This window comes from Sorangium sp. So ce406 (assembly GCF_051474675.1).
Lineage (GTDB): Bacteria > Myxococcota_A > Polyangia > Polyangiales > Polyangiaceae > Sorangium > Sorangium cellulosum_G.
In genome coordinates this window covers 3,763,530-3,821,200 of sequence record NZ_CP150340.1, presented here as the reverse complement: position 1 = coordinate 3,821,200, position 57,671 = coordinate 3,763,530, and the positions used below count along the sequence as shown (strand labels likewise).

Below are 57,671 nucleotides of genomic sequence, written 5' to 3'. Positions count from 1 at the left end.
CAGCGACACCGGGTGGACCTGCGCGACCGCCACCGGAATGGGCGCCGACGCGTCGGGCCCGGTGTACTGGCCCCCGCCCGACGCCGACCAGGGGCCGCACGTCGGCAGGTCCGTGCCCTTCTTGCGGCACATGCCCTCGCCCGCGGGCGCGATCGCGATCCCGGCGAGCTTGCCCTGCTGCGCCCGCCTGCACACCTCGACAGGCAGCCGGAGGACGTTGCCCGCCTCGACCTGGAACCCCGCGTCGCTGTCGGCGTCGAGCGGCACGAAGCACGCGCTCTCGCCGCAGATGCCGCCGCCTTGCGTGAGGAGCGCGACGTTGACGTCTCCGCCCGGCGCTGCGGCCAGGCAGACGGTGTCGTCGGCGGCGAACGCCTCGAGATCGACCGGCGCCGACGCGGCGGCGGCGAAGCAGCGGAGGGTGTCGAAGCAGAGCCCGTCGTTGTCGCCGTCCCCGCCGCCGAACACGGCCTCGGCCACGTACTCGGGCAGGGCGCGCGAGTCGACCTCGCGCGGCACGCACGAGCCCGCGACGCAGCTCTGGCCCTCGGGACAGCTGTTCTTCACGCGCACGTTGCCCTGCTCGTCGCGCAGCGCGTTCCCCTCGGCGTCGCGCTCGACCTCGGCCGAGCCGTCGCACAGGAACTGGATGGGCATGTGGAGCGTCGCGGTCCGGCCCTCCGGCACGGTGGTCACCACCTCGCGCAGCAGGCGCACCCCGTCCTTCCCGCCGCGGCTCGCGATGACGCGCACCCGGAGCGCCCGCGTCGGGTCGTCGGGGGTAAGGAAGCCGAGCGTGGCCGGCAGGCGGATCGAGTCCTCGCCCCCGAGCCGCTCGAACGTCTCGTCGTAGACGACCGAGCCGTCGAGCGTCGCCTCCACCCGGATCGTGTCGATGTCCTTCGGCAGCGACATGTCCGTCTGGAAGACGACCATGAGCTGCCCCTTCTCGCCGCCGCAGGCCGGGACCCCCGCCGCCGCCGCGAGGCCGAGGAAGCTCACCGCCGCGATCGAACCCGCCCTCGTCCGCTTCATGCGCATCACCGTCTCCCTCCAAACCCGAGCGGGACCGTGCCGAGGCTGCCCTGCTCCGCCGGCGTCCCCGGCTCGAAGAGCAGGGCGCCCGCGACGAGCGCGCCGGCGAAGATCGCCGCGCCTCCACCGATCCATAGCCACCTGCTCGCGCCGCCCCGCTCCGGAGCGCGCTCCAGCGAGACGTCGATGCGGCGGAGCTCCTCGTCGCGCACCAGGATCGAGACCTCGTGCGGCGTCATCCCGGGCGCGGTCACGCGCAGCGCGTGGGTCCCGCTCGGCACCGATCCCTCCCAGCGGCCCTTGCCTACCACCTTGCCGTCGAGCGCGATGAGGTCGTCGCTCCCCGCGGCGATCGCGAGCCGCCCCCGGTGCACCGCCCTGTCGAGCCGCGCCACGAGGGCGATGCTGCCGCCGCCCACCACCTTCTCCTGGCGGACGAAATCGACGAAGCCCGGCTTCGAGACGCGGATGCGGCGCTCGCCGATGTCGATCGGCACCGGCGCGGCGAGCGGCGTGGTGCCGACCGGCTCGTCGTCCACGGACACCGTCGCCCCCGGCTCGCTCGCCGTGATCTCGAGGTGGGACACGTACGCTCCGGCGGCCTGGATCAGGTCGGCGATGTCCTGCTTGTCGCGCGCCGACAGCGCGGCGCCCGCGTCGTTCTCCATCCGGCGCAGCGTCGCGAGCATCTTCGCGTAGCGCCGCAGGTTCTTCTGGCAGAGCGCGACGTTCCAGAGCAGGCGGTGATCGCGCGACAGCTCGTAGGCGCGCTCGAAGCGCGCGAGCGCGCCCGCGTAGTCGCCGTCCTTGAACAGCGCGGTGCCCGCCCCGTGCTCGGCCCTGGCCATCCCGGTCAGCGACTCGGAGAGCGGCTTCTCGTCCGCCGCGGGCGCCGGCTGGGCCGGCGCAGCGGGCGCGGTCGGCGCTGGCCGCGCCGGCCCGGCGGGCGCCGGTTGGGCCGCGGCGACGCCCGTCGCGAGCCCCACGCTGAGCGCGGCCGCGACGGCGCGCCACCCCTGGCCCAGGTGCTTCCCTCGCATCGAACCTCCTTGCTCTCGCGGAGACTCGCCTCGCAGGCCGAGCCCCGGTCACCGCGATGCTACCCGATGCGCGCGCCACGCGAGCAACAACGGGAATGTCGTGGGCAGATCGTCTTTGCTCCGCCTGCGCTGGCGAGGATACCATCCGGCGCCCATGAGAGGCCTCATCACGGTGGGCGCGGCGCTCGCGGGCGCGCTCCTCGGCATCGCCCTGGGCTCGTCGCCCGCGCGCGCAGAGGGGCCTGGCGCCGTCGCGCTGAGCCGGATCGAGCCGACCCCCGCGGGCGACCCGCTGTTCGCCGTGCCGTCGCCGTTCATCGGCGGGCACCTGGTCCCACGCGGGCTGGTCGTGCTCGATCACGCGGAGGACCCGCTCACGCTCTCCGATGGCGCCGCGACCGAGCGCGTGATCGTCGGCAGCCAGTCGCTCCTGCACGTCGGCGGCTCGCTCTCGCTCTGGGACCGGCTGCTCGTCTCGGCCTCGCTGCCGCTGGCGCTCGCGCAGAGCGGCGACGGCCCCGCCGCCGCGGCCGGCGTGGGCGCGCCCGAGGCGCCGTCGTCCCCCGCGCTCGGCGACCTGCGCCTCGGCGTGCGCGTCCGGCTGCTCGGCGGCGAGGGCGACGCGCTGCAGATCGGCACGAGCGCGGCCCTGCACCTGCCCACGGGCGCCTCGGACGCGTACGTCGGCGAGGGCGCGGTCCGCGTCACGCCGCAGCTCCTGCTCGGCGGCCGCGCCTCGCGCCTGGCGTGGAGCGTCGCGGGCGGCGCGGTGATGCGGAGCTCCGGGAACCCGTCGACGCTCGCCTACGGCGGCGGCGCGGCCGTGCTCCTCTGGGACGAGCGGCTGCAGGTCGGCACGGAGCTGTACGCCGAGACGATGCTGCAGGGCGGCTCGCTGTCGCTCACCGGGCGCGAGCGCGTCGCCGTGGAGCGGACCACGAGCGCCGAGCTCCTGCTGAGCGCCCGGCTCCGCCCCTTCGCGGGCCTCGTGCTCGGGGCGGCCGCCGGTCCGGGGCTCGGGGAGGCGATCGGCACGCCGTCGTTCCGCGCGATGGCGATGGTGGCGTGGGCTCCTCCCCCGCAGCCGCAGGAGGCGGCGGCGGACCCGGATCCGGACGCGGACGGCATCGCCGGCCCCGCAGACATGTGCCCGTACGCGCACGGGCCGGCCAGCGCGGAGGCGCGGAGAAACGGCTGTCCGGTGGAGGACCGGGACGAGGACGGCGTCGCCGATCCGGACGACCGTTGCCCCGACGAGGCCGCCGGCGGCGGGGGCGGCGATCCGGCGCGGCGCGGCTGCCCCGCGGATCAGGACGGCGACGGCCTGCCCGACGCGCTCGACGCGTGCCCCGCGGAGAAGGGCGACGGAGCGGGCGGCGCGGCGCGCCCCGGCTGCCCCGCCGCGGCGCCGAGCAAGCCCGCGGATCAGGACGGTGACGGCCTGCTCGACGACGCCGACGCGTGCCCCGCGGAGAGGGGCCCAGCGAGCGACGACCCGGCCGCGCGCGGCTGCCCGACGCGCGTGCGGGTGCAAGGCGCGCAGGTCGCGCTGCTGGAGCCGGTCCTGTTCCGCGTGCTGAAGAACGATCCGGCGCCGATCGACCCGAAGAGCGAGGCGGTGCTCGCCGAGGTGCGCGACGTGATCGCGCAGCACCCGGAGTGGGTGAAGATCGAGGTGTCGGCGCACACGGACAGCGCGGGCAACGCCAGGTTCAACGAGACGCTCTCGACGGCGCGCGCGGAGGCGGTGCGCAGGTGGCTCGTCGACAAGGGGATCGCGGCCGAGCGGCTCGTCGCGAAGGGGTACGGGTCGAGCCGGCCGATCGCGGACGAAAAGAGCGCGGCCCGGCGGGAGAAGAACCGGCGGATCGAGATCGTGGTCCTGGAGAAGAAGTAGCCATGGATCCGCGACGCGCGGCGCCTTGACGGCGACGGGCGCGGTCGGGCCGCGCGGCGCGGTACGGGAAGCAAGAGAGAGATGATGAAGCGAACCGTCATGGCCACAGCCTTCGGCGTCACGCTGGCGATCGCGGCGGCGCCGCGGAGCGCGGCGGCGCAGTGCTCCTCCGCGGGCCCCCTCCAGGAGCTCATCGATGGCCTCGGCTTCCGGTGGGATGTCGGGACCGATGGGGTGATCAACGACGGGAGCGCCGACGCCTTCGACACCGGCATGCGGCTGCGGGTCGACGGTGTCAGCTTCCCTGCCTCGGTCCGGGCAGCGGAGATGGACGAGCGGCAGCTCGTCCACGGGCCGACGCTCCTCGGCAGCCTCGAGATCACCCGGAAGGTGTATGTGCCCCGCGACGCAGGGTGGGCGCGCTTCCTGGAGATCCTCCACAACCCCACCGACGGCGCGATCAACGCGGTCGTGCGGATCGAGACGAACGTCGGGGCCGACGACGGCACCACCGTCACGCAAACGCACAGCGGAGACCTGGAGTTCACGCCGGCCGACCGATGGCTCGCCACGGACGACGTCGACATGGCGGGAGATCCAAGCCTGCATTTCAACTTCCATGGGCCCTCCGCGGTGATCGCGCCGGAGAGCGTCGGGATGTTCGCCTTCGACTGCGCGGGCATCCAGGGTCCCTTCGCCGAGTTCGTCCTGCCGCTCGCGCCCGGGGGGACGCGGGTGCTCATGCACTTCGTCGGGCAGCGCGCGAGCCGGGCCGACGCGCACGCGAGCGCGGCCTCCCTTGATGCCCTCCCCGAGGGGACGCTGCTCGGGATGACGGCGGCAGAGCGCGCCGGCGTCGTCAACTGGGACCTGGACCAGGACAGCGACGGCGATGGGGCGGACGACGTCGAGGACAACTGCCCGTCCGCGCCGAACCCCGATCAGACCGATACGGACGAGGACGGCGCGGGCGACGCCTGCGATCCCGACGACGACGGCGACGGCGCGACCGACGACCGGGACAACTGCCCGCTCGTGCCCAACGCCGATCAAGCGGACCTGGAGGGCGACGGCGCGGGCGACGCGTGCGATCCCGACGACGACGGCGACGGCGTGCCCGACGCCGGCGACAACTGCCCGTCGGCGCCCAACGCGGGGCAGGAGAACAACCCCGCGGAGTCGCCGCCGGACGGCAGCGGGGACGCGTGCGACAGCGACGACGACAACGACGCGCTCGCGGATGAGGTCGACAACTGTCCCCTCGTCCCCAATCCCGATCAGGCCGACGAGGACGGGGACGGCCGGGGCGACGCGTGCGATCTGAACGCCAGGGACATGGATGACGACGGCGTGGAGGACGGCGTCGACAACTGCCGCGCCGCCCCGAACCCCGACCAGGCCGACCTCGACGGCGACGGCGACGGCGACGTCTGCGACGACGACGACGACGGCGACGGGGCCCCGGACGGCACGGACAGCTGCCCGGTGACGCCGAACCCGAGCCAGAACGACGCCGACGGTGACGGAGCGGGTGACCGCTGCGATGACGATGACGACGGCGACGGCGTGCCCGACGGCGACGACAACTGCCCGCTCCTGGCGAACAGCGCGCAGGAGGACGCGAACGGCGACGGCGTGGGCGACGCGTGCGCCTGCGACGCGCCACGGAAGCCCGACGGCGCGCCGTGCGACGACGGCGATCCCTGCACGCTGACCGACGCCTGCGAGGGCGGCGTCTGCAAGGGCGGCGATCCGCTGCAGTGCGCGCCCTCCGGCGATGTCTGCACCGCCGCGCGGTGCCACCCGAGGTACGGCGAGTGCGCCCTGTTCCCGAACGAGGGCGCCCGCTGCCCCGGCGGCACCTGCGTGGCCGGCGGCTGCGTGCCCGACGGCGCAGGCCCTGGAGGCGGCGGCACGGGCGGCGGCGGCGCGGGCGGCGACGGCGGCGCGGGCGGCGACGGGGGCACCGGCGCAGGCGGCGGCGGGGGCGCGGGCGGCGATGACAGCGGCGCGGGCGGCAGCGGGGGTGCCGGCGGCGGGGGTGGTGGCGCTTCGCCGCCCGGGGACGGCACGCCGCGGGCCCACGGCAACGGGTGCGGGCTCGCGGCGCGCGCGGAGGGGGCAGCGGCGCCCTCCACCCTGTGGCTGCTCGCTGCGGCCGCGGCGATCTTCGCCGGCCGCCGCCGGTGGCGAGGGGGAGACGCGCCCGCAGCCGGCAGGTAGCCCCCGGTCAGGGCTCCTTCGACCCCGACGCCGACCACGGCCCGCACGTCGGCAGGCCCGCGGTCTTCTGGGCGCACGCTGCCGTCGTCGGCGCCGTCAGCACGGCCGCGATCCTGTCCGCCATCCGCCCGCACACCGCCGACGGCAGCGTTATCCGCCCGTCTTCCTCGACCTGGAAGCCGGCGTCGCTCCCGGCGTCGAGCGCGACCAGGCACCGCCTGTCGTCGACGTCGCCGTCGTCGCAGATGCCGTCGCCCGCCGCCGTCTGCAGCGCCACGTTCAGCGTGGCCCCGCGCTCGCCCGCGATGGAGCACGTCTCCGCGTCGACCTCCGCCGGCGCGCCGCCCTCGAAGCACCTGGTCACATCGAAGCAGTCCCCGCTCCCGTCGCCGGCGCCGCCGCCATAGACATCCCTGGGCGAGTACGCGGGCAGCGTGCTCGAGTCGATCTGGCTCGACACGCACGCCCCCGCGACGCACGTCTGCCCCTCCTCGCAGAAGGTGCTCACGACGTCGCCGGTCTCCTCGCTGCGCCCCGAATCGTCGCAGAGGAAGTCGAGCGGCAGGGTCAGCAGCGCGACGCGATCCTTCGGGATCCTCGTCACCGCCTCGCGCAGGATGCGCACCGGGCCGAGCGCGTCGCCGACGCGGGCGCTGACCTTGATCCGGATCGATTCACCCCCGCCGTTCGCGGAGTAGAAGCCGATCGTCGCCGGCAACCGCGCGGCAGGATCGGCCTCACCGAGCCGCTCGTAGGCCTGCTCGAACTTGCGGTCGCCGCCCTCGAACACCTGCACCTGGAGGACGTCGAAGTCCTTCGGCAGCGCGAGATCCGTCGAGATGGCGACGACGATCTCGTCCTGCGCGGAGCAGGCCCCGCACGCGAGCACCACGATCGCTGCGGGCCACACGAGCCAGCACCGGCGCCCGCGCGTCATCGGCCACCCCCGAAGGGGATCGTGAACGAGGCGCCGCCGCGCGCGGACAGGGCGACCGAGCCGGGCGACGTGTTGCCGTTGACCGGCGGGTCCCCGCCCAGGACCCCGAAGCCGAGGAGGAGCGCACCCGCGACCACGGCCACGCCGCCGCCGATCCAGATCCAGGTCTCGATGTTGCTCCCCTTGGGCTGCGGAAGGAGCGAGACCTCCACGCGACGCGTCTGGTTGTCGAGGATCATGACCTCGGACTGGTGCGACACCATGCCGGACGCCGTGACGCGGAGCGCATGCCCGCCGCTCGGCACCGGGCCCTCCCAGGTTCCGCGGCCGACCACGCGGCCATCGAGGGAGATGACGGCATCGGGCGGCGCCGCGACGATGAGCCGGCCCTGGTGGACCTCTTTCTCCAGCGTGGCCTTGACCGTGATCACGCCGCCGCCCGCCACCTGCTCGGTGACCTCGACGTCCTTGAAGCCCTTCTTGGTCACCCGGATCCTGCGGGTGCCGATGTCGAGCAGCACGGGCTCGCCCAGCGGGGTCTGGCCGACCTCCTCGCCGTCGACGAGGACGGTCGCGCCGGCCTCGCTCGCCTGGAGATCGAGGCGGCTCACATAGGCCTTCGTCGCCTCGATGAGCTCCGCGGCGTCCTTGCGGTCCTGCTCGGTGAGCTGAGGGCCAGCGTCGCGGAGGAGCTGCTCGATCGTCGCGAGCAGGCGCGTGTAGCGCTTCAGGTTCTTCTGGCAGAGCGCGATGTTCCAGAGCAGCCGCGGGTCGCGGGAGAGCTCATAGGCGCGCTCGAACTTGATGATCGCGTTGCGGTGGTCGCCGTCGTTGAAGAGGATCCGCGCGGCCTCGTACTCGGCCTTGGCCTCGCCCGAGAGCGTCTCGGACAGCGGCCGCTGGGACGCAGGCGCGCTCGCGCCTGGCGCGGGCTGGGCCGCGGCTGGCGCGGGCTGGGCCGCGGCTGGCGCGGCGCCGGCGCGCGGAGGCTGGGCCGCGGCTGGCGCGGGCTGGGCCACGGGAGGTGCGGGCTGGGCCGCGGCTGGCGCGGGGCCGATCAGCGCGGCGCCGCCGAGCGCGAGCGCGGCGGAGATGTGGAAACGCCCGCGGCTCCACCGCGGCCGTCGTTGATTTTCAGGCAAGCTCACTTGGGTGCTCTCTCGTTGAGCCGATCGAAGACGCTGGGATTCGCGTTCCCTTGCGATGCGGCGGTCGTGGTCGACGGCGCCGCCGAGGACGGAGCTGTCGCGACCGGTCGGGCCGAACCCGACCCCGCAGGGCCCGTCCGCCGGGGCGCCGTGGGGGCCGGCGTCGCGGTCGCCGGAGGCGCCGCCGATGCGGTCGCCGACGAAGACGGCGTCGGCGCGGTCGCCGTCTCCGCCGGCGCCGCCACGGTCGCGGCGGTCACGACCGGAGCGACCGGCGGAGGCGCCGAGGCGGGCGCAGACGGCTCGACAGCGGTGATCGCCGCCGTGGCCGACGGGTCAGCCGCAGGGGCGGCCGGGTCGCCGCGGAACGTGACGAAGCGCAGGACCCCGCCGAGCACCACCGCCGCGACGCCGGCCCCGACGAGCGCGAGCACCAGGCCGCTCCGCTTGCGACCGGCAGCCCCCGAGCCCCCGGCCGCCCAGCCAGGCGCCGTGGCCGCCGGACCCGCCGTGTGGCCGGCCGTCGCGGCCGCCGCCATGCCGGCCGTGGAGCCTGCGGGCGGCGCAACGCTGCCGCTCCCCCGCGCCGTCGCCGCGGGGACGCTGCTCGCCCGCTCCTGCGCCGTCGGCCAGGGAGGGACGCTCATCCGCTCGCGCGCGGCGCTCGCCCGGTCGCGCCAGGCGACCGCGGGCACGAGCCCCAGCGTCCGCTCGATGCGCTCCAGCGAGGCCAGCGCGAGCGGAGGACCGAAATCGACGATGGCGCCCGCGAGCTCGGCGACGGACCTGAAGCGCTTCGCGACGTCCTTCTCGAGGCAGCGCAAGATCGCCGCCTCCAGGCCCGGCGGCAGGTCGCGCCGGAAGAGGCTCGGAGACGGCGGCGCCTCGGTGTTGATCATCAGGATGAGCTCGGACAGCGAGGTCGCGTCGAACGGCACGCGCGCCGTGAGCAGCTGGTAAAGGATGGCGCCGAGCGACCAGATGTCCGCGCGCGTGTCGACCGTGCGCGCCGAGCGCATCTGCTCCGGCGCCATGTAGAGCGGCGACCCGAGCACCATCGCCGTCTTCGTCAGCCCGAGCTCCGGCTCGGCCCCGGCCGCCGACGGATCCGCCAGCGCCTTCGAGATGCCGAAGTCGAGCACCTTCACCATGCCGCTGCCGTCGGCCCCGCGCGTGAGGAACAGGTTCGCCGGCTTGAGATCGCGGTGGATGATGCCGGCCGCGTGCGCCTCGGCGATGGCCTCGCAGGCCTCGAGCACGTAGCCCACGGCCTCCTCCAGCTCGAGCGGGCCGCGCTGCCGCAGGGTCTCCTGCAGATCGCTCCCCTCGAGGTACTCCATCACCATGAACGGCGCGCCGGTCTCGAGCGTGCCGACGTCGAGCACGCGCGCGACGTGCTCGCTCTTCAGGCGCACCGCCGCGCGCGCCTCGCGCACGAAGCGCTCCACCATCTCCGCGTTGGCGCCGGGATGGAGCATCTTGATGGCGACCCGCTGGTGGAGCTGCTCGTGCAAGGCGGCGACGACGACGCCCATGCCCCCCTGCCCGAGGATGCGCTCGACCCGGTATTTCCCCGACAGAATTTGGCCTTCGGCTACCGGTGCGCTCACGGACGCTCCTGCGTTGGGGCTGCCTTCAGGCGCCACCATCGCCACGTTATCCAGGGGGCCACCTTATTCCATCCGGCGCTTGCGTCCAAGACCCGCCAGCCGGGCTCCGGAAACCCGACGTGGCCAGACGTCGCGGCGGAAGCGGTGGTGGACGGGAGCCGAAGCAGCGGACGGGCGGCTCATCCGTGGCGCTCCCCATCGCCGTCGGGGGCGACTACCCTACGCGCCATGCCCCGCATCGCCAACGTCGAGCGCAAGACGCGCGAGACCGACATCCGCATCGAGATCGATCTCGACGGCCAGGGCCGCTCGTCGATCAAGACACCGCTCCCCTTCCTCACGCACATGCTCGATCAGATCGCCCGCCACGGCCTGTTCGACCTCACCATCCACGCCGAGGGCGACGTGGAGATCGACGGCCACCACACGACCGAGGACTGCGGCATCACCCTGGGCACGGCCGTGCAGCAGGCGCTCGGCGACAAGGCGGGCATCGCGCGCTACGGCGAGGCGACGCTCCCCATGGACGAGGCGATGGCGCAGTGCGCGCTGGACCTCTCCGGGAGGCCTTACTTCGTCTGGCGCGTGCCGCTGCCCAAGGCGAAGCTCGGCACGTGGGACGTCGAGCTCGCCCCCGTGTTCTTCGAGGGCTTCGCGCGCGGCGTGGGCGCCAACCTCCACGTCCGCCTCATCGAGGGGGACAACCTGCACCACATCGTCGAGATCTGCTTCAAATCCTTCGCCAAGGCGCTGATGAAGGCGACCCGGATCGAGCCGCGCGTCGCCGGGATCCCGTCCACCAAGGGGAGCCTCTGACCATGCAAGCGATCGCCCTCGTCGACTTCGGGATGGGCAACCTGCGCTCCGTCGAGCGTGCGCTCCTCCAGGCCGCCGGAGAGGCCGGCGCGCCGTGCGCCGTGACGCGCACGGGCGATCCGGAGCTCATCGCGCGAGCGGACAAGGTGGTGGTGCCGGGCCAGGGCGCCTTCCGCGACTGCGCGGCCGCGCTGGCGACGGGCCTCGGCGACGCGCTGCGCGAGCAGATCCGCAAGGGCACGCCGTACCTCGGCATCTGCCTCGGCATGCAGGCGCTCCTCGACGCGAGCGAGGAAGCCGAAGGCGCGCGAGGGCTCGGCGTCTTCCCGGGCGTCGTCAAGCGCCTCACCCCGGCGCTCGACGGCGCCGAGGCAGGAGCGCCAGCGGGCGTGCCCTGGGCCGGGATCAAGATCCCCCACATGGGGTGGAACCGCATCGCGATCACGCGCGAGGTCGAGGGCCCGCTCCGCGCGTTCGCGGGCGAGAACCCGTTCGTCTACTTCGTCCACAGCTACCACGCCGTCCCTGACGATCCGACGCTGATCGCGGCGACGACGCAGCACGGCCCGCACCGGATCACCGCGGCGCTCGAGCGGGACAACGTGACCGCGACGCAGTTCCACCCCGAGAAGAGCCAGGAGACCGGCCTGCGCCTGCTCGTCCGGTTCCTCGGCGGGTGAGCCGCGCCGCGGCCGCGGAGCGGACGCCGGGTTCGGGGCAGAGCCCCGAGTAACCCAGCGTGAGCGCCTAGTGCGAGCGCTGCAAGCGGTGGTGCGCGAGCTTGAGGTGCGCGACGCGCGGCAGCTCGGGCGCGCGCGTGGCGAGGCCGCGCCGTGACGTGAGGCGCCCCCTGCGCGCCGGGAGCCCGCGCTCCGTCGGCCGCGGCGCGAGGGGGAGGTCGACGATGAACGCCGCGCCGCGGCCGAGCTCGCTCTCCACGCGGATCGCGCCGCCGTGCGCGCGCACCGCGGCGTGCGCGATGTAGAGGCCGAGGCCCAGGCCGCCGAAGCGCTCCACCGGGACCGCGCGCTCGAAAGGCGCGAAGATGCGCTCCTGGTCCTCGCGTGCGATCCCCATGCCGTGGTCGCGCACGATGAGCCGCGCCCACAGCCGCGTCGCGCGCACCTCGACCGAGATCGGCTTGTCCTCGCCGAACAGGATGGCGTTCTTGATCAGGTGGAAGGCCATGCGCTCGATCTGGGATCGATCCCACCGGCCGATCACCGCGCCCTCGACGGCGACCGCGATGGCGCCGCGCGCGGCCGGCCGGTGCGCGACAGCGGCCGCGACCGCCTCGCGGACGAGCGCCGCGAGGTCGACCCGCTCGCGGGCCGGGGCGCGCTGGGGCGGCTCGGCGCGCCGCGCCTCGAACATGTCGTCGCACAGCCTGGCGAGCCGGCCGAGCTGACGGTCGAAGACGGCCAGCATCGCCGCCGCCCACGCCGGGGTCTTCTCGGGCTCGCGCTCGGTCATCCGCTTCGTGAGCTGGAGCTGGAGGAGCAGCGAGGTGAGCGGCGTCCTGATCTCGTGCGCGGCGAGCACGAGGAAATCCTCCCGGAGCCGGGCGGCGTCGTCCCGGAACGAGAGGGCGGGGACGCGATCGTCGAGGTTGTCGCAGAGCGCGGTCATGGCAGAGCCTGAGGGCGGGGTTGAGGTGTGCCCCGCAATGAGCAGGATGTGTGCCGTCCAGGTGTCTTTGCCGACTGGCACTTCCGGCATGGAGAGCGCCGTTTCGGCCGAGCGGGCGCGCGTCGCGGCGTCGCATCCTGCCATCGCCCCGCCCGCCAACTGCGCAAATCCCCGCTGTCGGCGGGCTCCTGTGCAGCGGCGCCTCAGGGGGCGCCGGAGCGCCGTTGGGCCGCGGCGCACGCGGGTCCGGGCGCGCCCTTGCTTGCGGGTCAGGGCCCGCGGACAAGCTTTGTGGTCATGCAACACCAGAGTGGAGAGCAACACCAGAGTGGAGAGCCAGGAGCCAGGGCTCAGGCCCGCGGGTCGATGGGTGAGCTGCGCGCGCTGCTCAGGGAGTTCGACACGGCCATGCTCGTCACGACGACCCCGGAGGGGCTGCTGCGAGGGCGGCCGATGGAGATGCAGGAGCCGGCCGAGCTGATGGATTGCGATCTCTGGTTCGTGACGCAGGAGGAGACGCCGAAGACCGGCGAGATCGCCCGCGAGCACCAGGTCGCGGTCTGCTGCTACAGACCGCGGGATCGGGCCTACATCTCGATCTCGGCGCGCGCGACGATCGACAGGAATGAGGAGAAGATCCGGAGCCTGTGGAAGCCGTCATGGAAGGCGTGGTTGCCGGACGGGCCCGACCACCCTCACGCCGCCCTCCTGAAGCTGAGCGTCGAGCGCGCCGAGTACTGGGAGCCCGAGGGCGGGCGGCTCCGGATCCTGTACGAGAAGGCCAAGGCGCTCGTTCAGGGAAAGTCGGCGGACGAGAAGCTCAATCCGCCGAAGCACATCTGAGCGCCGCGCCCACCTGGCGCGCCGGCGCGCGGGGCGGTGGCCCTCCAGCGGCGGCGCAGCCCGAGGGTCAGTAGACGTTGTCCGCCTGATCCGGGATGACCGCGCCCGCCTCGTCGAGGCATGGGCCGGCGGCGCCGTCCGCTTCCACACAGGCGGTGGTCGAGCAGGCGTAACCGGAGGCGAGCTGGCCCTTCGGCTGGATGAACATCGGATCGATCAACCTGTACGTCAGCTCGCCGTTTTCGGTCGCCACCTGCCGGATGCCGATGCCCTGGTCCGCCTCGGCGTGAGAGGCCGCCCGATCTAGCGCGACCGAGTCGCGCCGAAGATGCGCTCGATCGCGTCGGTGAGCGAGTTGTCGTCGTTGCTGCCGACGACCAGCTCGGCCACCTGCTTGAGCGATTGCGGGCTGTGCCCCATCGCGACGGGATAACCGCACGCCTTCAGCATGGGAATGTCGTTCTCGCCGTCGCCGGCCGCAACGATCTCCCGCGCGGACAGCCCTCGGGAGGCGGCGATGAACGCGAGCGCGCGCCCCTTGTCGATCTTGCTGCGCGTGATCTCGATATAGTTCGGCTTCGAGCGCGCGACGGCGACGTCGTCGTCGAGCGCCTCGAGCTCCTCCGCGAGCCATGCCCCGCCGGTTGCTTCGTCCGTTATCATCAGGATCTTGTCGGTGACGGGGCGGCTCGCAAAGCCGACATCGACCGTGGGCGCGAAGCCGATGATGTGCTCTTCGGCGCGGACGCGAACGTCGACGGCTTGAACGATCCAGTCGAAGCCCGCGTAGAGGTTCAAGCTGACGCGTTCGTCGCGCCCGTAGCGCGCCAGGAGGCGCTCGACGGTGGCCTCCGGCAGCGGCGAGCGGTCGAGGATCTCTCGGTTGGAGCCGAAGACGATGGCCCCGTTCAGCGCCGACCATGGGCCTTCCAGCCCCAGGCCACGGGCGATCTCCTCCACCGAGCGAGCGGGGCGCGAGCTGTTCAGCGTCAGCAGGATCCCCTGCCGGATCAACGCCGCGCACAGCGAGCGCATCTCCGCGGAGACCGAATGGTCGGATCGCAGCAGGGTCCCGTCCAGATCGAAGGCGACGCCGCGAAGTGTTCCCGAGATCATGCGCGCTCCCCTGTCCTACCGCCCGCGTCTAGCACGACCGAGCCCGGGCGCGCGAAAGTCCGAGCGACCACCGGGGCGCGCGCCGCACCGCGACCGCGAGCTCGGCGGCGACGCGCTCCCCCCGTCGCCGCGAGACGCGCGCAGGTCGGCCAGATGGGCTGAAGAGGCAGCTCGGCAGAGCCGGCGGGGTGAGCGTCAGATCTTCTTCTTCGGCTCGAACTCGGTGACCGTGTGGAGCGTCTGGGCGACCCTCTCCCCCCTCGCCGGCGGCGTGAGCCCTTCGCCGTGCACCTCGGCGACGATGGCCGTGATGTTGTCCTCGCCGCCGCGACCGTTCGCGAGCGCGACGAGCCGCTCGCACGTGGCCTCGATCGAGGGACCTTGCTCGACCGCTGCGAGCATGTCCGCAGCCGATAGCTTGTTGGAGAGCCCGTCCGAGCAGAGCAGGAGGCGATCGTCACGCCGCAGATCGAGCCGGGCGACGCTGGCCTTGACCTCGGGGTCCAGGCCCATCGCCTGTAGCAGCATGCTCCTCATCGGGTGGCGCTCGGCCTCCTCGGGCTGGATCATGCCCGCGTCGATGAGCGCTTGCACGAAGCTCTGATCGTGCGTGATCTGGAGGATCTGCCCGTTGCGGATCAGGTAGGCGCGCGAGTCGCCCACCTCGGCGACGTGCGCCTCCGTCCCGTGCACGCAGATCGCGGTGAGCGTCGCTCCCATCCCTTTATAGCCCGGCTGCTGCGAGGCCTGCCACACCTCGCGGTTTGCTCGCTCCACGGCGAGGATGGTCGCCTCATCCCAGTTGCCGCGCGCGGAGGCCATCGCGCGCCGCAGCGCCTCGACGACAAGGGCGCTCGCGACCTCGCCGGCGGCCGCGCCGCCCATGCCGTCGGAGACGGCGAGCAAGACAGGATAGGACGCCTCGAAGGCGACCGCCTGGGCAGGCGGCGCGGTCTTGGCGACCGACGCGAGGTGCGCGATGAGGAGCGTGTCCTCGTTGTTCTTACGAACACGGCCAACGTCGGTGATACCACAGGCCCTCACCGTGATGTCCTCAGCTCGCTGTGTCGTCGATGTCATGTATTCTCTCCTGTTTCCTTGCTTTCACCCATGAACCGGCGGTCCCCCGGCCAGCAAACACGTAAGCGTCCATACCTGAACACTGCTGAGAGCCTGCCCGTGGGTCCTTGAAAGGAACTCGCGCGCCGCTCCGAGGGAGCGCCTGAGGGCGGCGAGCTCGTGGGTCGAGGCCTCCTGGGCTTCCTGATGTGCATAGGGAGGATGCGTAGAAATTGTCGCTTGATTCACACACACGGGCTGAAACGTTCGATCCGCCGTGGGTACGCTGCACATCGCCGCCATCGGTACGTCGTCTGGTGCGGCGGCGGGCCACGTCAAGGAGGGGCTCGCGACGTGACTGGCGGCAGCGACCTGCCCCGCATCAATGGGCCTTCGCGACATGACCGGCGGCGGCGACTGGCGGTGGCGGCTGGGGTCGGAGCGATGGATCCGGCGACCCGTGAGGCGGGTTCGATGGCGGGCGCCCGGCAGGGGCCTGACCCGGGTCAGGGCGCAGGGGCGTCTGGTCGTCTTACGTCGTCGAGGGTCGGCGACCCCCGTCAGGTCGAGCTCGTGCTGGGGTGACGACGATCACGTGTTGTCTTGGTCGACTCAAGGGATCGCTGCGGACGAGAACGGCATCGGGAAGATCTGCCCCTCTCTCCATGCCTCGGCGTGATCCGCAAAGTGGCACGTGCGCGGATCCCCGCTCATGCCGGTGCTCATCACCCCCAGCGAGCCGTCGATGGGCGAGAGGTTCCAGACGAGGCGCGTCGCGCTGAGCGCGTCCTGATCGAGGGCGCCGCGTACCCCGCCTGCGTCCTCGAAATCACCAGGCGGAAGATCCAGGTTGCCGACCTTCGCGAACCACCCGCCGATGTTCACCGTCTCCACATCGCCCGTCGCGGGGAAGGTGCCGATGTTGAAGCGCTCGTCCTCGCCCGCGAGCGGGTGGTTGTAGGTCAGCGTGTGAATCCCGCCCCAGGTCCACGCGCTCACGTCCGGTCCCAGCGCGTCGCGGAGCATCGCGTCCGCCTGGCCGAGCGCTGTGCGGACGGCCTCGTCGCGCAGGGCCCCCGGGTCGACGCCCGCGGTGATGCCGAAGTACGGCGCGCGCGGGTTCTCGAGCACGTCGATCAAGCCGCTGAGCTGGTTGGTGAGGAACACGCTGGGCGCGAAGAGCGCATACTCCTCGGGCCCGATCACGTCCCTCACCGTGTTGCGCAGCAGGATCAACGTGAGCATCTCGTAGACGGCCGCGCCCTGGCTGCTCGCCGCAGCGTTCCCGTCCCACTGCTCGAGAGCGGCCACCGCTGCGGCCGCGCTCGGATCGTCCGCTGGCAGGCCGACGCGCCCGAGCGCCGCCAGGTAGGTGTCGCGCAGCGGCAACCCGATCGTGGTCTGCGTGTCGAGCTGGATCGACGCCATGTCCCGCGGCGTGAGCGGCGCCGTCGCCGTCGTGAGCCGCGTCATGATCCGCTGCGCGCGCCACGGCATGTCCCAGTAGTTGGCGAGGTGGACCGGGCGCCCCTTCGGCGCATAGTTCCGCGGGACAATCCGGTGATTCGCCGTCACCAGGACATGCGAAGGCGGGTCGTAGACCGAGGGCAGCTCGGCGTTGGTCGCGTACCCGGTCCACTCGTGCCCGCCCGTCCCCGGCACCGGGTAGAGCGCGTTCAGCGGGCTCTGGCGCTGCGGCGCGAGCCCCGAGTTCTGGTAGCCGATGTGACCGTGGGGACCCGTGTAGTCCGCGAAGATGAAGTTCCACCCGATGCTCTGCTTCAGCGCCGCCGTCCTGAACTGCGTCCAGTTCGTCGCCTCCGGCATCTCGAAGTAGCCATCCACCTTCCACTCCGGCTGACCCGAAGTGGACTTCAGCGCGAGGGTGCCGAACGTCTCCAGCCCATCGAGGCCGTCGTTGAGGACGGGCCCGTGGGGCGTCGCGCGGAACGTCCGCTGCACGTCAGGCTGCCCCTTCACGCGGATCGTCTCCACGCGCGTGGTGACCGGCCTCCACTGACCGTTGATGAGCACCTCCTCGCCCCCTCCGTTCGCTCCGCGGAGCGTCTCCACGTACAGATCGACGCTGTCGAAGAGCGAGTAGGTCGGCACCCAGGCGATGCGGTCGGTGTGGCCGCTGATGAACCCGGGGAACCCGGGCACCATCCAGCCCGCCACGTTGTACATCCCGTTCACCTTGAGCTGCGCCACGTAGACGGCCGAGGGGGTCGAGTGAGGGAAGTGCGGATCGGTCGCCAGGAGCGGCTTGCCGGTCGAGGTGAGGTGCCCGTCGACCGCCCACGCGTTGCTGGCACGCCCGCTCGCAGGCGCCATGCGCCGGAGCTGCTCCGCGAGCTCGCGCGGGCCCTCCAGGCAAGACGGCGGTGGCGGGTTGACGATGGTGGCCGACGGCGCGCTCGGACCGGAGGGCACGAGGAACTGCGACACCGGGTTCAGCTTGCCCTGCGCGTCGAACATCGACACGTTGTCCGGGGCCTCCTTGATCAGCGTCGTCGAGACCTCCGTCCCTGCGATGGTCGCCACCGACGCGCGCTCGAGCTTGGTGAACCACGTCAGCGTGTCGAACGTGACGCCCACGTAGATGTAGGCGAGGACGCTGTCCTCAGGCGTCCACGGGTCCGGCTGATAACCCAGGGCCTGGAACTCGAGAGGCAAGCCGCTGCTCGAGGCCTTCGCTTTGGAGATGTACTGGTTCACGCCCGCGGCGCAGCCCTGCAGGGCGCGCTTGGTGCGCGTGGCCGCCGCTGCGTAGCGCGCCGCGGCGAACGCGGGCAGGTTCTGTGCTCGCGCGAGGAGGTCCTGATTGAGGACGGTGTCTGCCTCTCCGGGACCGTAGATCTCCGCGAGGCGCCCCTGAGCGCTGCGGCGCAGCACGTCCATCTGAAAGAGCCGGTCCTGCGCCATCGCGTAGCATAGGCCGGCGTAACCGGTCTTCTCGTCCGACGCGGTCACGTGGGACATCCCCTGGTTGTCCACACGGATGTACGCCACGCCCAGCTCATCGATCGCAACGGCGGTTTGCTCTTCCAGCATCTCGCCATCCTGGGCCACGCTGCACGCAGCAGCAGACAACAGGAATGCCACGCCGGTCATTCGCTTGATCATACCGCTCTCCTTCTGCTGGCCTTCTCGCGAGGGCCGCAATTTACAGTTCACCTGCGCCACGCTCGCCCTGCGCCGCCGAGCGCTCTCCAACGCGCATGCGCGGAGGGCGTCCAACAGTGCAATATCCTGCCCCGCACGCACACGACCCCGGTCGAAGCGGCTCATGAGAGGCAATGGACAAGACGAACGGGCGAGCCTCCTACGTCGCCTTCACACACCCGAGATAAGCGGATAGGAACTAACCAATACGATGATAAAGTCAAGCTCCTCTTGATATCCAGTCCTGTTCTGCCCTGATCCTGCTTCTCAGCGTTCTCGGCGTTCTCGGCGTTCTCGACGCGCCATTGATACAGCCGGGCTGTATGCCGCCGATCATGGACACCACGTTAAGGGAACTAAGGTCCAGGTTGCGTATGTACTACTCGCAAAACCTGCAATCTAGCACTCGTCTGGCAGGCGCGCCATGCCGGAACTGAGCTCTTCCGGACAGACGCCCGCGTCGATCGAGGCGCTTGCACACGGCACGTCCCGTGCCCGAACACACGGCACGTCCCGTGCCTGACACGCGCAGCAAGGTGGTTCCCGCCGCGGCCGGGTCGTCCGCGGCATCACCCGAAGCAAGGAAGCGTCGCCGAGCCGCGAGGTCAAGCCATCAGACGGCGTTTGCTCGTGGCGCCCTCTGGCACGCCCCGCTGGCACGCCTGGCACGACGCTGAGAAGCTGCGCTCGCCCATCAGGGCTCCCGAGGTAATGGCGAGGACATCATGAGGCTCCAGAAGGAGTCTCATCGAGGACATCGCCGCGACACGCAGCTCCGGCGGGAGCGCAGCGGAGCGACCGAGAGGGCCTGACCCGTCATCTGCTCAGTGCCAGCGCTGCAGAGCAAGGAAGTCCCGCGCCAGGAGCGCGGGCTGGATGAAGACGTACCTTGACGAGGGCTCTATCGATGCTCGCGCGCGGCACGCTCATCCACGGGCCGCGCCGCGTCGTCGAGCGCCGCGCAGATCTCGGTGAAGCTGTCGAACGGCGTGCGCGGCACCCCGTCGCGGGCGCAGAGCGCGTCGAGAGCGCTGTCCCGCACCGCGAAGACGCGGTCGCAGCACCGCGCGGCGGGATAGTCGAGGCGACCATCGCCGATGTAGACGGTGGCGCTCTCGCCGGTCGCCGCCTTCAGCCGCTCGATCACGCGGACCTTGAAGTCGTCCCCGGGACCGAGCGGCACCGCCTCGGGCAGCGTGACCCGCCAGCGCCCGTCGAAGACGGCATCGAAGCAGGAGAACGCCGTGCCGGGCGGCAGAAACTCGCGGATGTAGAACGGCAGCCCGTGGCTGACGACGTGGAAGACCCACCCCCGGCGGGCGCAGAGCGCCAGCAAGTCCTCGAAGCCGGGGCGCAGCGCGGCGTGGGGGCGCAGCTCCTCCAGCAGCTCCGCTGCCGAGCGTTCGACATCGGCGTAGCCGCGCTGGAGGAGCCCCAGCGGCGTGAGCTGGCCGTCAGCGACAGGCGTGAGCAGCGCCTGCCGCCAGTCATAGCGGAGGTGAGCGTCCCAGATCCGGTTGGTCAGGTCCGCGCAGGTGATCGTTCCGTCGAAGTCACTGAGGATGAGCACGACGCTGATTCAGACCGCGACAGGGAACGGATTGCGCTCGGCGAACCCGGTCTGATGAAAGTAGGGATACGCCAGCCTCGTCTTGCTCGCGGCGTCGAGCTTCGCGACCTGCTCGGCCGTCAGGCTCCACCCGACCGCGCCAAGGTTCTGTCGAAGCTGCTCCTCGTTCCGGGCGCCGATGATGACGTTCGCGACGCTCGGCCGCTGCAAGAGCCAGTTGATCGCGACCTGCGGGACCGTCTTGCCCGTCTCCTTCCCCACCTCGTCGAGCGCGTCGACCACGCGATAGAGATACTCGTCATCCACCTGCGGCCCGCCCTCGACAGCCAGCTTGTTCCGGAGCCGGCTGACCTCCGGCAGAGACTGACCGCGCCGGATCTTCCCGGTCAGCCGCCCCCAGCCCAGCGGGCTCCAGACCACCGCGCCGACCTTCTGATCGAGCGCCAGCGGCATCAGCTCCCACTCGTAGTCGCGCCCGATCAACGAATAGTACGCCTGATGGGCCACGTAGCGAGAAAGACCGTACTTCTCCGAGACCGCCAGCGACTTCATCAGGTGCCAGCCGGAGAAATTCGAGCAGCCGAGATAGCGAATCTTCCCCGCTCGCACGAGATCATTCAGCGTGCCGAGCGTCTCCTCGACCGGCGTGAGCGCGTCGAAGCCGTGGAGCTGGAAGAGATCGATGTAATCCGTCTGGAGCCGGCGCAAGCACCCCTCGACCGACCTCACCAGATGATGTCGCGAGGAGCCGACGTCGTTCGGGCCCGCGCCCAGCCGGAAGGTCGCCTTCGTGGAGATGATGACCTGATCCCGCCGGCCCTTGATCGCCTGGCCGAGGATCTCCTCCGCCAGCCCATCGGAGTAGATGTCGGCCGAGTCGAACATGTTCATCCCGGCCTCGAGCGAGATGTCCACGAGCCGGGTCGCCTCGGCCACGTCGCTCGCGCCCCACCCCTTGAAGAACTCGTTGCCTCCGCCGAACGTCCCCGTCCCGAGGCTCAGCACGGGAACCTTGAAACCTGAACCGCCAAGCAACCTGAACTCCATGGATCTCCTCCGCTCAGACTGGGGGTAACCTCGGGACGCAGGGGAGAGGAATGCCGGACTTCAGACTCTTGCTCCCTTGCCGCGGTCGAGCACGGTAGGAACTCCAATGCGATTCGGAAGTCAAGCACCTCATGGTGGCACACTCGGTTTTCGGCGGTGCCGGAACGCAGGAGGCGCTTCAGGTGTCGTTCGTGTCGGTGAATGTGGGAGTTCGGCGATGGTGTGATCGCTGCGATCGCGCGCCGCGTCGGGCCGCGCAGCAGGTCCTCATGGCGTCCTTCCGGGCGGCGCTCCTCGGAAGGACGCGTGTTCGCCTCATCGGACCCCCAGCTCGCGCGTCCATGCGTCGTGCGAGGCGCGCGCGTCGCCCTGGATGGGCACCGGCGGCCCCAGAAACCGGGGCGCTCGGCCGATCCAGGTATCCAGCAACGTGAGCGCCGTGGCGAGGAGCTCGCGCCGGGCGTCGAGGTCGGCGTTCGCGTAAACGCGCCGGTCAGCGGCGTAGCCCACCGCGGGGAAGCCCGCAGCGCGCGCCAGGTACAGGGCGCGCGGCAGGTGAAACTCCTGGGTGCACACCACGGCGTCGCGCACGCCGAAGACGCGCGCGGCGCGCTGCATGGTGTCCAGCGTGCGCAGGCCCGCATGATCCATGAACACATCCCCGGAAGGCACGCCCCGCCTCACGAGCCAGGCGCGCATGGCGTTGGGCTCGTCGTAGCCGACGCGGCCGTGGTCTCCCGAGACAAGGATGCGCCGCACCTTGCCGGCGCGGTACAGATCGAGCGCCGCGGCGAGGCGATCCTCGAGGGCGGGCGATGGCGTCCCGTTTGGCCACACGAGCGCGCCCGGGACGATGGCCACCTCGCCGCGCGGAACCGCGTCGAGCGCGCGGTAAATGCTCGCCGACCGACCGACCCAGAGGCGCGCGCCACAGAGGGCCGCACCGACGACGAGCAGCGACATCAGGGTCACGATCGCAAGGTAGGCGAGACGCCGAGGGCGCGGCGGGCGGAGGCGACGTCGGGTGAGGCGAGGCTGCGGGGGCACGTTCCCGTCAACGCGCCGTCCAGCACACGTATTCTTGCGCCGGGAGGGCGCGCGCATCACAGGCCGATATCGCTTCGGAAGACGCGCAGGGCCTCCGCGCTCGCCGAGCAGCGGAGACGCTCCTCACGGGGCATCTGCCCCAGCGTCTCCGTGTGCCCGGCGGGGACGAACATCGGCTCCCAGTCCGTGCCGCATTCACCCCGCCGCTCGCAGGCGATCTCCCCAGGGACGGTGCCCGTGTAGACGCGGAGCGTCCGGCCGTCACAATAACACACCTTCTGTACGACGCGCGCGGCGCGCGAGAGCCCCGGGGGGATGAGAGAACAGATCCTGTCTTGAAGCCGCTCCCAGAACGGCTTCACGAGCGGGCCGGGAAAGCCGTTCAGGTGCTCGATGAAGAGCCCGCCGTGCTCCACGAACAGCGGCACGAGCGCCACGCGGTAAGCAGCGATGGCCTTCTCCCGTACAACCGTGTCGAGGTCCGAGGAGAGGACCTCGGGCACATCGAGGAGCAGCAGACGCAACGGCGTCGGGCCGCCCTGCCAGGCGTGGACCATGTCCTCGAGCTTCCTCTCGTTCGAGGAGACGAAATAGACCATCGCCGTCGCCCTCATCCGTCCAGCGCGTCGAGCAGATCCACGACGCTCTTCGTCTTGTCGTTCGGGTCGAGCTCGATCACGTCGATGTGCCAGTCCTCGAGCAGCGCCGGCTGGACGAGCCCGGCGCCGAAGGTCGCCCAGTAGCCACGGCGGTTCGGCGCTCGCTTCGCGCCAGGAGAGCTGCCCTCGATGCGCATCTGCTCCATGCGGTACCAGATGTACCGGATGTCCACGTCGCTGAAGCTGTAGCCGAGGAAGAGGAAGCTGTTGCTGAGCAGATCCGCCCGCAGGCGCTGGTCGGGCGCCGCCTCGAGCCGGAGGCGGCTGAAGTACTGGGACTCGGTCAGCACCACCGTCTCGGGCCAGTCGAGATCGCCATGAAACTTGATGACCTGGCACACGCCCTGGGCGGGGCACCGCGCGAAATCGTCGAATTTGGAGAGGGGGACGACCGGCTTGCCCGCGTCGCGCAGCGCCTCCTCGATGTGGTGCTCGAAGTTCGTCGTGTAGATGGTCGTGAAATCGCGGCGCGCCAGCGCCTTGTGCTGGGGCGAGCTCCTGCGGCGCTCGTCGACCTCGCGCGCGTGAAAGCGCGCGCGCATCTCGGCGATGAAGCTGTCGAGGCCGCCCTCACACTCCCGCGCGAAGAAGCCGGCGAGCTGCGGGGCGAGGCCATGCAGCTCGAAGAGCGCGGGCTCGAAGCCGAGCGCCTCGCCCATCCACCCCATCAGCTCCTTCCACATCGGCAGCCGGAGCGGGGCAGAGAAGCCTGCGCCAAGAAAAGGAATGAGGCGGCCGTCCCGGTACGCCTGCCGGAGCGGGCGCGCCGCTTGCTCGAGCGTCAGCACAGCCATCGTCGGCGAGCGATGGTATCCGCCCGTCGACGTCGCGCAACCGACGCCTGCCCGGCCGCGTGCCGCCCGACACGGCCGGGCGCGCGGCCGCGACGGCGATCGGCCGCCGCGATGCGCCCCGACAGCAGCGGAAGAGCCCGGCCGCGCGAGCGAAGAGCCCGCTCGATACGCCAGCGCCGGCGCGCGGGACGGACCCACGGCGGCAGCGCGGACGGCCCGCGATGCGGCCGGACTGCCGAGCGCCGCGCGCCGCCGCGCTCGATCCCGCTACGCGCGGGAGAGATCGGCCCTGCCGAGGGTGGCCAGGCTGGCGATCACCTCGATGAGCGTGGCGGGATCGACAGGCTTGGCGATGTGTACCTGGTAGCCCTCCGACAGCGTCTGCTCGCGCGCGCCCTGGCCGGCATGGGCGGTCAGCGCGACCGCGGGCGTCTTGCCGCCACGCTCGGCGGGCAGCGCGCGGACACGGCGGATCAACGCGTGACCGTCCTCGCCGGGCAGGCCGATGTCGCTCACGATGACGTCGGGCCGCCACGGCTCGACCAGCTCGAAGCCCTCCCGCGCGACCCCGGCCACGCGGACCTCGGCGCCCGCCCCTGCGAGGAGGCGCGTCATCAGCTCCCGCATGTCGGGCTCGTCGTCGATCACCACGACGCGCATGCCGGCCAGGGCCCGCGTGGAGGCCCCCTCGCCGCCCCCCCTCGCGCCGGCGGTGCCCGGCGCAGCGGGCTGCTCGATCGCCGGCATGAGCGGGAGCTCGACCGTGAACGTCGCGCCCTGCCCCGGCCCATCGCTCTCGCCGCGAACCGTGCCGCCGTGCAGCTCCACGAGGTGCCGCACGATGGAGAGCCCGAGCCCGAGCCCGCCGCGCTCGCGCTGGATCGAGCTGTCCGCCTGGCGAAACCGCTCGAACACGTGAGGCAGAAACGCCGCGCTGATCCCCTCCCCGGTGTCGCTGACGCGGATCTGCGCCACGCCGCCGACCTCCTCGAGCGACGCGGTGACGCGCCCGCCGGAGGGCGTGAATTTGATGGCGTTGCTCAGCAGATTCCAGACGACCTGCTGCAAGCGACCGCCGTCGCCCCAGACCCTCCCGACCGTCGGACTCGATGACATCGAGACGCTGACGCCCTTGGCCTCGGCGGCCAGCTTCAGCGTGTCGAGCGCCGCGCGGAGGACGGAGGCGAGGCAGACCGGACGCGCCTTCAAGGTCATCTTGCCGGTGACGATCGCGGAGACGTCGAGCAGATCCTCGATGATCTGCAGCTCGGCCCAGCCATTGCGCTCGATGGACTCGCAGCCGCGCCGCAGCGTGGCCGCGTCCACGACGCCGTTGCGCAGGAGCTGCGCCCAGCCGACGATCGAGGTGAGCGGCGTGCGCAGCTCATGGCTGAGCGTCGCGAGGAACTCGTCCTTCAGGCGATCGGCGGCCTCGGCCTTCTCGCGCGCGGCCTGCTCGCGGGCGAGGAGCGCCTCCCGCTCCTCCTCCGCGCGCTTGCGCTCGGTGATGTCGGTCGATATCCCGCAAACGGCGTACGGGCGGCCGGCGGCGTCGTACAGCGGGCACTTGACCGAGATGTACGTGTGCAGGCCGTCATCCTGCATCACGTGCTCCTCGGCCTGTTGCGGCGTCCGGGCCTCCAGCACCCGCCGATCGAGGGAGCGGAACGCGTCGGCTTGCGCGCGGGGGAACACATCGTGATCGGTCCGGCCCAGGACCGACGCCTCGGTCACGTGAAAGAGCTTCTCGTAATGGCGGTTGATCAGCAGATACCGCCCCTCCGCGTCCTTCACGTAGACGATGGCCGTCGAGTTGTCGATGACCGCCCGGAGGAGCTCCTGGCTCTCGCGCAAGGCCACGAGGGCCCGCTTGCGCTCGGCGACCTGCTCCTGGAGCGTGGCATTCGCGGCGGCGAGCTCGTTCGTGCGCTCCTCGACCCGCTGCTCCAGGGCGTCATGGGCGAGCCGCAGCGCGGCCTCGAACTGCTCGCGCATGGCGATCTCGCGCTGGAGTTGCGCGTTCTGCGCCTCGATCTTCCTGCGCATCGCGTGCATGGTGAGGTGCGTCTTGACGCGCGCGACGACCTCGTCGAGCTGGAACGGCTTGGTGACATAGTCGACGCCGCCGGCCTCGAAGCCGGCGATCTTGTCGGCGGTCTCCGCCAGGGCGGTCATGAAGATCACGGGGGTCTCTCGGGTGCTCGCGCGCGCCTTCAGGCGCCGGCACGTCTCCAGGCCGTCCATCCCGGGCATCAGCATGACGTCGAGCAGGATCAGATCCGGCCGCAGGAGCTCGGCCCGCTCCAGGGCCTCCTCACCGTCCTGCGCGATCGCGATCTCGAACCCCTGATCTTCCAGGTGAGCGACGGCGACCGCGAGGTTGGCGGGCACGTCGTCGACGATCAGGATGGTGTCCGATCGCCCTGCATCGGGCTCAACTGCTCCGTCGTGACCCGCTTGCCTCACGCCCGCTCGCTGCTCCTGGCCACGTCGAAATCGAGCCCGGCCACGACTCTACCAGTACCCCTCGGCGCTGCGCCACGCCGTTCGCGACCTGCGCCCGTCCCCACGCGGCGCGCTCAGAAGAACCGCTGGAGGCTCCCGGAGCAAGGCCGGAGCCGCGGAGTCCGCCCGGTGGCGGCCGGTTCTCGCGATCGCCCGCGACTGGCCACGTTCGATCGCGCGCGGCGCCGCTCCGGTGAGGCCGTGTCGAGCGACGCTCGCGGCCGGAGCCTGCCACGAGGAGCGTGGGAGTCGCGACGCTCGTCTCGAGACCGCATCTGCCGGTCGACACGCGCCGAGGGGACGTGTGGGTGAGGGTGCTGGACTCGTACGCAGAGGACGACCCGCTCGAGTGCGATGACCGCACCGTCATCCCCCCGGACGCGAACCCCATGATCTGGGGCGTGCTGGCGCAGCGAGGGGGGCGACCTTGCTCACCTCCGCCTCCCAGGAGCGCTCCCCGACAGGCGAATACGCCGGCGCCGGGCTGCGGTGCGCGAGAGCGCGGTGCTCGGACGGTCGAGGCGCGCGCCGGCAGGGACAGGCGCGGCACGCTGACCTCCGCCGGTCCTGGATCCTTGACGCGACCGCCGGCGCGCGCGACCCTCCCGCCGTGTCGGCCACGCTCGCGGACGGAACGGTCTTTGCGCACCGCTATCGCGTCGTGCGCCTCCTCGCCCTCGGCGCGATGGGGTCCGTCTACGAGGCGGTGCACCTCGAGACGAACCGCCGCCGGGCGCTCAAGGTGATGCACGCGTACCTCTTCCAGAGCGAGGAGATGCGCAGCCGCTTCAAGCGCGAGGCGCAGATCACGGCCGACATCGAGAGCGAGTACATCGTCGACGTGTTCGACGCCGGCATCGACGAGGCGACCGGGATGCCGTTCCTCGTCATGGAGCTGCTGCGCGGCGAGGAGCTCGGCAAGCGCCTGAAGCGCCTCGGCAGGCTGCCGCCCGGCGAGATCGCGACGATCCTCCAGCAGACGGCGTCCGCCCTCGACCGGACCCACGCCGCATCCATCATCCACCGGGACCTGAAGCCCGAGAACCTGTTCGTGACCCAGCGGGACGACGGGACGCCCCGCATGAAGATCCTCGATTTCGGCGTGGCGAAGCTGCTCGCCGAGGGCGGGACCGCGGCCGGCGTGACGCGGAGCCTCGGGACGCCCATCTACATGGCGCCCGAGCAGTTCCGCGTCGACACGAAGCTCACCAGCGCCGTGGACATCTACGCGCTCGGGATGATCGCGTACACGCTCCTCGTCGGGACGCCGTACTGGAGCCCGGAGGCGCTCAGCGCGGGCGACGTGATCGCGTTCGCGCTCGTGGTCGTCCACGGGCCGCAGGAGTCCCCGGTGAAGCGGGCGATGGCGAATCGCGTGGTGCTGCCGCCGAGCTTCGACGCGTGGTTCGCCCGGGCCACGGCCGTCGATCCTGCGGCGCGGTTCCGCACCGCGAGCGAGGCGGCGCAGGCGCTCTCCGACGTGCTCGGCGTCGCCACGGCGAGCAGCGGGCCGGCGCCCCGCGCGAGCGCGCCGCCCTGGTCGCTGGGCAGCTCCCCCACGCCGGTGCTCGCGACGCCGATGCCGACGACGCCCGGGACGACGGCGCTCGCGATGGGGATGCACGGGACGACGGCGCCCGCGATGATGACGCCCGCGAGCGCGGCGCAGGCGACGACGGCGCCCGCGATGACCACGGCGCCCGCGATGACCGGCGTCGCGCCGATGGGCCCTCCGGATCACCCGTCTCGCTCGGCGGGCGTGCCCCTCGCGGCGACCATGATGGAGACCTCGGTGACCTCCGTCACGGGGGGGGCGCTCGTGCCGGTGAGGCCGAGCCGGACGCCGATCGTCGCCGCAGCGGCCGTCCTGGGCCTCGGGGTGCTCGGCATGGGGAGCTGGCTCGTGCTCCGCGCCGGGAGCGAGCCCGAGGCGGCCGTGGCGGCGTCGCCGGAAGACGCGGCGCCCGACGCCGGCGCGGCCAGCGCCACGATCACGCCGGCGCCGACCGCGCCGCGGCCGGCGGAGCCCTCGACGGCGGCCCCCGACGCGGCGCCGGCGCCCGTGGCGGAGCCCGACCGGCCCGCGCCCAGCGCGAGCGCCAGCGCGGCGCCGCCCGCGCGCGCGACCGCGACCGCGCCGCCGAGGGCCACGCCGAAGCCGCCTCCGGGCGAGCGACGGCCCCCGCCGCCTCGCCCCAAAGTTCCCTTGCTCGGGCGGGATTGAGGTTCGATGTACGCCGCGACGTCGGCTCGACGCTCGAGCACGCCGGTTGACCCTTCGCCCTGTGGATGCGCCAGAACATGACACGTTGCCTGCGCCGGATCGCTCCTCTCGCCCTCGTCCTCTGCCCCCTCGCCGCCGCGACGCCCGCCGCGGCGCAGGAGAGCGCGGCGGAGGCCCTCTTCGACCGAGGCCTCGCCGACATGGAGGCTGGCAAGTACGAGACCGGCTGCGCGTCCATCGCCGAGAGCCATCGGCTCGAGCCGAAGCCGGGGGCGCTCTTCACGCTGGCGATCTGCGAGTCGAGGTGGGGCCGCGTCGCGAGCGCGTTCACGCGCTTCGGGGACTACCTGGCGCAGTACGAGCAGATGACGCCGGATCAGAAGAGCCGGCAAGGCGAGCGCGCGAAGGTGGCCCGGAAGGAACGCGAGCGGCTGGGCCCGCTCGTGCCGGAGCTCTCGCTGTCCCTCCCGCCGGGAGCGCCCGCTGGGACGGTGGTGAAGCGCGACGGCCGCGTCGTGGACAGCGCCCTGCTCAGCAAGGGCGTGCCGGTGGAGCCGGGCGAGCACGTCGTGTCGACGCAGGCGCCGGGAGGGCCCGTGTGGGAGACGCGGATCCAGCTCGCCGAGGGCGAGAAGAAGCGCGTGGAGCTGCAGGTGAACGGCGCCCCGACGGCGGCGCCGTCCGGCGGCATCTCGGGGCGGCGAGCGGCCGCCTTCGTGGCGGGCGGCGTGGGCGTGGCGGGGCTCGTGCTCGGCGGGGTGACGGGCGCGCTCACGCTCGGCAAGAAGAGCGTCGTCGAGGAGCACTGCGGCAGCGCGATCGGCGTGAGCGACGAGACGGCGTGCGACCAGACGGGGATCGACGCGTCGGAGAGCGCGAGCACCACGGGGCTCGTCAGCACGATCGGCTTCGGCGTGGGGCTGGCCGGGCTCGGGGCGGCGGCGGTGCTCTTCCTGACCGAGCCGAAGCAGGACGAGGAGGCCGCCGGCGCGGCGTCAAGGCGGATCCGCGCCGGGGTGCTCGCGGCAGGGCCGGACGGCGTGGTGATCGGCGCGCGCGGGGCGTGGTGACGCCGCGGCGCGGCGGCCGGGCGACGGGACGGCGCGGCGAGCGTCGCCCGCCCCCGCCGCCTCTACCCGCGGGCGCAGAGGCGCGCTAGACCCGCGGCGTGCAGCTCATCCCCGCCATCGATCTCCTCGGCGGCCAGGCCGTGCGCCTCCACCAGGGACGCTACGATCAGGTCACCGTCTACGACCAGGACCCCGCGGCGCTCGCCGCCCGCCTCCGCCGCGCCTGCGATCGGCTCCACGTGGTCGATCTCGAAGGAGCCCGGGCCGGCATGCCCGTGCAAGCCGACGCGGTCCGCGCGATCATCGCGGCGTTCGGCGTGGACGGCGGCAGCGTGCAGGTGGGCGGCGGCATCCGCTCCGCCGCCGCGGCCGAGAGCTACCTCTCGCTCGGCGCCGACCGCATCGTGCTCGGGACCGCCGCGGTGAACGATCCGGCGCTCGTGCGCGACCTCGCCGGCCGCTTCCCGGGGCGCGTCGTGGTCGCCGTCGACGCGAAGGACGGGCGCGTGGCCGTGCAGGGCTGGGAGCAGGTCTCCTCGGTCACGGCGCTCGACGTCGCCCGCGCGCTCGCCGGCTCCCCGATCGCCGCGCTCCTCTACACCGATGTCTCCCGCGACGGAACGCAGGTCGGGCCGAACCTGGAGGCCACGCGTGAGCTCGCCGGCTCATGCGGCTTCCCCGTGCTCGCCTCCGGCGGCGTCGGCTCGCTCGCCCACCTCCGCGCGCTCGCGCAGATCCCCGGGGTCAGCGGCGTGATCGTGGGCCGCGCGCTCTACGAGGGGGCGTTCACGCTCGCCGAAGCGATCGAGGCGGCGAGCGCCTGACGGCGCGTGCGCGTTTTCGTGTACGATCCAGCCGACGATGCCCGAGCGCGACGACCCCCGGCCTTCCACCCGCGAAGTCGCAGCGGAGGAGTTCCTGTTCCACCTGCACCGGGGCAGCGAGCTCCTGCAGGACAACCGGGTCCACGCCGCGAAGGCGGAGCTCGAGCGCGCCCTCTCGCTCCAGCCGAGCGATCCCAAGGGGCAGGATCTCCTCGGCATCGTCTACTTCCGGCTCGGGCTCTACCCGCGCGCGATCGCGATCTATGAGCGGCTGATCCAGGCCCACCCGGAGGCGGTCGAGCCGCGCATCAACCTCGCGCTCTCGTACCTCAAGACCGGGCAGCCGGCGCAGGCGCGATCCGAGCTGGAGAAGGCGCTCGAGCAGAACCCGAAGCACCAGCGCGCCTGGGGCTACCTGGGGCTCGCGTTCCAGCGCATGGGCGACTACGAGCGCGCGAGCCACGCCTTCGCGGCGGGCGGCCACGACGCGATGGCGCGCCGCCTCCTCGACATGACGGGCGGCGGCACGGGCAGGTACCCGATCGAGCCGCCCGACACCGAGGATCAGCCGCCGGTCGAGGCCAAGGCCGAGGCGCGCGCCGAGGTGCAGCGCGCCGCCGGCGAGGCGGTGCAGGCGCTCGATCGCGCCGGCGCGGGCTTCAGGCACGACTCGGATCTGCCGCGCATCCCGTCCGGGACCTGGTCGGCGATCGAGCCTGGCCGCGAGACGATGGCGACCATCCCGGCGCCGCCGTCGGTCCGGAGCCTCGGGGCAGACGGCCGCACGGGAGCCGCGGCGAGCGTGGCGAGCGTGGCGAGCGTGAGCAGAGCGCCCGGCCCGAGGGGCGGCGCGGCGCCGACGGTCCCGTCGATGCCGGCGGTGCAGGCGCCGCCCGCAGGCGGCGCGCAGCCGTTCGTGCGCCGCGGCTCGGTCGCGCCCGAGGAGCCCTCTCCCACGGGCCGCTTCGCGGTCTCCGTCCCCGCGACGAGCGAGGCGTCGCTGGCGAGCAGGAAGGTCGCCGCGAGGTCGTCGTCGCTGCCGCCTCCCACGGCGGCGCCCGCGACGCCGCAGCCGGCCACGGCGCCGCTCGTGTCGCAGCCGCCGGAGACGTTGCTGGGGCTCGTGCGCGAGCGGCTGCTGACCTTCCCGCGCGACGTCGCGATCGCGCGGCACGCGACCGGCGTCGTCCTCGTGCAAGCGGCGAAGGGCTTCGTGGCCCGGATCGACGGGCTGCGCACGATGAGCGTGCACTCCGGGACGGCGACGCACGTGCTGAAGCGGCAGGCGCGCGGCCGCATCTTCGACGAGCCGCTCGGCGGGCCGAGCACGCCGTTCGTGGAGATCGGCGGTCGCTGCGAGCTCGTGCTCGGCGCGCCGGAGGGGCGGCGGCTCCACGCCGTGACGCTCGGGGAAGAGCCGATCTACCTGCGCGAGGACGTCCTCATCGGCTTCGAGCTGCCGATCGGCTACGAGAACGGCCGCCTGCCGGCCGGCGACGGCGAGGCGGTCGCGATGGTGCAGCTCCGCGGACGCGGCCACGTGGTGCTCTCGGTGCCCGAGCGCGCGGCCGCGCTCGAGATCACGCCGTCGCGGCCGACGTCGACGCGCGCGACCGCGGTGCTCGGGTGGATGGGGCGGCTCCTGCCGCGCACGCTGCCCGCGACCGAGGCGCCCGGAGGGATGCAGGGCTTCGTGACGTTCGGTGGAGAGGGGATGGTTCTCGTCGATGGTCGCTAGCGCGGGCACGTCCCTGCGGGGCATCAAGGCGCAGCGGCGGAGGACGCTCTGGGAGGACGCAAAGAACCTCCCGAACCTGCTGACGTTCGCGCGGATCGTCATGATCCCGGCCGTCCTCCTGCTCCTCTCGAGGGGCGCGCCGCGCGACTGCTTCTGGGCCGCGTGCGTCTACTCGCTCGCGGCGCTCACGGACATGCTCGACGGCTACCTGGCGCGGCGGCAGGGCCTCGTGAGCGTGCTCGGCAAGTTCCTCGATCCGCTCGCCGACAAGCTCATCGTCGCCAGCACGCTGGTGTGGCTGGTCCCGATGGGCCGGATCCCGGCGTGGGCGGTGGTGCTGCTCATCTCGCGCGAGATCACGATCACGGCGCTCCGCTCGATCGCGTCGACGGAGGGGCTCGTCATCGCGGCGGGCGACGGCGGGAAGATCAAGACGGCGCTGCAGATGATCGGCATCGTCTGCCTGATCCTCGGGTACCCGTACCGGATTCACCTCGGCGTCGACTTCGGCGAGGTCGACGTGGTGCACGTGGGGCGGCTGCTCATCTATCTGTCGCTCATCTTCTCGATCACGAGCGCAGCGCAGTACATGGGGCTGTTCATCGACGCGATCGACGCCAAGAACCGGGCGGCTCCTCCGCCGTAGATGGGCAATAGGCAAGCCCGCCGGGTTCTGCTAGACCAGCGCGCGTGAAAGCCCTGAAGACGTCGCGCAACGCCCTGCGCCCCGCGCTCCTCCTGGCCGCGCTCGCCGCGGCCTTCCTCGCCTCCGCCGCGAGCTGCAGCGACCAGCGCGAGGGCGAGCCCTGCGACATCGCGAACGGCAGCGAGGACTGCTCGGCCGGCCTCGAGTGCACGGCCATCGGCCAGCAACAGCAACAATATCGCTGCTGCCGACCCGGCGTGATCACGCAGGCTTGCGACCCCTCGCTGGAGCCGTCGGCCGGCAACACCAGCACGACCACGACGACGAGCACTGCCACGGGCACCGGCGGCGCGGGCGGTGCTGGCGGCGCCGGCGGCGCTGGCGGCGGCAACGGCGGTGCGGGCGGCACCGGTGGCGGCAACGGCGGTGCGGGCGGTGCCGGTGGCGCGGGCGGCGGTGCCGGTGGCGCGGGCGGCGGCGCCGGTGGCGCGGGCGGCGGCGCCGGCGGGCGTTAACGCAGCGGACGCGGACGCCGCACCAGTCCAGTAGAAGCCAGGCGCACGCGCGCTCAGCACAGTGCGCCAGCAAGCTCAGCTCACCTCGTCAGAGACGATCCAGCTCCGTCGGGCCAGCGCGCCGATCAAGAGGCATGGGCGCTCCGGTGTCGAGTCGAGGGGCTCACGCACCAGTTCCGCCCGCCAGGAGCCCGACCGTGGGTCCGGATGGGGATTTCAACGCCAAGGCGCAAAGACGCCAAGGCGCAAAACAACAACAATGCCATGAATTTTTGCGCCTTGGCGTCTTTGCGCCTTGGCGTTGCACCTCTCTCCTCTCACGAGGCAGATCCCTGGCAAGATGTGTGACCCGAGGTACCCGCAGAGCGCCCGCGCCCCGCGGTGGAGGGCGCGCGCCGCGAAGTGCGGCGCGCGCCGCGTGACGCGCCGCTCAGCCGCCAGCCCGGCGCGCGCGGGCGCGCCGCCTGAGCACCGCCGCTCCGGCGAGCGCGATCCCCGAGAGCGCCGCCCACGGGGCGGCGGGCGCGCTCGGCGCGGCGGCGCGGCACGCGCATCCCGCCGCCGGCGGATCCGCGGGCGGATACTTGGTCGGCCCCGGCGTCGCGCCGCCCGAGGAGCCGGGCTCCGGCTCGGCGGGGTCCACCGGGTCGACCGGATCCACCGGATCCGGCGGCGGCTCGACCCCGAGATCCTCGCTCTCCGCCGTCACGATGCTGGGCGGACAGTTCCCGTGACCGAGCACCATGTAATACGTCTGCGCAGGGTCGAACGGCGGATCGGAGGTCTCGTCGATGACGATCTCACCGTACGTGTCCGTGATCTTCTCCACGCTGTAATCGAAGCGCGTGGCCGCCGGCAGGAAGCCGGTCGACGTGAAGCCGACATGACGGCCGGTCCTCACGTAGATGTTCCACTCGAGGTCGTGGCCGCCGGCGGGCTGGAGCTGCACGGTGAAGCGGATGCCCTTCGCTGTCGGATCCGGCGTGCTCTTGAAGTGGAAGAGGCTCTGGAGGCTGATCTGCGCGCGGGCCTCCGCGCACGACGCCCCGGAGCCCAGGATCAGCGAGTCGATGCCGAACATCTGCGTCCGCCGCGACTTGCCGCCGCTCAGGTCGAGCACCTCGTCGCAGTCGTCCAGGCCGCGGCTCTTGATGAGCGCGTCCACGGCGCTGGCGTCCGCCGCCGAGAGCTCACCGGCGCTCACCAGGTCGCCGGCCGCCGTCTGGAGCGCCCGGGCGAAGTCGTCGAGCGAGGCGTTGCGGGTGAGCAGGGTCATCGCGCTCCAGACCAGCCTGTCGCCCACCACCTGACCGAACCTCTCGCGCAAGGACCACGCGACGCTGCCGACCATCTCGCCGTCCTCGTGCACCTCGCCGACGAGGTCGTCAGGGCACGTCTTGGCGTCGTCCGTGAGCTCGCGCTGCATCCCGAAGAGCTCGAGCGTCGCCTCGCCGAGCGTGGAGTCGCCGTTCACCGTGCACGCGAAGTAGTCCGCGAGGCCCTCGTCGATGCTGCCGCCCCACGGCGAGAGCCCGTACTCGTTGATCGCGAACTGGCCCTCATTGTAGCCGACCGCGTTGGCCGAGATGTAGTGAGTGAACTCGTGGAGGAACACGTCGGAGTCGTCCGAGAAGTCGAAATAGGAGCCCTGGCCGATGGCGATGAGGTTCGGCGCGTCGAAGGGCGCTCCCACGCCCTCCGGCGAGAAGAACGCGTTGTCCATCGGCCGGCCCGACTCCAGCATGTTGGCGACCGCGACGAGCTTCCAGCTGGGCGCCGTCGTGTCGAGCTGATGAGTCGACCTGAAGTAATCGCGCATCCGGGTGAGGTGGTAATAGATACCGACCTGCGCGAACTGGTCGTGCGCGTCGTCGGCGCTCGCAGGGGGATTGTAGAGGAAGTCCTCGCCCGAGTTCGGCTCCACGCTCTGCTCCAGGGTGAGCGGGACGCCGGACAGGAGGTCGCCGTCCACGTAATTCACCACCTTGAGGTTGCCGCTCCAGCCGCTCAAGGTCTGGGGATCCGCGGCGTCGAGGTCGGTCAGCTCGCGGTCCTCGACCCGCGGCGTGACCGCGGCGCTGATCGGATAGACGCGCCCGCGCGCGTCGACGGCGAGCGGACGCCGGTGGACGATGCTCCCGGTGTGCGCGTCCACGAGGTAGCGGTCCCCGCCGCGCTCGGACCGGACGTCGACCACCCAGACGAGCTTGCCGGCCGTCTCCGCCTCGGGGAAGACCGCGAGCGCCGCGCTCGGCCGCTCCGCCAGCGTCATCCCGTACGTCGCCTCCACCGCCCTCCGCGCGGCCTCCTCCCGATACTTCGGCGCCGTCGGCACCGACAGGTCCCGCGCCACGTCGAGCACCACGGTCGTCACGCGGCCGTCGGGGGCGACGCGGACCGCCGCGGCGGCGCCGAGCACGGGCAGCCCCAGGTGGACCTGCTCGAACCGGACAGTGCGGTGCTCCCCGGCCAGGAGCTCCTTTTGATAGCGCAGCGAGACGCCGTGAAGCCGGAGCTCGGAAGCAGCGTGCTTCAGATACACCTCTGCCGCCTGGCGCGCGCCCGCCGCGCTGCGAGCGGACACCGCCGCTGCGGGCGAGCCCGGCGGTACCGTGTGCCAGTCGGACGCGGCGGCAGACCCCGCAGAGACGAGGGTCGCGAGCGCGGTCAACGGAAGCAAGAGGAGCTGTCGTCTCATGGGTCTTCTCTCCGGCTGGGTTTCTGCAAGCAGCGCTCGCGTGAGGCGCGGCGAGGCCGGACCGACGAGCGCGACCAACGTATCGAGTTACGTTGGGTCTTCAAGGAGGAGCGAGGCGGCGCCCTCTCGGAAACGTGAGGATCTGTGACCGTCGTTGGCTTCTTGCCTGACGTATCTGGTGGACATGCGTGGTATGTCTCCGGGACTTCCGGCGCAGGTCCCCGTGGGTCGCTCTGAAACAAACATCTTGACCGGGTTCCCGGAGACGCTCGCCCCGAGCGACGTCGCCTCCGCCGGCGCGCCGCTGCCCGGCCGGGTGCGCGTCGGCGGCCGCGTGCTCGAGGTCGCGGAGGGCGCCGTCGTCCTCGGCGACGCGTTCGGCGCGGTGCGCGTCGCGCTGGACGGCGCGGGCGCGGCGCCGATCGAGATCGGCGACCTCGCGGTCGTCGAGGGGGCGCCGGCCGGCGGCGCGCTCGCCTCCGCGCGGCTCGTCGAGCGGATCGCGCCGCGGAGGCCGCCGCGGGGGCGCGCGGGCGCCGCGGCGCCGCCGTCGAGCGAGACCGAGCGCGCGATCCACCGCGGGCGCGGGGCGGCGCTCGCGCGGCGCGCCGCGGCGCTCGCGGCGATCCGGGCGCTGTTCGCCGAGCGCGGGTTCCTCGAGGTCGAGACGCCGAGCATGGTCCCCTCCCCCGGGCTCGATCTCCACCTCGACGCGTTCGAGGTGCAGGCGGCGCGCCCGACCTTCCTGATCACGAGCCCGGAGTACCAGATGAAGCGGCTGCTCACGGGCGGCGTCCCGCGCTGCTTCCAGCTCGCGCGCTGCTTCCGCCGCGGGGAGCTCGGGGACAGGCACAACCCGGAGTTCACGATGCTCGAATGGTATCGCGCGTTCGCGGGTGTGGACGAGGTGATGTCCGACACGGAGGAGATCGTACAGCGCGTGGCGGACGCGCTCGGCGCAGGGGGCACGATCTCGGCGGCCGGCAGGCAGGTGAGCCTGGAGCGGCCGTTTCCGCACATCTCTGTCGGCGAGGCGTTCGCGCGCTGGGCGGGCGTGCCCGCGGACGACGCGATCGCGCTCGCGTCGCGCGACGAGGAGCGGTTCTTCCGCCTGCTGGTGGATCAGGTGGAGCCGGCGCTCGCGGCGCTGCCCCGCCCGGTGTTCCTCGTCGATTTCCCCGCGCCGTTCGCGTCGCTCGCGCGGCTGAAGCCCGGTGATCCGCGGGTGTGCGAGCGGTTCGAGCTGTATGTCGGCGGCGTCGAGCTCTGCAATGGATTCGGCGAGCTCACCGACCCTGTCGAGCAGCGGGCGCGGCTGCTCGCCGATCAGGCGGCGCGGGCGGCCCAGGGCAAGCCGGTCTACCCGATCGACGAGCGCTTCCTCGACGCGCTCGAGGAGGGAATGCCGCCCGCGGCGGGCAACGCGCTCGGGGTCGATCGGCTCGTCGCGCTGTGCCTCGGCGCCTCATCGATCGGCGACGTGCTCGCGTTCCCCCACGGATGGCTGTGACGTCCGCGGCGAGCCCCGACGGCGGCGAGCGGCTCTCTCCGGAGGCGCTGTCGCGGCTCGACCGCAAGTACCGCACGCTCGCGGAGCTCCGGCGCGCGCGCTCGGCCGGCGAGCCGATCCCGGGCAGGGAGGTGTTCCGCGCGCTCGCGGGGGAGTTCCCCGGCGCGCTGAACGAGCTCGACAACCTGCCCTTCGACGAGATCGAGCGGCGGCGCGAGGCGCTCGCGCGGGCGCTCGCCGGGGGCCCGGAGGAGCGCTGGATGGCGTGGATTCACGGCTACCACGCGCTGATGCGGGCGGCGCTCTACGTGAAGATCCGCGTGGCGCGGCGCGAGGAGCTCTCGGGGCCGGAGGCGGCGGCGCTCGCCGAGCGGGCGGCGAGGCACGCCGGCACGCCGGTCGACGCCGCGTTCGTGTTCGCGGTCAAGGCGCCGCCGGACGGCCGGCTGAACCGCCTCGTCCTCGGCCACCTCGCGGCGGCGTTCGGCGCGTCGCCCGCCGAGATCCGGGGGACGATCTTCCCGCGGCGGTCGGCGCAGGGCGGCTGAGGCGCGGTCCACGGAGGGACGGCGGGCGACCGGCGGCGACGGGCGCGGGCCGTGGACCGCGTCACGTCACGGGGATGTAGGGCTCGCTGCCGATCAGCGCCTTGAACTCGGGCTCATCGAAGAACACCTGCAGATCGTCCTCGCCGGGCGTGCGCTGCGGGTGCTCCGGGTGCCACAGGAGCGAGAGCCAGTAGCGGCCCATCTCCGGGCTCTGGCCCAGGACCTTGCGGGCCGCCTCGAGCGCGCATCGCTTCGCCTCCTCGTACACCCTGGGCTCGCGGGCCGCGCGCTGGCCTTGCGCGGCCGCATAGCGCAGCCAGAAGAGGAAGTTGTCCGGCTCTCCTTCGCGCGCGATGTGCTCCTCGGCGATGCGGATCGTGTCCGCGTACCCCATGAGCTCGGGGGGGTCGTAGAGCCGGTCCAGCATCCGCTTCAGCGTGCCCTCGAGCTGCTCGGCGCGCTGCTTCGCCTGGAGCAGGACCTGCTCGGCCCTGGCCTGCGCGCGCTCGAAGGTCTCCGTGGCGGAGCGCTCGACGACGGCGGCCTCGGCGATCGCCTGGTTCACGGAGCGCTCGGCGATAGCCAGCCGGACCATGGCCTTGCGGAGATGCTCGTCGGCGCGCCGGAACATCGGGCTCAGGACCACGCGCGTCCAGATGTAGCCGTACAGAAAGCCGAAGACGGACGCGTAGGCGATGGCGCCGAGCGCGAACTTCCCCGCCTCCGGGTGCTCCGGCATGCCCGAGCCGAGCCAGACCGAGAAGCGCACCAGCGCGGAGGGGATGTCGTTGAGCTGCGTGAGCCCGACGCCGACGAGGATCTTGGAGAGCCAGTCGGAGATCTGCTCGAGGTTCGTGTTGGGCGAGTAGACGGCCACCACGCCGTCCGGGCGCGCGGACGGGCCGGTCCTCGCGGACGACGAGCCGCCCTCGTCGACCAGCGTGCGCGGGATCCCGAACAGAAACCCGAGCAGGATGCCCACGAGCGCCGCCGCGCCCGTGACGAGGATGCCCGCCGCGAACGCCTCGGCGAACGTCTTCCACGAGCCGAAGTGCGCCGCGTAGAGGGCCAGGCCGAGGACGCCGAGCGCCACCGAGGCCCGCACCTTCGTGCGCAACCCCTGGAGATCGCTCCCGTCCCTGGCGAGGAGCTCGCGCTCCCGCGCGGCGAGCGACTCGCCCGGCGCCGTGAGCTCCCGGTCCGCGCCCTGCTTTTCCTCCGGCTCGCTCGCCATGCCCACGGGCCTCCGCGGGGGCTCAGCTGCGCTCCTCCCCCGAGCCCCTCCACGAGACCGCACGGCCCGCGCGCCGTCAACCCCGGGGCCCGGGCGGGAGGCGCGGCGATCGAGGCATCGTGCCCGGTGACGCGCCGTGGCCATGGGCTAAGCTCCGCGCCCGATGGAACGCCTGTTCTTCCTCCTCTCGGGCGCCTACGGCTTCCTCGCGGTGGTGCTCGGCGCCTTCGGCTCCCACGGCCTCAAGGCGCGGCTGGACGCGCTGCCGGACGGCGCGCTGCGCGCGTCCTGGTGGCAGACCGGCGCCCAGTACCACCTCGTCCACGCGCTCGCGCTCGCGCTCGCCGCGCACCTCGCCGCGCGCACCGGCGGGACGGCGGCGACCGTCGCCGGCTTCTCCTTCGCGGGCGGCGTGCTCCTCTTCTCCGGCAGCCTCTACGTGATGACCCTGACCGGCATCCGCAGCCTCGGCGGGGTCACGCCGCTCGGCGGGCTGCTGCTGCTCGTGGGCTGGGCCTCGGTGGTCGTGGCCGCGCTCGGCATCGCGAAGGGCTGACGAGCGCCGGCCCAGCGCCCGCCCCACCTACGTCGTCCGCCGCACGCGCGCGGCGAGCCGGCCGACCTGCGCGACCACCCGGTCGCGGAGCGAGGCCACGCGGGCCCCGACGCGGCCCCAGCGCTCGCTGTGCGCGAGATCGTCGAGCAGCGAGTACGAGACCGGCGTGACGATCAGCGTGAGCAGCAAGCTGAGCGACTGGCCGCCGATGACCACCACCGCGATGGTGTGGCGCTCCTCGGCGCCGGGGCCCGTGCCCAGCCAGAGCGGCAGCATGCCCGCGACCAGGGCCAGCGTCGTCATCAGGATGGGCCGCAGCCGGTCGCGGTTCGCCTGGAGGATCGCCTGCGCGCGCGGCATGCCCTCGGCGCGGAGCTTGTTCATGTGGTCGACCTGGAGGATCGAGTTCTTCTTCACCACGCCGAACAGCACGAGGAAGCCGAGCGCCGAATAGAGGTTGAGCGTGTTCCCGGTGGCCCAGAGGCTCAGCAGCGCGAACGGCACCGACAGCGGGAGCGAGAGCAGGATCGTGACCGGGTGCACGAGGCTCTCGAACTGCGACGCGAGGATCATGTACATGAGCACGATCGACAGGAGGAACGCCCAGATGAACTCGCCGAACGTGCGCTCCAGCTCCGCGCCGCGGCCGCGCACGCTGGTCGTGTACGCCGAGGGCATGTCCATCTCGCGCGCGGCGCCGCGCAGCGCCTCGAGCCGGTCGGCCAGCGCATAGCCGGGCGCCACGCCGGCCCGCAGGCTCGAGACCCGCTGGCGATCGAGCCGGTCGATGCGCGACGGGCTCTTCGCCTCCTCGATGCGCACCAGGTTGTCGAGGCGCACCAGGTCGCCCCGGAGCAGCGGCGCCCCGGCCGCGGGCGCCGCCGCGACGCCGGCCCCCCCCGGCTGCGGCGCCGGCGACGGGCGCGCCGTCCGCGGCACGTACAGGCGGCGGACGGCGGCCAGCTCGTCGCGATCCTCCTCGATGAGCCGGAGCTGCACGTCGTAGTTCTCGTTGGCCTCCTCGTCCCGGAACCGCGAGACCTCCTGATCTCCGCCCACCATCAGGCGCAGCGCGCCCGCGATGTCCTCGGTCCGGACCCCGAGCGCCGCGGCGCGCTCGCGATCGATGAGCACCCGCAGCTCGGGCCGGTCGATCTTCAGCGTCACGTCCGCGTCCACGATGCCGCCGAGCTGCGCAGAGCGGTCGCGGAGCTCGTTCGCGTAGCGCTCGAGCGCCTCGATGTCCGGCCCCTGGATCGCGAAGTCGATCTCGAAATTTCCGCCGCCGATGTTGAACGACGGCACGTTGCGGACCGAGATCCGGAGGTCGGTGTACTTGCGCAGCTTGCGCCGCACCTCCTGCATCACGTCCTTCTGCGCGTAGTTGTCCTTGAACGCGCGGAGCGGGTTGCCGGAGAGCGTCTCCCGGAACAGCCGCGTCAGCGAGAACGTGCGCTCGTCGTGCGGGGCGATCCGGACGAACGCCTCGCCGGAGCTGACGCCGCCCACGAAGCCGCCGCCCGCCGTGGCGAGCACGCTGCGCACCCCGCGCACGCTGCGCACGTCGTCGCCGATCCGCCGCATGACGTCGTCCATCGCGCCGATGCTCGCGCTGAGCGGGGCCGTGACGCGGATCTCGAACTCCGCGTCGTCCGCCCCGGAGGGGATGTACTCCTGCTTCACGAGCCCGTAGAGCGGCACCGACGACGCCATCACCACGAGCGCGGAGATGGCGACCAGCGCGCGGTGCCGCATCGCGAACTCGAGGGCGCCCGTGTACCGGGCCTCGAGCCGGCCGTAGAAGCCGCGGCGCGTCTTCACCTCGCCGCCCGCCTCCCCCGCCTCGTGCGCGCGGCTCGCCTCCTTGCGGAGCAGGCGCGCGCTCATCATCGGGGTCAGCGAGAAGCTGACGAGCAGGCTCACGAGGATCGCGACCGTGGCCGTGATCCCGAACTGGAACAGGAACCGCCCCGAGATCGACGACATGAACGACACGGGGACGAAGATGACGACGAGCGACAGCGTCGTCGCGAGCACGGCGAGCCCGATCTCCTGCGTGGCGGCCCTGGCCGCCTCGAAGGAGTCCATCTTCTTCTCCTCGACGAAGCGGAAGATGTTCTCGAGGACGACGATGGCGTCGTCGATGACGATGCCCACCATCAGGACGAGCGCGAGCATCGTCACGCTGTTCAGCGTGAAGTCGAGCGCCCACATCATGCCGAACGTCGCGACGACCGACGTCGGGATGGCGACGCCCGCGATGATCGTGGACCGCCACGACCTCATGAACAGGAGGACCACCGCGCACGCGAGGAAGCTGCCGAGGACGAGGTGCACGTTGATCTCGTGCAGCGCCGTGTAGATGTAGCCCGACTGATCGCGGATCACCTCGAGCTTCACGTCCGCCGGGAGCTGGTCGGAGAGCTTCGCCACGTTCGCCTTCACGGCCTCGATCACCGCGACCGTGTTGGCGCCCGATTGCCGCACGACGTCGAGGACGACGGTGGGCTTGCCGTCGAGGCGCGCGAGCGACCGCTGCTCGTAGGTGCCGTCCTCGGCGCGGCCGATGTCGCGCACCCGGACGGGCCTCCCCTCGACGTTGCCGACGACCAGGTTGCCGAAGTCGCCCGCGTTCTCGAGGCGGCCCATCGTGCGCAGCGTCCGCTCTTCTTCCTTCCCCGTGACGTTGCCCGCGGGGATGTTCGCGTTCTGCTGGACGATGGCCTCGCGGACGGCGGTGGCAGGGAGGCCGTAGGCGGCGAGCCGATCGGCGTCGAGCCAGATCTTGATCGCGCGCTGCTGCCCGCCGACGACGCGCACCTCGCCGACGCCCGACGAGCGCTCGAGCTGCACGCGCACGAGCTTGTCGGCGATCTCGGTGAGCTCCCGGATCGAGCGATCGGCGGAGAGGGCGATCGTCATCACCGGGGTCGAGTCGTTGTCCTGCTTCGCGATGATGGGCGGATCGGTGCCCACGGGCAGGCTGCGCAGCGCCGCCTGCACGCGGTCGCGCACGTCCTGCGCCGCCGAGTCGACGTCGCGGTCGAGGTTGAAGGTGGCGATGACGACGGAGCTGCCGCTCGACGAGATCGAGCGGAGCTCGGTGATCCCCTCGACCGTGTTGACCGCCTCCTCGATCTCCTCGGTGATCTCCGCCTCGACGTCCTCGGGCGCGCCGCCGGGGAGCGTGGTGCGGACCGAGACGGTCGGCAGGTCCACGGCGGGGAAGCGATCCACGCCCAGCCGGAAGTACGCCACGGCGCCGACGACGATGAGGGCGAGCCCCAGCATCGCGGCGAACACGGGCCGCTGGATGCAGATCCTGGCGAGCGTTTGCATCTAGCTCCCCTCCACCACGCGCACCGGCTGCCCTTGCTGGAGCGAGCCGGGGCGGGCGACCACCGACTCCCCCACCGCGATCCCGGAGACGATCTCGACGCGATCCCCCGCGGCCTTGCCGGTGACGACCTGCTTCTCCTTCGCCTTGCCGTTCTCGATTGTGATCACCTTCGCGAGGCCCGCGAACCGGACGATGGCTGTCGCGGGCACGGACGGCGCCGGCTTCGAGGTCACGACGATCTGCGCGGTGACGAGGCTGCCTGGCCGCAGGTGGCCGGGGTTCTTGATGTCGCTCTCCACGAGCAGCGTCCGGCTCTGCGGGTCGATCGCGGGCGCGAGGCGCGCGACCGTCCCGGCGTGGACGGCGGTGTCCCCCGGGACGGTGACGCGCACCTGCTGCCCGGCGCGCACGCCGGCCGCCTCGGTCTCCGGGATGGCCACGCGCAGCCGCAGCGGGTCGATGCGGACGATGTCCGCGATCGGCGCCCCCGCGGCCAGGAACTGGCCCGCGCTCGCCCGCCGCATCTGCACGACGCCGTCGATCGGCGACCGCACCACGGCGTCGGCGAGCTGCTGCCGCGCCATCCGCAGCTCGGAGCGCCGCTGGCGCACCGTCGCCTCGCGGATGCGCACCTCCTCGCGGGCGGACTGCACGGCCGTCTCCGCGCGGACCGCCGCCGCCTCCGCCGCGTCGCGGTCCATGCCCGACATCAGCCCTTCCTTGGCGAGGTTCCGCGCGCGAACCTGGTTGGCCTGCGCCTCCTTCAACGTCGCGAGGGCCTCTCTCACGACGGCCGTGCTCTCGACGTCGAGCTCTGTGTCAGGCCCGTCCTGAGGCAAGCCGAGCTGGGCGCGGCTCTGCGCCAGCGCGGCCGCGGCCTGCTCGATCCGCAGCTCGTAATCCCTCGTCTCGAGCTGAGCGATGACCTGATCCCGCTGGACCGGGCTCGCGAGATCGACCGAGATCGACGCGAGCCGACCTGGCACCTTGGCCCCGACCGTCACCTGCTCATCGGCGTCCAGGGTCCCCGAGATGTCGATGGTTTGTTCAACAACGAGCTCCGTCACCGGAGCCAGCGTCACCTCCTTGGCATCTGGCGCAGCCTTCTCCGCCTTGCCCCCGGACTCGGCCTTCGCGCCGCCGGGCTCAGCCGATGCGCCCTTGCCGCACCCGAGACACTGCAGCACGGCCAGGAGCGCGGCCCACACCGTCCAGGGCACCTTCAAGTGGTCTGACGTGCGGATCGGGGTGCGGCGCTGGGATGCGAGGGGATGTCGAAGCGCGGGGCGGGCAGTCCACATGCTGGTGGCCTCGGATTACCAGGAACGCCCCCCCGAGCGCGTTGTTGGACGACGATATTGACGCATCAGCCCTGGGGCGCAATGTACGCCCGACGCTCACGGGCCGAGCTTGACCAGGTAGCCATCGGCCTCGCCGCGCGTGACCATGGGCCCGCCGCCGAAGTCGACGGCGCCGCGGAACGAGCCGACGGCGAACACCTCGCCTCCGGGGCCGACGGCCACGCCCCCGGCCTCCTGCATGTCGGGATCGCCGGCGCGCAGGCTCCAGAGGTGCTTGCCGTCGGGCCCGAGCTTCGCGATGAAGACATCGCCCCCGGCGAGGTGTCCGTTCGCGTCCGGGGCCGTGCCCTGGCTCGAGAGGACGGCGCCGTCGAGATCGATGCTCCCGCGGAAGGTCCCCGTGATGACCGCGTTCCCCGCCGGATCGACCGCGATCGACGCGGCGTCCTGCATGTCGGAGTCGCCGAAGCCCCGGCTGTAGAGCTGAACCCCCGACACGTTGAACTTGGCGACGAAGAAGTTCGGGTTCGTGCCGACCGCGACGACCGGGTCGCCGCCGAAGTCGACGCTCCCCTGGAACGTGCCGGCCAGAAGCACGTTGCCCTCCCCGTCGAACGCCACCTGAGAGGCCGAATCGTCAAGGCTGTCTCCGAACGCCTGCTGCCACCGTAGCGTGCGGTCCGGATTGAGCATTGCGAAGAAGATGTCTCGCCCTCCCCTGGAGGCCAAGGGCATCTTGGCGCGGTCTTCGGGGACAACGGTGAAGCTCTGCTCGAACGTGCCCGCCATCACGACGTTGCCCCGCGCGCTCACGGCCAGCCCGCCGGCCGCGAGCGAGGCCCTGCCATCGTCGATGTACTTCGTGAAGAGGTGCGTACCCCCTCCATCCCACTTGGTGAGGTAAAAACCGTTGCCGACGAGCGTGTCGCCGATCGGTCCGCCGCCGAAGTCGGCCGTGCCCCGCATCGAGCCGGAGACGAAGAGCGATGACGCGGTGTCCAGGGCAACGTAGCTGAGGTCTTTCTCGTATTCATCGCCGAACCCCATGCTCCAGAGGTGTTTGCCGGACCCGGAGTCGAGCATCGCGATCGCGACGCCGCCGTTGAGCTCGGGCAGCGGCCTGCCGCCGAAATCGAGGTTCCCGGAGTAGCTCCCTCCCACGTAGAGCCCGTTGCGGCGGTTGTGCGCGATGTGCTGGCCGCCGGAGAGGTTCAGGGGAAACGCCTTGCTCCAGAGGTGTTTGCCGTCTCGATCGAACTTCGCGAGGTACGACGCGGAGCCCCCCTGCGCGACGAGGGGGCCGCCGCCGAGATCGATGGTGCCGGAGAACCGCCCGATGACGATCGGGTTGCCCTCCGGATCCACCGTGACGCTCACGGCCGAGTCGACGCCGCTCTCGCCGATCTGGACCGCCCACTGGAACCGAGCCCGCTGGGGCGCTCCGGCGCCGGCGCCGGCGTCGCTCCCGCCGGCGCCGCCTCCTCCCACCCCGGCGTCATCACCGCCGTGCTTCGTCTCCTCGGGAGAGCAGGCGGCGCCGAGCGCGACGGCCGAGAGCATCGCGAGGACACGAGCGACCGAGTCGCGACGATACGTGGTGAGATGGGATGAAGGCATGGCGCGAGTATAGGGGCGAAGTCGACGCCACGTCCCCGCCGCGGCCGCGCGCAGCCGCGCTCGTCACCGCCTCGCGATCGATCCCTGTCGTCATCACGCCAGGAGCCAGGCGAAGACTCCGTCGCTCCGCGGAAGCCTGGCGCGGCGCGGGTCACATCGCCGCGCCGGAGACGGCGGCCACGGCGCGCGGCCGCTCGCCCGGCGCCGCGGCGAGCGGCAGGAGCGGCACACCGTCCCGGTAGATGACCACGTTGCCGAGCACCGCCGGAATGCGCGGCCCCGGCGTCACGATGCCGACGAGGTTCAGCGGATCGCACGCGCACAGCTGGACGATCTCGCCCGACGGCGGCTCGCGCCGGACGGCGCGGAGCGCGTCGAGCGCCTCGGGCAGCGCGAAGTGCTCGCCGACGAAGCCCGCGATGAGGTGGCCGCCCCGCAGCTCCCCGGACATCTCGAGCCGCCGATAGACCCGGAGGAGATCGCGCCACGCCGGCGGCCGCGGCTCGCGCGCGAGCAGCTCGCGGCAGACGACGCCATAGCGGCGGAGGTACTGGTGCGCGAGCGCCTCGACCACGTCGAGGCCGTCGTTCCCCTCGCCTCCGGCGCCGCCGGCGAGGGGCGCGGACGCCTCCGGGCGCGCCCGGAGGAGCGACCATCGGCCCGACGCGACCGGGCCCGCCCGGCGCCCGCCGCCCCGCAGCCGCCCGGCGCCCAGGGCCACGGCCGCGCCCCCGCCGCCGCCGAGCAGCGAGCGCAGGGCCGCGAAGCCGTCGCCGGTCACGAGGCCGGCCGCGACGAGCTCCCAGAGCGCCTCCTCGACCTCGGCGCGCGAGCGGCCCGCGCCCGCGACGATGTCGTCGAAGAACGACGCGCCCGCGCGCGACAGGAACGACAGCACGCCCTGCGCCGGCTCGGAGAGCGACGCCGGCGGCGGGTCGCCCTCGGGCTCGCGCGGCGCGAGGAGCCACGGCAGGTCGCGGCGCAGCGCCAGCGTGATCGGCGCCGCGCGCGTGGGCGCCGCCGCCTCGCGCGGGACCACGCGGCCCCACGCGACCTCGCCGGACAGGCAGAGCGCGTCGAGCAGCCCCTCATCGTAGCCGGCGACGCGCGCGGGCAGCACCTCCCGCTCCCACGCCCCGGCGGCGAGCTCGAAGCCCTGGAGCTGCTCGATCACGCGCCCGAGGCCCCCGGGCCCGCGCGCCTGGGTGCCCGGCCGCACGCCCTGCCACGCAAGGAGGAACCGGATGAGCTCCGCCGCGGTCGCCGGCTCGATCGCCTTGCGCAGCCCCGTGACCGTTCGGCGATGGATGCGGGCGAGGAGGCGGCGGTCGCACCACTCGATCGACAGATCGCCCAGCTCGCCCGATACCCCCGGCGCGCCGCCCGCGCCTGGCGCGCCCGGCGCGTCCGCCTCGCCCGCGCCGGCGCGCGCCGACCCGTCCGGCGCGGTCGACCGGAAGCGCCCGCGCAGCGCCCCGCCCGCGAGCTCGATCCGCGCGAGCGCGGACAGCGCCTCGTGCGCGGGCACGTCGAGCCGGCGGGCGAGCTCCCCGGTCGAGACCGGCCCCGCAGCGCTCAGGAAGCCGCGCACGAGGGCCGTGATGGCCGCGCCGCGATCGACCCCATCGGCCGCGCGCAGCGCGGGCGGCACGACGACGTCGGGCGCGAACACGGCCTCCGGCCAGATCGCCTCGACCAGCGGCCGCCGCTCCGTCGCGACCCAGCGCGGCGCGCGCGGCGAGCCGCCGCCCGCGCCGCCTGCGCCCAGCGACGCGCGCGCCTCCGCCGCCCTCCCGGCCGCGCAGAGCGCCTCGAAGAGCCGCGCGTAGCCGCTCCGGATCCCCTCGTCCGCGGGGAGCGCCACCCGGTCGAGCAGCAGCTCGTGCAGCTCGTCCGCGTCGCGCACGTCGGGCCGCGCCTCGGCGACCACCTCGGCGATGACCTCCGGATCGAGCCCGCCCAGCCGCTCGGCGACCTCCGCCGGGAGCCCACGGCGCACCCGGACGGCGCGGGCGCGCCGCTCCTCCAGCGGGGCGTCGTCGAGGAACGCGTAGGGGTTCGCGTTCAGGATCTCGTGCGAGAAGACGCTCGGCTCCGGCGTGTCGAGCGCGACGACCCGGATCGCGCCGCTCCGCAGGCCGACGAGCAGCGCCCGCAAGCCCTCGACGTCCATCAGCTCGACGAGGCAGTCGCGCAGCGCCTCGCGGACGAGCGGGTGGTCCGGCGGGTCGATGTGCGCGAAGATCCCGTGGTTGTCCTGGCAGCCCTGCTGCTCGGGGAAGATCGAGAGCAAGAGGTCGTCGGCGCGCATGCGCTGGAGCGCCGGCGGGACCCGCCGCCCGCCCCGGAAGCGCAGCAGCGCGAGCGCGCGCGACGCGGCCCAGCGGAAGCGCGTGCGGAACATCGGGCCCTGGAGCGCCGCCTGGACGAGCACCTCCTCGAGGCCCTCGGGGCGGACGAGCTCGAGCACCTCCTCGATCGGCAGCCCGTGCTCCGCCGAGAGCGAGAGCAGCACGCCGTCGTCGGTCGCCGCCGCCTGGAGCTCGAAGTCGAACGAGCGGCAGAAGCGCTTGCGGAGCGCGAGCCCGAGCGCGCGGTTCACGCGGCCGCCGAGCGGCGTGTGCACGACGATCTGCTGCCCCCCGGCCTCGTCGAAGAAGCGCTCGACCACGACGGTCGCGCCGCCGGGGACCGCGCCGAGCGCCGCGCGCCCCGCCTCGATGTAGTCGCGCACGAGCAGCGCGCCCCGCGCGTCGAGCGCGCACGCCTCCATCAGCCACCGGGCCGCGATCGATCGCGCCGCGCGCGCCTCCTCGCCGCCGCCCTGGCCCCGCGGCGCGCCCTCGGCCCGCTCCTCCTCGAGCCGCGCGGCGACCTCGGCCCGGAGCGCGGCGACCTCGGCCGAGAGCTCCGGCGTGCGCGCCGGCGCCTCCCCCAGCCAGAACGGCACGGTGGGCGCGGCGCCGTGGGCGTCCTCGACCCACATCTGCCCGCCCTCCAGGCGGAGCACGCGCCACGAGGTGTTGCCCAGCAGGAACACGTCGCCCGCGGACGACTCGATCGCGAAGTCCTCGTCGAGCGTGCCGACCTTGGTGCCGTCGGGCTGGAGCACCACGTCCACGGCCGCGATGTCCGGGATCGCCCCGCCCGAGGTGAGCGCCGCGAGCCGCGCGCCGCGCCGCCCGCGCAGGCGGCGGCCGATCGCGTCGCGGTAGACGAGCGAGCCGGCCCGCTGCCGCGCGCCCCGCGCGGCGGAGGCGCCCTCCTCCGCGGCGGACGCGGCGCCGCCGCACACCATCGCCACGACCGCGTCGAACTCGCGGCGCGACAGATCGGCGTATGGCGCGGCCCGGCGGACGAGGTCGTAGAGCGCGTCCTCATCCCGCTCCTCGCACGCGCACGCGGCGATGATCTGCTGCGCGAGCACGTCGAGCGGCCCCTCGCGCGACGCCATCCGATCGAGCTCGCCGCGCCGCGCCGCGCGCACGATCGCCGCGCACTCGACGAGCTGGTCGCGCGTGAGCGGGAAGAGCCGCCCGCGCGGCGTCGCGGCGAGCGCGTGACCCGAGCGGCCGATGCGCTGGAGCGCGACGTTGATCGACCGCGGCGAGCCCACGAGGCAGGCGAGGTCGACCGCGCCCACGTCGATGCCGAGCTCGAGCGACGCGGTCGCGACGACGACGCGCAGCTCCCCCGCCTTGAGCCGCCGCTCGGCCGAGAGCCGCCGGGTCCGCGAGAGGCTGCCGTGGTGGGCCGCCACGACGTCCTCGCCGAGCCGCTCGGCGAGCGCGTGCGCGACCCGCTCGACGAGGCGGCGCGTGTTGACGAACACCAGGGTCGACCGCGCCCCCTGCGCGAGCGCCGCGATGCGGTCGTAGATCTCGGCCCACTGCTCGTTCGTGCAGACGGCGCCGAGCTCGTCGCGGGGCACCTCGACGGCGAGGTCGAGGTCCCGCCGCTGCCCGACGTCGACGATCTCGGGCAGCTCGCGCGCGCCGGCGACGAGGCGCGCGGCGATCTCGATCGGGCGGACGGTGGCGCTGAGGCCGACGCGCTGCGGCCGGGCGCCGCCGCGGCTGACCACGAGGTCCTCGAGCCGCTCGAGCGAGAGGGCGAGGTGGGCGCCGCGCTTGTCGCCGGCGATGGCGTGGACCTCGTCGAGGATCACCGTGCGCACGCCCGAGAGCGCGCGCCGCCCCGACTCGCTCGTGAGCAGGATGAACGCCGACTCCGGCGTGGTGACGAGCACGTGCGGCGGCCGGGCCGCCATGGCGCGCCGCTCCTGCGCGGGGCTGTCGCCCGTCCGCACGACGGCGCGGATGCCGGGCGCGGGCAGGCCCGCCTCCCTCATGGCCGCGGAGATCTCCGCGATCGGCTGCTCCAGGTTGCGGTGGACGTCGTGGGAGAGCGCCTTCAGCGGCGAGATGTAGAGGACGTCCGTCCGGTCCTCGAGCGCGCCCCGCGCCGCGTCGCGGACGAGCCGGTCGAGGCAGAAGAGGAACGCCGCGAGCGTCTTGCCGGCGCCGGTGGGCGCGCTGATCAGGGCGTCGCGGCCGGCCGCGATGACCGGCCAGGCGCGCTCCTGCGCGGGCGCGGGGGCGCCGAAGCGACCGCGGAACCACCGGTCCACGACGGGGTGAAACATCCCACCGAGGGTAGCCGGCGCGGCCGTGGGGAGGAAGCGGGAGGCGGAGAGCGCCGGGACGGCGCGGGCCGGGGCGATGTCCTCGGGAGACCGAGGGCGGCGTGCTACGCTGGACGCGACCCGCGCGCGACCACACGACCGTCGCGGCGCGCGAGCAGACGACCGTCTCGGCGCTCGAGCTCTGCCGTACCCGCGCATGCTCGTTGACCGCGTGCGGCGGCGCCGCTTCCATGGGCGCAGCAAGGACCCCATGACCAGCGACACGGCCTTACGACGCGTGGGGACCACGATCCGCAACAAGTGGACGCTGGAGCGGCTGCTCGGCGCGGGCGGCATGGCCGCCGTCTACGTCGGCGTCCACCGGATCGGGCGCCGCGACGCGCTCAAGATCCTGCACCCGCAGGCGGCGAAGTCGAAGGAGATCTGCGACCGGTTCGAGCGCGAGGCGCAGGCCGCGAACCGGTTCCGCCACCCCGGCGCCGTCGAGATCCGCGACATCGACGTCGCCGAGGACGGCGCGCCGTTCCTCGTCATGGAGATGCTCGAGGGCGAGTCGCTCGCCGAGCGCGAGCGCCGCCTCGGCGGCATCCCGCTGGCCGAGGTGCTCCGCTTCGCCGCGCAGGTGCTCGACACCCTCGGCGCGGCGCACGCGCAGGGGATCATCCACCGCGACATCAAGCCGGCCAACCTGTTCGTCGTCCGCGAGGACCCGGAGAGCACGCCCCTGCCCGGCGTCGGCCCGCGCATCAAGGTGCTCGATTTCGGGCTCGCGCGGATCCGCCAGGACTCCAGCCTCCAGGGCGAGCTCACGCGGATGGGCATCGTGCTCGGCACGACGCCGTACATGCCGCCGGAGCAGGCGAAGGGCCGCGACATCGACGCGCGCGCCGACCTGTTCGCGATCGGCGCCACGATGTTCCGCCTGATCGCCGGCCGCCACGTGCACGAGGCGAGCACCGATTTCGATCTCCTGCTGAAGATGGGCAAGGAGCCGGCGCCGCCCCTCGCGCAGCGCGCGCCGAGCACGCCGCGCGACGTGTGCCTCGTCGTCGACCGCGCGCTCGCGTTCGACCGCGACCAGCGCTACCCCGACGCGCGCCACATGCTCGAGGACGTGCGCGCCCTCCTGCGCAGGGAGCCGCCCCCGTACGCGTCGCGGTTCGCGCGCGCGATCGATCCGGACGCGATCACGCTGCACGGGCAGGAGTCGCCCGCCGGCCGTGACGACGAGGCCGGGCCCACCACGGTCCGCGCGAGCCCGGCGAGCAGCCCCACCGTCGCCGACACCATCGCCGTCGAGTGGAGCGAGGAGCCGCCCGTGAGCGTGGACGCTGTCACGACCGAGTGGGCGGGCCCGGCGAGCGCGAAGGAGGACTCGATCGCCGTCGAATGGAGCGAGGAGCCGCCGGACGCGGGCGCGCCCGGCTCTCACCCCGCGCGGCGCTGAGCGCCTCGGCCGCCGATCAGGCGACCCCGCGGCGCCGCCGCCGCGCGCCCATCAGCGCCATGGCGAGGAGCGCGGCGAGCGGCGCCGCGGTCGTCGGCGCCGTCGCCGGGCCGCCGGCGACCTCGCACCCGCAGCCGTCGTCATCGCCGGACGGCGCGGGGTTGTCGGTCGGCGCGTCGACGCCGCCGCTGCCGCCAGCCCCGCCCTCGCCGCCAGCGGCCCCTCCGTCGCCGCCGGTGCCATCGCCGCCGGTGCCGCCGTCGCCGCCCACGACGCCGCCCTCGCCGCCGACGCCGCCGCCCTCGCCGCCGGCGCCGCCCTCGCCCACCGGCGGCTCACCGCACCCGGGCGCGTCGGGGACGAGCGCGCCGAACGGCTCGTTGGTGATGCCGCGGACCTCGATGTCGTCGATCTCCCAGCCGAAATCGCCCGCGTAGGCGTCGGTGCCGATGCGGAAGCGGACCTTCACGGTCTTCCCCGCGAACGCCGTGCCGAGGTCCAGCGTCACCTGCTCCGGCGCCGGCCAGCCCTCGTTGGCCCCGACGAAGCCCTCGCGGCCGGCGAGCGGGTTCACCGACGGCTCGTCGACCGTGTTGCCGATCGGCCCGCCGTACCCTGGGTCGGCGTACGTCGCGACGTCCTTCCACGTCGCGCCATCGTCGTCGGTGATCTCGATGAGCCCGCCGTCCCAGTGGATCGCCGCCGCGGCGTCGGTCGCCGGCGTGATCTCGAACGAGTAGCGGTGGCTGAAGGTGATCACGAGCGGCTCGGTCGCCCCGACCGTGAGCGGCGGCGAGACGAGCTGCGTGTCGGACAGGCTCGGGAAATCGATGCCGCGCCACGCGTGGTTCGTCAGGTCGGTCTTCTCGCGCGACCAGACGGAGTCCGCCTCCTCGCCGTTCTTCACCCACACGGGCACCTCGCTCTCGACCGACTCGACGGCCGACGTGCCCGGCGCGTCGTCGATGTTGAGGCGCGCCCCGGCGACGCCGATGATCTCCGTCTCGCACGCCCTGGGGGCGGCGACCTCCACGCGGAGCTCCAGCGTCTCGATCGCGGCCACGGCCTCGTCCACCTCGACCTGGATCTCGACCGTCCGCGCCCCGTACGGGGGGATCTCGGGCAACACGACCGCGGTCCCGTCCGGGAACGACACGTGCTCGTTCGTCGAGGAGAGGGTCGCCCCCGCGCCGCGGAGCGGCACCGGGCCCGCGTTCCGCACCTCGAGCGTCACCGTGCCGCGCTCGCCGGCGTCGAGGAAGCCGTCCTCGTCGCACGAGCGCACCCCGTCGTTCGGCTGCCCCAGCGAGACCGCGCCCCGCGGGGTCAGCTCGAAGCCCTCGACCACGCCGACGAGATCGTCCGAGCTGCGCGGCGCGGACTCGGCGCACGTCCCCGCCCCGCGCCGCGCGAAGCCGGTCGCGAGCGCGAGCATGTCGCCCTCGCTGCGCGCGTACGCCGCCGCGAGCAGGGCGTCGCGCTGCTCGGTGTACGTCGCGTCAGTCGGCGCGAGCTTCAGCCCCGCCACCACGAGGTCCGACATGAGCCGCCGCGCCTCGTCGTGCGAGTAGAGGCGGCTGCCGTCCTCCTCGCGCGTGAGCAGCCCGACGTAGGCCTCGAACAGCATGAGCGCCCAGATCTCGCCGGCGTTGTGGACCTCGGAGTTCTTCGGCCCGCCGCCCTCGATCATCGGGTGCTCCGGGAGCGCCACGCCATCGGAGATGTGCTTGAACGTGAGCCCGTTCTTCGCGAAGTCGACCGTGTACGGCGCCCGGCGGCCGCCGAAGTAGCCGCTGTCGCCGCTCTCTTCTGACGCGTAGATCGAGGTAGCGAAGGTGCCGCCGAGGTCGTCGCCGTCGCGGAGCGCCATGTGCAGGGCGAGGAAGTCGCCCCAGCCCTCGCTCTGCGCGCTGCACTGCGTGGTGCCGCACTGGGTCAGGCGCCGGTGGATGAAGTGCCCCCACTCGTGGGCGGTGACGGTGTTGTCGATCGTGCCGTCGCGCACGAGCCCGAGGACGCGCTCCATCGAGGCCGTGACCGGCCCCTCGAGGACCGCCGCCTTGAGGCTGCTCCCCTCCTCGAACGAGGTGGAGAGCACCGGGATGCTCACGACGGCGTCCTCGGGCGCGCCGTTCCCCAGCGCCGGAGCGGGCGCGCCGGGCGCGTTGTTGGCGATGAGCAGGGCGACCGCGCCCGCCGCCTCGGCGTTCACGGCCTTCTGCTTGAAGGTGCAGCCGCCCCGGTCCACGAGCAGGATCTTGCCCGCGACGTTGTAGAGCGGCGCCTCGCACCCGTCGCGCGTTCCATCCACCGCGTCGTCCGGGTTCGGGTCCGTGCCGTCGTCGACCAGCGCGACGTCGGCGGTGAGGTTGAAGTTGCCGGGCCCGAACGACGCCGTGGCGGTGTTCAGGCTGGCGCCGCCGGGCGCGATCGTCAGCGAGCGCCGGACATCCTGGCTGTTCCAGAGGTACATCTGCATCCGCGGCGAGGCGCCGTCGGACATCGCGTTCATGTTCGCGTTGTTGCGCGGCGACTCCGTCGTGAGGGCGCCGTCCTGCGCCTCGGCGAGCATCGGGTCGCCGCCGAGGCCGCCGCGGCCCATGTTGTCCTGCTGGGCGTTGCCGGCGGCCTCGGTGAAGCCGGAGTCGTAGTACCAGTCGTGCAGCCAGTTGTTCACGTAGAAGAGCTGGGTCACGGCGGCCATCGTCTGCGCCTCGCTCGACAGCGGCTCGAGCGAGGGGTCGTAGACGTGGTCGAACGTCCTGGCCGAGGTCGTGACCGCCCGGATGTCCCCGTTCGAGTAGCCGTCCGGGTCCTTGTGGTCCGCGTACGCATCGACGTTGTTGCCGCGGGTCTGGACGGCGCTCGGCGGCAGCCACGGATCGACCCCGCCGTCCGGGCTCCTGTTGAACCCTTCCATCGAGACGAGCTGCGCCGGGATGAACGCCGGCTGCGACCCGTCCGGCGCGCCGGTCGGGTGCGGCACGAAGTCGGCCTGGGGGCCATCGAGGGGCCGGCCGTTCCCGGTGGTCTCGGCCCAGACGCGGTAGTTGAACGCGTCGTTCTCGATCAGGTTGCGGCGGTAGAGGACGCGGCCGTCGTCGGCCGCGATCACGTAGTCGTAGGCGTCCGAGGAGACGGACTTGACCTTTCCCGAGATGAACTCGACGAAGTACGCCGGCACCAGCCGGTCCGGCATGGGGAACTGGACCTTCTTCACGCGGGCCGGCTCGACCAGGTGGAGGTTCGCGGCCCGGAGCGCGCTCGTCGGCGCGAGGTCGAGGGCGTGGTAATCGCCGGTGCGGCGCTGGGTGTCGACGACGCCGCCCGGCCCGGGGTGGATCCCGTAGAGGTCCTCGAGCGCGGCGGCGAGCGCCTCTGCCGGCGCGAGGCGGAACGCGCGGCGGATCGAGCTCGCCTTCGCGGGCACGGCCGCCGGGTGGAGGTTGCCGGAGATGGCGACGAGCTCGAGGTTCTGGCGCATGAGCACCTTCACGTCGGTCTGGAACACGTCGGCGCCGTCGACGCGCTGGCGCAGCGTGACGATGACGGGCCCCTGGCCGAGGTCGTGGACGTGGACCACCCGCGCCGTCTCCAGCGCGGCCCTGGACAGGCCGTAGGCCCCCGCGAACCGGCTCAGGTGGAGCCGGGCGGCGGCCTCTGGCCTGACGCCCGCGGCGACGGCGGGCGCGCCCCCCTGCGCGGCCCAGAGGAAGCTCGGGACGCCGCGCTGCTCGTCGATGGCCGTGACGATCCCGCCGGCGCGCGCGGCGGCCGCGGCGCGCGGATCTGCCGGAGCGATCGCCGCCTTCGGCGCGAGCAGGTACGCGTTGACGTCGGGCCGCTCGCCGGGCTGCGCGTGCGCGAGCGGGCCTGCGAAGAGCGCCAGCGAGAGCGTGAGACCGCGAATGGAACGCTTCATCCGATCTTCTCCGTGCGCGACTGAACAGCGGGGATGCCGCCGGATTGCTTCGTTCCCGGGGGAACGGCTCAATGAATGAGGAACTGTGATAAACGTTCTCGTCACACGAGGGAAGCCGCTCGGCGGCTCGCGCCGCGGCCTCGCCTCAGGGCCAAAGCGGTCACGACGGGAGCGCACAGCGACGGCGGACGAGCTCTGCGTTACCTTGGTGAAGCGCCGACGAAACACCTCTGTGCTGCGCGCGTCCCGCCGCGATGCCGATTCGCTGGGCGCGGCCCCGCGGGAACAGCCCTGGTCCGCGCGGCGCCGCCGCGGCGCGGCGGCCACGTGCCCGGCAGGATTTCTCGCGCGCGGCGCGAGCGCGCGGCACTAGGATGCGCCCCGCATGCTCGGCGAAGCGAAGCAGATCTACCTGGCCACGCGGAAGAAGCACGATCAGCTCTTCAACACGTACCTGATGCGCCCGCTCGCCGGCGGCGTCGTCGCGCTGCTCGCGCGGACGGCGATCACGCCGAACCAGGTCACGCTGCTCAACCTCGCCGTGTTCGTGGTGGCGGCCGCGCTGCTCGTCGCGCTGCCCACGGCGTCGGGGGGCCTCGTCGCGATCGCCGTGCTCGAGCTGAGCTACCTGCTCGACTGCGCCGACGGGATGCTCGCGCGCCACAAGCAGCTCGCGTCGAAGGAGGGCCACCTCTTCGACTTCTTCACGGACGAGCTCAAGGCGGTGCTCCTCTCGGGCGCCCTCTCGATCCGCCTCTTCCACGGCGGCGGGCTCGGTCTCGACGCGGCGCTCTGGCCCGCCGGCGACCCGCGGTTCCTGCTCGCCGGCGTGGTCGGCGTCGCGGTGATCGCCTCGGCCATCTCGCTGACGAACTTCGTCCGCCGCCCGGAGATCAGCGGCAAGGAGACGTCGGTCTCCGCGTACTACGAGACCGCCACCGAGGAGCGCCCCCGGTCACCCGTCGCCCGGGCGGCGGCGCTCGTGACGACGTTCCTGCGCTTCCTGAACCACTACCCGAGCCACATCTGGGCGTTCGCGCTCGCCGACCGGCTCGACGTGTTCTTCTGGATCTACGTGCTGATCAACCTCCTCTACCTGGCGAGGGGCTGGCTCGGGCTGCTGCTCAGGTTCGGTCGGCCCTAGCCCAGCGGCGCGCGCGTCGTGACTGGAGCGGTGTTCGATCGACAGCGCGGCTCCAGCCACGACGCGCGCGTCGCAGGAGCGAGCCGATGAGGGCCATGAGGGCGCCGGGACGGCGGCGACACCGATACGGCTCCTGGGTCAACAGGCCAACGCGGAGACTGGGCTCTTCTACAACCGGTACCGCTACTGAGACCTTCCAGGAGAAAGGGGGCCCGCGCGTCGACCCCTGCGACTCCTGCGGCCAGCTGCTCGCGGACCTCGAGATCGGCCACGGGGTGGTGGGCGCCGAGGGCAAGCGAGGGCAGTACGGCAAGTACCGGAAACCCAAGGGCTATTGAGCGACCAGGCGAGCAGCGCGGAGCGGGAGGCAACGATGGATCACGGCTTGTTCGGGCACAGCCAACGCGAAGCCTTCGACGCGATCTGCGCCTGGCATGGCGGAGATCGCGCCGGCGCCTGCGTCGTGTACGGGCCGGCCGGCGCCGGCAAGGCCACGGTGATCGACCGCTTCTTCGGCTCGCTCGACGGGTCCGGCGCGCAGCGCGTCCTCGT

40 protein-coding genes (2 of these 40 cut by a window edge) are annotated in these 57,671 nt (G+C 72.8%); 17 read left to right on the top strand and 23 right to left on the bottom strand.

Features of this window, described 5'->3' with window-relative positions; all coding sequences use genetic code 11:
- A protein-coding gene (locus tag WME96_RS14215) for a hypothetical protein (RefSeq protein ID WP_437290660.1) crosses the window boundary here: on the bottom strand, nt 1–1,041 show its 5' portion. It extends 924 nt beyond the left edge of the window; the window shows 1,041 of its 1,965 coding nt (coding positions 1–1,041); its start codon is at nt 1,039–1,041; the stop codon falls past the left edge of the window.
- On the bottom strand, nt 1,041–2,075 hold the full coding sequence (locus WME96_RS14210; RefSeq protein ID WP_437290659.1) for a PEGA domain-containing protein: 1,035 nt from the start codon (nt 2,073–2,075) through the stop codon (nt 1,041–1,043). Before WME96_RS14210 ends, WME96_RS14215 begins: the two co-directional genes overlap by 1 nt.
- A gap of 154 nt (nt 2,076–2,229) precedes the next feature.
- On the opposite strand from WME96_RS14210, the gene WME96_RS14205 reads away from it, so the two are divergent.
- Entirely contained in the window at nt 2,230–3,972 is a 1,743-nt protein-coding gene (locus tag WME96_RS14205) for an OmpA family protein (protein WP_437290658.1), read from the top strand.
- Nucleotides 3,973–4,071: 99 nt separating this feature from the next.
- Nucleotides 4,072–6,195, top strand: coding sequence for a thrombospondin type 3 repeat-containing protein (locus WME96_RS14200; RefSeq protein ID WP_437290657.1), 2,124 nt, complete (start codon nt 4,072–4,074; stop codon nt 6,193–6,195).
- A 7-nt stretch (nt 6,196–6,202) separates the two neighbouring features.
- Here the strand turns inward: WME96_RS14200 and WME96_RS14195 are convergent, their stop codons facing one another.
- Genes WME96_RS14195 through WME96_RS14185 form a run of 3 tightly spaced genes read right to left on the bottom strand, consistent with a single transcriptional unit; the run spans nt 6,203 to nt 9,890 of the window.
- The gene (locus tag WME96_RS14195) at nt 6,203–7,132 is read right to left on the bottom strand and encodes a hypothetical protein (RefSeq protein WP_437290656.1); all 930 of its coding nucleotides are present in this window, start codon (nt 7,130–7,132) and stop codon (nt 6,203–6,205) included.
- Nucleotides 7,129–8,280, bottom strand: coding sequence for a PEGA domain-containing protein (locus WME96_RS14190; protein ID WP_437290655.1), 1,152 nt, complete (start codon nt 8,278–8,280; stop codon nt 7,129–7,131). Before WME96_RS14190 ends, WME96_RS14195 begins: the two co-directional genes overlap by 4 nt.
- Entirely contained in the window at nt 8,277–9,890 is a 1,614-nt protein-coding gene (locus WME96_RS14185; RefSeq protein WP_437290654.1) for a serine/threonine-protein kinase, read from the bottom strand. Before WME96_RS14185 ends, WME96_RS14190 begins: the two co-directional genes overlap by 4 nt.
- A 228-nt stretch (nt 9,891–10,118) precedes the next feature.
- On the opposite strand from WME96_RS14185, the gene hisB reads away from it, so the two are divergent.
- Both hisB and hisH read left to right on the top strand, forming a co-directional pair.
- The gene (gene hisB, locus WME96_RS14180; RefSeq protein ID WP_061607680.1) at nt 10,119–10,706 is read left to right on the top strand and encodes an imidazoleglycerol-phosphate dehydratase HisB; all 588 of its coding nucleotides are present in this window, start codon (nt 10,119–10,121) and stop codon (nt 10,704–10,706) included.
- Between the two features lie 2 nt (nt 10,707–10,708).
- On the top strand, nt 10,709–11,386 hold the full coding sequence (gene hisH / locus WME96_RS14175) for an imidazole glycerol phosphate synthase subunit HisH (RefSeq protein ID WP_437290653.1): 678 nt from the start codon (nt 10,709–10,711) through the stop codon (nt 11,384–11,386).
- Between the two features lie 67 nt (nt 11,387–11,453).
- Here the strand turns inward: hisH and WME96_RS14170 are convergent, their stop codons facing one another.
- Nucleotides 11,454–12,335 (bottom strand): sensor histidine kinase, encoded by an 882-nt coding sequence (locus WME96_RS14170; RefSeq protein WP_437290652.1) that lies wholly within the window; start codon nt 12,333–12,335, stop codon nt 11,454–11,456.
- Nucleotides 12,336–12,701: 366 nt separating this feature from the next.
- On the opposite strand from WME96_RS14170, the gene WME96_RS14165 reads away from it, so the two are divergent.
- Nucleotides 12,702–13,178, top strand: a complete 477-nt coding sequence (locus WME96_RS14165; protein WP_437290651.1) for a pyridoxamine 5'-phosphate oxidase family protein — start codon at nt 12,702–12,704, stop codon at nt 13,176–13,178.
- A gap of 67 nt (nt 13,179–13,245) precedes the next feature.
- On the opposite strand, the gene WME96_RS14160 is transcribed toward WME96_RS14165, so the two are convergent.
- The 10 genes from WME96_RS14160 to WME96_RS14115 all read right to left on the bottom strand — a co-directional run bounded on the left by WME96_RS14160 (nt 13,246) and on the right by WME96_RS14115 (nt 26,101).
- Nucleotides 13,246–13,431, bottom strand: a complete 186-nt coding sequence (locus tag WME96_RS14160; RefSeq protein WP_437290650.1) for a hypothetical protein — start codon at nt 13,429–13,431, stop codon at nt 13,246–13,248.
- Between the two features lie 50 nt (nt 13,432–13,481).
- Nucleotides 13,482–14,294, bottom strand: a complete 813-nt coding sequence (locus WME96_RS14155) for a Cof-type HAD-IIB family hydrolase (protein WP_437290649.1) — start codon at nt 14,292–14,294, stop codon at nt 13,482–13,484.
- Nucleotides 14,295–14,489: 195 nt separating this feature from the next.
- The gene (locus tag WME96_RS14150; protein ID WP_437290648.1) at nt 14,490–15,374 is read right to left on the bottom strand and encodes a PP2C family protein-serine/threonine phosphatase; all 885 of its coding nucleotides are present in this window, start codon (nt 15,372–15,374) and stop codon (nt 14,490–14,492) included.
- A 591-nt stretch (nt 15,375–15,965) separates the two neighbouring features.
- Nucleotides 15,966–18,407, bottom strand: a complete 2,442-nt coding sequence (locus WME96_RS14145) for a penicillin acylase family protein (protein ID WP_437290647.1) — start codon at nt 18,405–18,407, stop codon at nt 15,966–15,968.
- 1,012 nt (nt 18,408–19,419) lie between these two features.
- Nucleotides 19,420–20,088, bottom strand: a complete 669-nt coding sequence (locus WME96_RS14140; protein WP_437290646.1) for an HAD-IB family phosphatase — start codon at nt 20,086–20,088, stop codon at nt 19,420–19,422.
- Nucleotides 20,089–20,097: 9 nt separating this feature from the next.
- A complete protein-coding gene (locus WME96_RS14135; protein WP_437290645.1) occupies nt 20,098–21,135 on the bottom strand; it encodes an aldo/keto reductase in 1,038 nt (345 codons plus the stop codon).
- A 315-nt stretch (nt 21,136–21,450) separates the two neighbouring features.
- Entirely contained in the window at nt 21,451–22,098 is a 648-nt protein-coding gene (locus WME96_RS14130) for a SanA/YdcF family protein (protein ID WP_437292318.1), read from the bottom strand.
- 140 nt (nt 22,099–22,238) lie between these two features.
- The gene (locus tag WME96_RS14125; protein ID WP_437290644.1) at nt 22,239–22,796 is read right to left on the bottom strand and encodes a non-canonical purine NTP pyrophosphatase; all 558 of its coding nucleotides are present in this window, start codon (nt 22,794–22,796) and stop codon (nt 22,239–22,241) included.
- Complete coding sequence (locus WME96_RS14120; protein WP_437290643.1) at nt 22,793–23,635, bottom strand: SIR2 family NAD-dependent protein deacylase; 843 nt, start codon at nt 23,633–23,635, stop codon at nt 22,793–22,795. Before WME96_RS14120 ends, WME96_RS14125 begins: the two co-directional genes overlap by 4 nt.
- Nucleotides 23,636–23,902: 267 nt before the next feature.
- A complete protein-coding gene (locus tag WME96_RS14115) occupies nt 23,903–26,101 on the bottom strand; it encodes a response regulator (protein ID WP_437290642.1) in 2,199 nt (732 codons plus the stop codon).
- Nucleotides 26,102–26,750: 649 nt separating this feature from the next.
- On the opposite strand from WME96_RS14115, the gene WME96_RS14110 reads away from it, so the two are divergent.
- The 6 genes from WME96_RS14110 to WME96_RS14085 all read left to right on the top strand — a co-directional run bounded on the left by WME96_RS14110 (nt 26,751) and on the right by WME96_RS14085 (nt 33,157).
- Nucleotides 26,751–28,364, top strand: coding sequence for a serine/threonine-protein kinase (locus WME96_RS14110; protein ID WP_437290641.1), 1,614 nt, complete (start codon nt 26,751–26,753; stop codon nt 28,362–28,364).
- 77 nt (nt 28,365–28,441) lie between these two features.
- Nucleotides 28,442–29,434, top strand: coding sequence for a hypothetical protein (locus tag WME96_RS14105; RefSeq protein WP_437290640.1), 993 nt, complete (start codon nt 28,442–28,444; stop codon nt 29,432–29,434).
- 98 nt (nt 29,435–29,532) lie between these two features.
- A complete protein-coding gene (hisA, locus tag WME96_RS14100; RefSeq protein ID WP_437290639.1) occupies nt 29,533–30,258 on the top strand; it encodes a 1-(5-phosphoribosyl)-5-[(5-phosphoribosylamino)methylideneamino]imidazole-4-carboxamide isomerase in 726 nt (241 codons plus the stop codon).
- Between the two features lie 37 nt (nt 30,259–30,295).
- Entirely contained in the window at nt 30,296–31,996 is a 1,701-nt protein-coding gene (locus tag WME96_RS14095) for a tetratricopeptide repeat protein (RefSeq protein ID WP_437290638.1), read from the top strand.
- The gene (pgsA, locus tag WME96_RS14090; RefSeq protein ID WP_437290637.1) at nt 31,986–32,642 is read left to right on the top strand and encodes a CDP-diacylglycerol--glycerol-3-phosphate 3-phosphatidyltransferase; all 657 of its coding nucleotides are present in this window, start codon (nt 31,986–31,988) and stop codon (nt 32,640–32,642) included. The genes WME96_RS14095 and pgsA overlap by 11 nt, the downstream gene beginning before the upstream one ends.
- Before the next feature lie 44 nt (nt 32,643–32,686).
- The gene (locus WME96_RS14085) at nt 32,687–33,157 is read left to right on the top strand and encodes a hypothetical protein (RefSeq protein WP_437290636.1); all 471 of its coding nucleotides are present in this window, start codon (nt 32,687–32,689) and stop codon (nt 33,155–33,157) included.
- Between the two features lie 430 nt (nt 33,158–33,587).
- On the opposite strand, the gene WME96_RS14080 is transcribed toward WME96_RS14085, so the two are convergent.
- On the bottom strand, nt 33,588–35,855 hold the full coding sequence (locus WME96_RS14080; RefSeq protein WP_437290635.1) for a hypothetical protein: 2,268 nt from the start codon (nt 35,853–35,855) through the stop codon (nt 33,588–33,590).
- A gap of 247 nt (nt 35,856–36,102) precedes the next feature.
- Between WME96_RS14080 and epmA the strand changes: the two genes are divergently transcribed.
- Both epmA and WME96_RS14070 read left to right on the top strand, forming a co-directional pair.
- Nucleotides 36,103–37,365, top strand: a complete 1,263-nt coding sequence (gene epmA, locus WME96_RS14075) for an EF-P lysine aminoacylase EpmA (protein WP_437290634.1) — start codon at nt 36,103–36,105, stop codon at nt 37,363–37,365.
- On the top strand, nt 37,356–37,913 hold the full coding sequence (locus WME96_RS14070; RefSeq protein ID WP_437290633.1) for a hypothetical protein: 558 nt from the start codon (nt 37,356–37,358) through the stop codon (nt 37,911–37,913). The genes epmA and WME96_RS14070 overlap by 10 nt, the downstream gene beginning before the upstream one ends.
- Nucleotides 37,914–37,974: 61 nt before the next feature.
- Here the strand turns inward: WME96_RS14070 and WME96_RS14065 are convergent, their stop codons facing one another.
- Complete coding sequence (locus tag WME96_RS14065; protein WP_437290632.1) at nt 37,975–39,147, bottom strand: hypothetical protein; 1,173 nt, start codon at nt 39,145–39,147, stop codon at nt 37,975–37,977.
- A 163-nt stretch (nt 39,148–39,310) separates the two neighbouring features.
- Between WME96_RS14065 and WME96_RS14060 the strand changes: the two genes are divergently transcribed.
- The gene (locus tag WME96_RS14060) at nt 39,311–39,703 is read left to right on the top strand and encodes a DUF423 domain-containing protein (RefSeq protein ID WP_437290631.1); all 393 of its coding nucleotides are present in this window, start codon (nt 39,311–39,313) and stop codon (nt 39,701–39,703) included.
- A gap of 27 nt (nt 39,704–39,730) precedes the next feature.
- On the opposite strand, the gene WME96_RS14055 is transcribed toward WME96_RS14060, so the two are convergent.
- The 4 genes from WME96_RS14055 to WME96_RS14040 all read right to left on the bottom strand — a co-directional run bounded on the left by WME96_RS14055 (nt 39,731) and on the right by WME96_RS14040 (nt 50,606).
- Nucleotides 39,731–43,042, bottom strand: a complete 3,312-nt coding sequence (locus WME96_RS14055) for an efflux RND transporter permease subunit (protein ID WP_437290630.1) — start codon at nt 43,040–43,042, stop codon at nt 39,731–39,733.
- Nucleotides 43,043–44,263, bottom strand: coding sequence for an efflux RND transporter periplasmic adaptor subunit (locus tag WME96_RS14050; RefSeq protein ID WP_437292317.1), 1,221 nt, complete (start codon nt 44,261–44,263; stop codon nt 43,043–43,045).
- A 177-nt stretch (nt 44,264–44,440) separates the two neighbouring features.
- Nucleotides 44,441–45,961, bottom strand: coding sequence for a hypothetical protein (locus WME96_RS14045; protein ID WP_437290629.1), 1,521 nt, complete (start codon nt 45,959–45,961; stop codon nt 44,441–44,443).
- 151 nt (nt 45,962–46,112) lie between these two features.
- On the bottom strand, nt 46,113–50,606 hold the full coding sequence (locus tag WME96_RS14040) for a DEAD/DEAH box helicase (RefSeq protein ID WP_437290628.1): 4,494 nt from the start codon (nt 50,604–50,606) through the stop codon (nt 46,113–46,115).
- Nucleotides 50,607–50,856: 250 nt separating this feature from the next.
- Here WME96_RS14040 and WME96_RS14035 point away from each other — a divergent pair, with 250 nt between their 5' ends.
- Nucleotides 50,857–52,053, top strand: coding sequence for a serine/threonine-protein kinase (locus WME96_RS14035; protein WP_437290627.1), 1,197 nt, complete (start codon nt 50,857–50,859; stop codon nt 52,051–52,053).
- 16 nt (nt 52,054–52,069) lie between these two features.
- On the opposite strand, the gene WME96_RS14030 is transcribed toward WME96_RS14035, so the two are convergent.
- A complete protein-coding gene (locus tag WME96_RS14030) occupies nt 52,070–55,975 on the bottom strand; it encodes a M36 family metallopeptidase (protein ID WP_437290626.1) in 3,906 nt (1,301 codons plus the stop codon).
- Between the two features lie 385 nt (nt 55,976–56,360).
- On the opposite strand from WME96_RS14030, the gene WME96_RS14025 reads away from it, so the two are divergent.
- Nucleotides 56,361–57,119, top strand: a complete 759-nt coding sequence (locus WME96_RS14025; RefSeq protein ID WP_437290625.1) for a CDP-alcohol phosphatidyltransferase family protein — start codon at nt 56,361–56,363, stop codon at nt 57,117–57,119.
- Nucleotides 57,120–57,492: 373 nt separating this feature from the next.
- Nucleotides 57,493–57,671 carry the 5' portion of a hypothetical protein gene (locus tag WME96_RS14020; RefSeq protein ID WP_437290624.1) on the top strand. 319 nt of this gene lie beyond the right edge of the window, so 179 of the gene's 498 nt are visible here — the first part of the coding sequence; the start codon lies at nt 57,493–57,495; its stop codon lies off the right edge, out of view.

Coding starts and splice junctions, on each gene's coding strand:
- WME96_RS14070 (WP_437290633.1), top strand. CDS start 37,356: ATGGCTGTGACGTCCGCGGCGAGCCCCGACGGCGGCGAGCGGCTCTCT.
- WME96_RS14030 (WP_437290626.1), bottom strand. CDS start 55,975: ATGAAGCGTTCCATTCGCGGTCTCACGCTCTCGCTGGCGCTCTTCGCA.
- WME96_RS14165 (WP_437290651.1), top strand. CDS start 12,702: ATGGGTGAGCTGCGCGCGCTGCTCAGGGAGTTCGACACGGCCATGCTC.
- pgsA (WP_437290637.1), top strand. CDS start 31,986: ATGGTCGCTAGCGCGGGCACGTCCCTGCGGGGCATCAAGGCGCAGCGG.
- WME96_RS14025 (WP_437290625.1), top strand. CDS start 56,361: ATGCTCGGCGAAGCGAAGCAGATCTACCTGGCCACGCGGAAGAAGCAC.
- WME96_RS14155 (WP_437290649.1), bottom strand. CDS start 14,294: ATGATCTCGGGAACACTTCGCGGCGTCGCCTTCGATCTGGACGGGACC.
- WME96_RS14210 (WP_437290659.1), bottom strand. CDS start 2,075: ATGCGAGGGAAGCACCTGGGCCAGGGGTGGCGCGCCGTCGCGGCCGCG.
- WME96_RS14095 (WP_437290638.1), top strand. CDS start 30,296: ATGCCCGAGCGCGACGACCCCCGGCCTTCCACCCGCGAAGTCGCAGCG.
- WME96_RS14135 (WP_437290645.1), bottom strand. CDS start 21,135: ATGGAGTTCAGGTTGCTTGGCGGTTCAGGTTTCAAGGTTCCCGTGCTG.
- WME96_RS14045 (WP_437290629.1), bottom strand. CDS start 45,961: ATGCCTTCATCCCATCTCACCACGTATCGTCGCGACTCGGTCGCTCGT.
- WME96_RS14195 (WP_437290656.1), bottom strand. CDS start 7,132: ATGACGCGCGGGCGCCGGTGCTGGCTCGTGTGGCCCGCAGCGATCGTG.
- WME96_RS14065 (WP_437290632.1), bottom strand. CDS start 39,147: ATGGCGAGCGAGCCGGAGGAAAAGCAGGGCGCGGACCGGGAGCTCACG.
- WME96_RS14170 (WP_437290652.1), bottom strand. CDS start 12,335: ATGACCGCGCTCTGCGACAACCTCGACGATCGCGTCCCCGCCCTCTCG.
- hisB (WP_061607680.1), top strand. CDS start 10,119: ATGCCCCGCATCGCCAACGTCGAGCGCAAGACGCGCGAGACCGACATC.
- WME96_RS14200 (WP_437290657.1), top strand. CDS start 4,072: ATGGCCACAGCCTTCGGCGTCACGCTGGCGATCGCGGCGGCGCCGCGG.
- WME96_RS14205 (WP_437290658.1), top strand. CDS start 2,230: ATGAGAGGCCTCATCACGGTGGGCGCGGCGCTCGCGGGCGCGCTCCTC.
- WME96_RS14150 (WP_437290648.1), bottom strand. CDS start 15,374: ATGACATCGACGACACAGCGAGCTGAGGACATCACGGTGAGGGCCTGT.
- WME96_RS14055 (WP_437290630.1), bottom strand. CDS start 43,042: ATGCAAACGCTCGCCAGGATCTGCATCCAGCGGCCCGTGTTCGCCGCG.
- WME96_RS14035 (WP_437290627.1), top strand. CDS start 50,857: ATGACCAGCGACACGGCCTTACGACGCGTGGGGACCACGATCCGCAAC.
- WME96_RS14130 (WP_437292318.1), bottom strand. CDS start 22,098: ATGTCGCTGCTCGTCGTCGGTGCGGCCCTCTGTGGCGCGCGCCTCTGG.
- WME96_RS14060 (WP_437290631.1), top strand. CDS start 39,311: ATGGAACGCCTGTTCTTCCTCCTCTCGGGCGCCTACGGCTTCCTCGCG.
- WME96_RS14120 (WP_437290643.1), bottom strand. CDS start 23,635: ATGGCTGTGCTGACGCTCGAGCAAGCGGCGCGCCCGCTCCGGCAGGCG.
- WME96_RS14040 (WP_437290628.1), bottom strand. CDS start 50,606: ATGTTTCACCCCGTCGTGGACCGGTGGTTCCGCGGTCGCTTCGGCGCC.
- WME96_RS14125 (WP_437290644.1), bottom strand. CDS start 22,796: ATGAGGGCGACGGCGATGGTCTATTTCGTCTCCTCGAACGAGAGGAAG.
- WME96_RS14105 (WP_437290640.1), top strand. CDS start 28,442: ATGACACGTTGCCTGCGCCGGATCGCTCCTCTCGCCCTCGTCCTCTGC.
- hisH (WP_437290653.1), top strand. CDS start 10,709: ATGCAAGCGATCGCCCTCGTCGACTTCGGGATGGGCAACCTGCGCTCC.
- WME96_RS14080 (WP_437290635.1), bottom strand. CDS start 35,855: ATGAGACGACAGCTCCTCTTGCTTCCGTTGACCGCGCTCGCGACCCTC.
- WME96_RS14145 (WP_437290647.1), bottom strand. CDS start 18,407: ATGCTGGAAGAGCAAACCGCCGTTGCGATCGATGAGCTGGGCGTGGCG.